The sequence below is a fragment of the Campylobacter sp. MIT 12-5580 genome, from assembly GCF_005406235.1.
In the GTDB taxonomy this organism is placed as follows: domain Bacteria; phylum Campylobacterota; class Campylobacteria; order Campylobacterales; family Campylobacteraceae; genus Campylobacter_D.
In genome coordinates this window covers 173,014-230,089 of sequence record NZ_NXLK01000003.1, presented here as the reverse complement: position 1 = coordinate 230,089, position 57,076 = coordinate 173,014, and the positions used below count along the sequence as shown (strand labels likewise).

At 34.3% G+C, this 57,076-nt stretch carries 60 protein-coding genes (2 of these 60 running past the window's edge); 28 read left to right on the top strand and 32 right to left on the bottom strand.

The window, feature by feature from the left end:
* The 5 genes in view from CQA38_RS04700 to CQA38_RS04680 are tightly spaced (at most 6 nt apart) and all read right to left on the bottom strand, a layout consistent with a single transcriptional unit that may run on beyond the window.
* Positions 1-174, bottom strand: the beginning of a protein-coding gene (locus CQA38_RS04700; RefSeq protein ID WP_137632832.1) for a 1-aminocyclopropane-1-carboxylate deaminase/D-cysteine desulfhydrase. The gene continues 705 nt to the left of window position 1, outside the view; only the first 174 of its 879 coding nucleotides appear in the window; the start codon lies at positions 172-174; its stop codon lies beyond the left edge, outside the window.
* A complete protein-coding gene (locus CQA38_RS04695; protein WP_137632831.1) occupies positions 164-1,006 on the bottom strand; it encodes a hypothetical protein in 843 nt (280 codons plus the stop codon). The genes CQA38_RS04700 and CQA38_RS04695 overlap by 11 nt, the downstream gene beginning before the upstream one ends.
* Positions 1,003-2,313, bottom strand: a complete 1,311-nt coding sequence (locus CQA38_RS04690; RefSeq protein WP_137632830.1) for a MotA/TolQ/ExbB proton channel family protein — start codon at positions 2,311-2,313, stop codon at positions 1,003-1,005. Before CQA38_RS04690 ends, CQA38_RS04695 begins: the two co-directional genes overlap by 4 nt.
* Positions 2,314-2,319: 6 nt before the next feature.
* Positions 2,320-3,384 carry a class II fructose-bisphosphate aldolase gene (fbaA, locus tag CQA38_RS04685; RefSeq protein ID WP_137632829.1) on the bottom strand — a complete coding sequence of 355 codons (1,065 nt, stop codon included), beginning with the start codon at positions 3,382-3,384 and terminating at the stop codon, positions 2,320-2,322.
* Positions 3,384-4,208, bottom strand: a complete 825-nt coding sequence (locus CQA38_RS04680) for a peptidylprolyl isomerase (RefSeq protein WP_137632828.1) — start codon at positions 4,206-4,208, stop codon at positions 3,384-3,386. The genes fbaA and CQA38_RS04680 overlap by 1 nt, the downstream gene beginning before the upstream one ends.
* A 76-nt stretch (positions 4,209-4,284) precedes the next feature.
* Here CQA38_RS04680 and nth point away from each other — a divergent pair, with 76 nt between their 5' ends.
* Genes nth through CQA38_RS04665 form a run of 3 tightly spaced genes read left to right on the top strand, consistent with a single transcriptional unit; the run spans position 4,285 to position 6,467 of the window.
* Entirely contained in the window at positions 4,285-4,911 is a 627-nt protein-coding gene (gene nth / locus CQA38_RS04675) for an endonuclease III (RefSeq protein WP_137632827.1), read from the top strand.
* Positions 4,912-4,960: 49 nt separating this feature from the next.
* Positions 4,961-5,884: a tRNA 5-methoxyuridine(34)/uridine 5-oxyacetic acid(34) synthase CmoB gene (cmoB, locus tag CQA38_RS04670; RefSeq protein ID WP_137632826.1), complete on the top strand. Its 924-nt coding sequence runs from the start codon at positions 4,961-4,963 to the stop codon at positions 5,882-5,884.
* A gap of 4 nt (positions 5,885-5,888) precedes the next feature.
* Positions 5,889-6,467, top strand: coding sequence for a hypothetical protein (locus tag CQA38_RS04665; RefSeq protein ID WP_249355197.1), 579 nt, complete (start codon positions 5,889-5,891; stop codon positions 6,465-6,467).
* Here the strand turns inward: CQA38_RS04665 and CQA38_RS09190 are convergent, their stop codons facing one another.
* Positions 6,468-6,641, bottom strand: a complete 174-nt coding sequence (locus tag CQA38_RS09190; RefSeq protein ID WP_170999469.1) for a hypothetical protein — start codon at positions 6,639-6,641, stop codon at positions 6,468-6,470.
* Positions 6,641-7,180 carry a thermonuclease family protein gene (locus CQA38_RS04660; protein WP_137632824.1) on the bottom strand — a complete coding sequence of 180 codons (540 nt, stop codon included), beginning with the start codon at positions 7,178-7,180 and terminating at the stop codon, positions 6,641-6,643. The genes CQA38_RS09190 and CQA38_RS04660 overlap by 1 nt, the downstream gene beginning before the upstream one ends.
* A gap of 114 nt (positions 7,181-7,294) precedes the next feature.
* Here CQA38_RS04660 and CQA38_RS04655 point away from each other — a divergent pair, with 114 nt between their 5' ends.
* Positions 7,295-8,353, top strand: coding sequence for a hypothetical protein (locus tag CQA38_RS04655; protein WP_170999468.1), 1,059 nt, complete (start codon positions 7,295-7,297; stop codon positions 8,351-8,353).
* Between the two features lie 209 nt (positions 8,354-8,562).
* Here CQA38_RS04655 and rpsR read toward each other — a convergent pair whose 3' ends face one another.
* From rpsR to CQA38_RS04620, 7 genes are all read right to left on the bottom strand, one after another.
* The gene (gene rpsR, locus CQA38_RS04650) at positions 8,563-8,823 is read right to left on the bottom strand and encodes a 30S ribosomal protein S18 (protein WP_034906620.1); all 261 of its coding nucleotides are present in this window, start codon (positions 8,821-8,823) and stop codon (positions 8,563-8,565) included.
* A 12-nt stretch (positions 8,824-8,835) separates the two neighbouring features.
* Positions 8,836-9,387, bottom strand: a complete 552-nt coding sequence (locus CQA38_RS04645; RefSeq protein ID WP_137632822.1) for a single-stranded DNA-binding protein — start codon at positions 9,385-9,387, stop codon at positions 8,836-8,838.
* Positions 9,388-9,396: 9 nt separating this feature from the next.
* Positions 9,397-9,771 (bottom strand): 30S ribosomal protein S6, encoded by a 375-nt coding sequence (rpsF, locus tag CQA38_RS04640; RefSeq protein WP_137632821.1) that lies wholly within the window; start codon positions 9,769-9,771, stop codon positions 9,397-9,399.
* A gap of 168 nt (positions 9,772-9,939) precedes the next feature.
* Positions 9,940-10,380 carry a copper resistance protein CopD gene (locus CQA38_RS04635; protein WP_137632820.1) on the bottom strand — a complete coding sequence of 147 codons (441 nt, stop codon included), beginning with the start codon at positions 10,378-10,380 and terminating at the stop codon, positions 9,940-9,942.
* 156 nt (positions 10,381-10,536) lie between these two features.
* Entirely contained in the window at positions 10,537-11,133 is a 597-nt protein-coding gene (locus tag CQA38_RS04630; protein ID WP_137632819.1) for an NAD(P)/FAD-dependent oxidoreductase, read from the bottom strand.
* Between the two features lie 69 nt (positions 11,134-11,202).
* Positions 11,203-12,183 carry a DNA polymerase III subunit delta gene (holA, locus tag CQA38_RS04625; protein ID WP_137632818.1) on the bottom strand — a complete coding sequence of 327 codons (981 nt, stop codon included), beginning with the start codon at positions 12,181-12,183 and terminating at the stop codon, positions 11,203-11,205.
* A complete protein-coding gene (locus tag CQA38_RS04620; RefSeq protein ID WP_137632817.1) occupies positions 12,176-14,116 on the bottom strand; it encodes a ribonuclease R family protein in 1,941 nt (646 codons plus the stop codon). The genes holA and CQA38_RS04620 overlap by 8 nt, the downstream gene beginning before the upstream one ends.
* A gap of 128 nt (positions 14,117-14,244) precedes the next feature.
* Between CQA38_RS04620 and CQA38_RS04615 the strand changes: the two genes are divergently transcribed.
* The 4 genes from CQA38_RS04615 to CQA38_RS04600 are packed head-to-tail and all read left to right on the top strand — an operon-like array spanning position 14,245 to position 17,425.
* Positions 14,245-15,408, top strand: a complete 1,164-nt coding sequence (locus tag CQA38_RS04615) for a divergent polysaccharide deacetylase family protein (RefSeq protein WP_249355184.1) — start codon at positions 14,245-14,247, stop codon at positions 15,406-15,408.
* Entirely contained in the window at positions 15,401-16,174 is a 774-nt protein-coding gene (locus tag CQA38_RS04610; RefSeq protein WP_249355194.1) for a DNA-processing protein DprA, read from the top strand. The genes CQA38_RS04615 and CQA38_RS04610 overlap by 8 nt, the downstream gene beginning before the upstream one ends.
* The gene (ruvX, locus tag CQA38_RS04605; RefSeq protein WP_137632815.1) at positions 16,171-16,548 is read left to right on the top strand and encodes a Holliday junction resolvase RuvX; all 378 of its coding nucleotides are present in this window, start codon (positions 16,171-16,173) and stop codon (positions 16,546-16,548) included. The genes CQA38_RS04610 and ruvX overlap by 4 nt, the downstream gene beginning before the upstream one ends.
* A gap of 49 nt (positions 16,549-16,597) precedes the next feature.
* Positions 16,598-17,425, top strand: a complete 828-nt coding sequence (locus tag CQA38_RS04600; protein ID WP_249355192.1) for an RsmB/NOP family class I SAM-dependent RNA methyltransferase — start codon at positions 16,598-16,600, stop codon at positions 17,423-17,425.
* Positions 17,426-17,518: 93 nt separating this feature from the next.
* Here the strand turns inward: CQA38_RS04600 and CQA38_RS04595 are convergent, their stop codons facing one another.
* From CQA38_RS04595 to CQA38_RS04565, 7 genes are all read right to left on the bottom strand, one after another.
* Positions 17,519-18,082: a 2-oxoacid:acceptor oxidoreductase family protein gene (locus CQA38_RS04595; protein ID WP_137632814.1), complete on the bottom strand. Its 564-nt coding sequence runs from the start codon at positions 18,080-18,082 to the stop codon at positions 17,519-17,521.
* Positions 18,079-18,924 (bottom strand): 2-oxoglutarate ferredoxin oxidoreductase subunit beta, encoded by an 846-nt coding sequence (locus CQA38_RS04590; protein WP_137632813.1) that lies wholly within the window; start codon positions 18,922-18,924, stop codon positions 18,079-18,081. Before CQA38_RS04590 ends, CQA38_RS04595 begins: the two co-directional genes overlap by 4 nt.
* 1 nt (position 18,925) lies before the next feature.
* Positions 18,926-20,050, bottom strand: coding sequence for a 2-oxoglutarate synthase subunit alpha (locus tag CQA38_RS04585; protein ID WP_137632812.1), 1,125 nt, complete (start codon positions 20,048-20,050; stop codon positions 18,926-18,928).
* A 5-nt stretch (positions 20,051-20,055) separates the two neighbouring features.
* Positions 20,056-20,370: a 4Fe-4S dicluster domain-containing protein gene (locus CQA38_RS04580; protein WP_137632811.1), complete on the bottom strand. Its 315-nt coding sequence runs from the start codon at positions 20,368-20,370 to the stop codon at positions 20,056-20,058.
* A 39-nt stretch (positions 20,371-20,409) separates the two neighbouring features.
* Positions 20,410-21,312 carry a malate dehydrogenase gene (locus CQA38_RS04575; RefSeq protein WP_137632810.1) on the bottom strand — a complete coding sequence of 301 codons (903 nt, stop codon included), beginning with the start codon at positions 21,310-21,312 and terminating at the stop codon, positions 20,410-20,412.
* A complete protein-coding gene (locus CQA38_RS04570; RefSeq protein ID WP_137632809.1) occupies positions 21,309-23,516 on the bottom strand; it encodes an NADP-dependent isocitrate dehydrogenase in 2,208 nt (735 codons plus the stop codon). Before CQA38_RS04570 ends, CQA38_RS04575 begins: the two co-directional genes overlap by 4 nt.
* Positions 23,517-23,624: 108 nt before the next feature.
* Positions 23,625-26,165 (bottom strand): AsmA-like C-terminal domain-containing protein, encoded by a 2,541-nt coding sequence (locus tag CQA38_RS04565; RefSeq protein WP_137632808.1) that lies wholly within the window; start codon positions 26,163-26,165, stop codon positions 23,625-23,627.
* Between CQA38_RS04565 and mltG the strand changes: the two genes are divergently transcribed.
* The 5 genes from mltG (at position 26,119) to CQA38_RS04540 (ending at position 30,286) form a co-directional block, all read left to right on the top strand.
* The gene (gene mltG, locus CQA38_RS04560; RefSeq protein WP_249355182.1) at positions 26,119-27,078 is read left to right on the top strand and encodes an endolytic transglycosylase MltG; all 960 of its coding nucleotides are present in this window, start codon (positions 26,119-26,121) and stop codon (positions 27,076-27,078) included. The genes CQA38_RS04565 and mltG overlap by 47 nt on opposite strands.
* Positions 27,079-27,241: 163 nt before the next feature.
* Positions 27,242-27,673: a flagellar basal body rod protein FlgB gene (gene flgB, locus CQA38_RS04555; protein WP_137632903.1), complete on the top strand. Its 432-nt coding sequence runs from the start codon at positions 27,242-27,244 to the stop codon at positions 27,671-27,673.
* 11 nt (positions 27,674-27,684) lie between these two features.
* Positions 27,685-28,179: a flagellar basal body rod protein FlgC gene (gene flgC, locus CQA38_RS04550; RefSeq protein ID WP_034906009.1), complete on the top strand. Its 495-nt coding sequence runs from the start codon at positions 27,685-27,687 to the stop codon at positions 28,177-28,179.
* A 13-nt stretch (positions 28,180-28,192) separates the two neighbouring features.
* Positions 28,193-28,495: a flagellar hook-basal body complex protein FliE gene (fliE, locus tag CQA38_RS04545; protein WP_034906012.1), complete on the top strand. Its 303-nt coding sequence runs from the start codon at positions 28,193-28,195 to the stop codon at positions 28,493-28,495.
* Between the two features lie 3 nt (positions 28,496-28,498).
* Positions 28,499-30,286, top strand: a complete 1,788-nt coding sequence (locus CQA38_RS04540; RefSeq protein ID WP_137632806.1) for a penicillin-binding protein 2 — start codon at positions 28,499-28,501, stop codon at positions 30,284-30,286.
* Between the two features lie 7 nt (positions 30,287-30,293).
* Here the strand turns inward: CQA38_RS04540 and CQA38_RS04535 are convergent, their stop codons facing one another.
* The 4 genes from CQA38_RS04535 to CQA38_RS04520 all read right to left on the bottom strand — a co-directional run bounded on the left by CQA38_RS04535 (position 30,294) and on the right by CQA38_RS04520 (position 36,244).
* Positions 30,294-33,203, bottom strand: a complete 2,910-nt coding sequence (locus CQA38_RS04535) for an FAD-binding and (Fe-S)-binding domain-containing protein (RefSeq protein WP_137632805.1) — start codon at positions 33,201-33,203, stop codon at positions 30,294-30,296.
* A gap of 192 nt (positions 33,204-33,395) precedes the next feature.
* The gene (gene hemH / locus CQA38_RS04530) at positions 33,396-34,307 is read right to left on the bottom strand and encodes a ferrochelatase (RefSeq protein WP_137632804.1); all 912 of its coding nucleotides are present in this window, start codon (positions 34,305-34,307) and stop codon (positions 33,396-33,398) included.
* The gene (locus CQA38_RS04525; protein WP_137632803.1) at positions 34,307-35,158 is read right to left on the bottom strand and encodes a Gfo/Idh/MocA family oxidoreductase; all 852 of its coding nucleotides are present in this window, start codon (positions 35,156-35,158) and stop codon (positions 34,307-34,309) included. The genes hemH and CQA38_RS04525 overlap by 1 nt, the downstream gene beginning before the upstream one ends.
* Positions 35,159-36,244 (bottom strand): DegT/DnrJ/EryC1/StrS family aminotransferase, encoded by a 1,086-nt coding sequence (locus tag CQA38_RS04520; RefSeq protein WP_249355191.1) that lies wholly within the window; start codon positions 36,242-36,244, stop codon positions 35,159-35,161.
* A 94-nt stretch (positions 36,245-36,338) separates the two neighbouring features.
* On the opposite strand from CQA38_RS04520, the gene alaS reads away from it, so the two are divergent.
* Genes alaS through CQA38_RS04505 form a run of 3 tightly spaced genes read left to right on the top strand, consistent with a single transcriptional unit; the run spans position 36,339 to position 41,379 of the window.
* Positions 36,339-38,873: an alanine--tRNA ligase gene (gene alaS / locus CQA38_RS04515; protein WP_137632902.1), complete on the top strand. Its 2,535-nt coding sequence runs from the start codon at positions 36,339-36,341 to the stop codon at positions 38,871-38,873.
* Positions 38,873-39,445 (top strand): septum formation inhibitor Maf, encoded by a 573-nt coding sequence (gene maf / locus CQA38_RS04510; RefSeq protein WP_137632801.1) that lies wholly within the window; start codon positions 38,873-38,875, stop codon positions 39,443-39,445. The genes alaS and maf overlap by 1 nt, the downstream gene beginning before the upstream one ends.
* Entirely contained in the window at positions 39,445-41,379 is a 1,935-nt protein-coding gene (locus tag CQA38_RS04505) for a PBP1A family penicillin-binding protein (protein ID WP_137632901.1), read from the top strand. Before maf ends, CQA38_RS04505 begins: the two co-directional genes overlap by 1 nt.
* A gap of 101 nt (positions 41,380-41,480) precedes the next feature.
* Here CQA38_RS04505 and CQA38_RS04500 read toward each other — a convergent pair whose 3' ends face one another.
* The 3 genes from CQA38_RS04500 to CQA38_RS04490 all read right to left on the bottom strand — a co-directional run bounded on the left by CQA38_RS04500 (position 41,481) and on the right by CQA38_RS04490 (position 44,896).
* A complete protein-coding gene (locus CQA38_RS04500) occupies positions 41,481-41,711 on the bottom strand; it encodes a TRL-like family protein (RefSeq protein WP_212741816.1) in 231 nt (76 codons plus the stop codon).
* A gap of 314 nt (positions 41,712-42,025) precedes the next feature.
* Positions 42,026-42,223 carry a hypothetical protein gene (locus CQA38_RS04495; protein WP_137632799.1) on the bottom strand — a complete coding sequence of 66 codons (198 nt, stop codon included), beginning with the start codon at positions 42,221-42,223 and terminating at the stop codon, positions 42,026-42,028.
* 99 nt (positions 42,224-42,322) lie between these two features.
* The gene (locus tag CQA38_RS04490) at positions 42,323-44,896 is read right to left on the bottom strand and encodes an AAA family ATPase (protein WP_137632798.1); all 2,574 of its coding nucleotides are present in this window, start codon (positions 44,894-44,896) and stop codon (positions 42,323-42,325) included.
* Between the two features lie 236 nt (positions 44,897-45,132).
* Between CQA38_RS04490 and CQA38_RS04485 the strand changes: the two genes are divergently transcribed.
* Positions 45,133-46,737 (top strand): glycosyltransferase family 8 protein, encoded by a 1,605-nt coding sequence (locus CQA38_RS04485; RefSeq protein WP_137632797.1) that lies wholly within the window; start codon positions 45,133-45,135, stop codon positions 46,735-46,737.
* Between the two features lie 46 nt (positions 46,738-46,783).
* Here CQA38_RS04485 and CQA38_RS04480 read toward each other — a convergent pair whose 3' ends face one another.
* Complete coding sequence (locus tag CQA38_RS04480) at positions 46,784-47,056, bottom strand: metal-sensing transcriptional repressor (RefSeq protein ID WP_137632796.1); 273 nt, start codon at positions 47,054-47,056, stop codon at positions 46,784-46,786.
* Between the two features lie 158 nt (positions 47,057-47,214).
* On the opposite strand from CQA38_RS04480, the gene CQA38_RS04475 reads away from it, so the two are divergent.
* Genes CQA38_RS04475 through CQA38_RS04450 form a run of 6 tightly spaced genes read left to right on the top strand, consistent with a single transcriptional unit; the run spans position 47,215 to position 51,941 of the window.
* Positions 47,215-48,507: a S41 family peptidase gene (locus tag CQA38_RS04475; protein WP_137632795.1), complete on the top strand. Its 1,293-nt coding sequence runs from the start codon at positions 47,215-47,217 to the stop codon at positions 48,505-48,507.
* 4 nt (positions 48,508-48,511) lie between these two features.
* Entirely contained in the window at positions 48,512-49,222 is a 711-nt protein-coding gene (gene purC, locus CQA38_RS04470) for a phosphoribosylaminoimidazolesuccinocarboxamide synthase (RefSeq protein WP_137632794.1), read from the top strand.
* Between the two features lie 8 nt (positions 49,223-49,230).
* Complete coding sequence (gene purS, locus CQA38_RS04465; RefSeq protein ID WP_137632793.1) at positions 49,231-49,467, top strand: phosphoribosylformylglycinamidine synthase subunit PurS; 237 nt, start codon at positions 49,231-49,233, stop codon at positions 49,465-49,467.
* A complete protein-coding gene (gene purQ / locus CQA38_RS04460) occupies positions 49,464-50,108 on the top strand; it encodes a phosphoribosylformylglycinamidine synthase subunit PurQ (RefSeq protein WP_137632792.1) in 645 nt (214 codons plus the stop codon). The genes purS and purQ overlap by 4 nt, the downstream gene beginning before the upstream one ends.
* Positions 50,108-51,262, top strand: coding sequence for a hypothetical protein (locus CQA38_RS04455; RefSeq protein WP_249355181.1), 1,155 nt, complete (start codon positions 50,108-50,110; stop codon positions 51,260-51,262). The genes purQ and CQA38_RS04455 overlap by 1 nt, the downstream gene beginning before the upstream one ends.
* Positions 51,237-51,941, top strand: coding sequence for a lysophospholipid acyltransferase family protein (locus CQA38_RS04450; protein ID WP_137632791.1), 705 nt, complete (start codon positions 51,237-51,239; stop codon positions 51,939-51,941). The genes CQA38_RS04455 and CQA38_RS04450 overlap by 26 nt, the downstream gene beginning before the upstream one ends.
* A gap of 238 nt (positions 51,942-52,179) precedes the next feature.
* On the opposite strand, the gene CQA38_RS04445 is transcribed toward CQA38_RS04450, so the two are convergent.
* Positions 52,180-52,710 (bottom strand): hypothetical protein, encoded by a 531-nt coding sequence (locus CQA38_RS04445; RefSeq protein ID WP_137632790.1) that lies wholly within the window; start codon positions 52,708-52,710, stop codon positions 52,180-52,182.
* Complete coding sequence (locus tag CQA38_RS04440; RefSeq protein ID WP_137632789.1) at positions 52,703-52,936, bottom strand: hypothetical protein; 234 nt, start codon at positions 52,934-52,936, stop codon at positions 52,703-52,705. Before CQA38_RS04440 ends, CQA38_RS04445 begins: the two co-directional genes overlap by 8 nt.
* A 389-nt stretch (positions 52,937-53,325) precedes the next feature.
* On the opposite strand from CQA38_RS04440, the gene CQA38_RS04435 reads away from it, so the two are divergent.
* The 4 genes from CQA38_RS04435 (at position 53,326) to CQA38_RS04420 (ending at position 55,643) form a co-directional block, all read left to right on the top strand.
* Positions 53,326-53,895 (top strand): hypothetical protein, encoded by a 570-nt coding sequence (locus CQA38_RS04435; RefSeq protein ID WP_137632788.1) that lies wholly within the window; start codon positions 53,326-53,328, stop codon positions 53,893-53,895.
* A 200-nt stretch (positions 53,896-54,095) separates the two neighbouring features.
* Positions 54,096-54,437, top strand: coding sequence for a hypothetical protein (locus CQA38_RS04430; protein ID WP_137632787.1), 342 nt, complete (start codon positions 54,096-54,098; stop codon positions 54,435-54,437).
* An 83-nt stretch (positions 54,438-54,520) separates the two neighbouring features.
* Positions 54,521-55,018, top strand: coding sequence for a hypothetical protein (locus CQA38_RS04425; RefSeq protein ID WP_137632786.1), 498 nt, complete (start codon positions 54,521-54,523; stop codon positions 55,016-55,018).
* Positions 55,019-55,064: 46 nt separating this feature from the next.
* Positions 55,065-55,643, top strand: coding sequence for a hypothetical protein (locus CQA38_RS04420; protein ID WP_137632785.1), 579 nt, complete (start codon positions 55,065-55,067; stop codon positions 55,641-55,643).
* Between the two features lie 25 nt (positions 55,644-55,668).
* Here CQA38_RS04420 and CQA38_RS04415 read toward each other — a convergent pair whose 3' ends face one another.
* Complete coding sequence (locus CQA38_RS04415) at positions 55,669-56,856, bottom strand: hypothetical protein (protein ID WP_137632784.1); 1,188 nt, start codon at positions 56,854-56,856, stop codon at positions 55,669-55,671.
* Between the two features lie 155 nt (positions 56,857-57,011).
* Here CQA38_RS04415 and htpG point away from each other — a divergent pair, with 155 nt between their 5' ends.
* On the top strand, positions 57,012-57,076 hold the 5' portion of the coding sequence (gene htpG / locus CQA38_RS04410) for a molecular chaperone HtpG (RefSeq protein ID WP_137632783.1). It continues 1,783 nt past the right edge of the window; only the first 65 of its 1,848 coding nucleotides appear in the window; it begins with the start codon at positions 57,012-57,014; the stop codon falls past the right edge of the window.

The following is a 57,076-nucleotide window of genomic DNA, read 5'->3' as shown; positions in this document are numbered from 1 at the left end:
TTGCGTTGAACCAAAGCTTACAAAACGAGTGTTAGGCTTATACAAAGCCTTATTTTGCAAAAAATAATACAATTTTCTTGCTTTGTTGCCGTTGATAAGTCCTAAGGTATCATCTCTTTTAACATAAAATTCAAAGCCCTCAAGTGTAATTTTTTGAATAATGCTATCTTGCATCAAAAAACTGCTCGAGTCTTTTTAATAAAGCTTGGTTTGAAATGCTAAAATCAATCTTTATATAAGAGCCTTTATCATCGATTTTTGGGCTGACAAGCAAGAGTTTTTCTAAACGTTCATCTTTATAAAAAGAAAAAATAAAACTCATTAGCTCAAATGCCCTTCTTGAGGATAAATCAAGCCTATATGCAAACGAAGAGCCTTCATTGCTATAAGTTTCAATAATGATATTTTCAATACTTAAAGCCAAATTTTCATCTTTTAAAAGCAGATCAAAATACTCAGTTAAAACCTGTTTCAGCCTTGCTTTTACATCTTCTTTAAGCACATAAGAGCCTTCATTAAAAAGCATATTTGTGTTTAAATTCATCGAAGCAGTGTTTAAATCAAGTGTGATATGAGAATCAAGCTTGGCTTGAAGCTCTAAGATTAAAGCACTTTTTTGCACGCCAAAGCCATTGAGCTCATCTTTGAGTTTGTTAAAATCAGCCCTAAAGGAGCTTAGTTGTTCTTCTTTTTCATTTAAATGTGCTAAAAGGGTTAAAAACTCCTTATCTTGAATATTTAAAGCACTTATATTAAAGTCTTTTCCCAGCTTCTCTCCAAGTTCATAAAGACGGCTTTGACTTTGAACAAATTCCTTTTTTTCAAGCTCAAATTTTTCTTTTTGATTTTTTAAATCTTTTTGTTCGCTAACAATTTCAGTTTTTACAAGAGAATTTTTAAGCAAGAGCACCACGATGATAAGCAAAAAAATAAAAAGTAAGCCAGCCAATAAATTTGCATAAGTTAGATAAAAAAGACCGCTATCTTGCTTATTTTGCTTTTTCATTTCTCTTCGCTGTTTTTGTTTAACTTAGCAATCACTTCACTTGCTTCATTATCAAGCTCGTTCATTTCAGCTTTAAGCTGGCTCATCATTTCGATCTTATCATCTATGCTTCTTTCTTCTTCATACACTTCTTTAAATTCACGCATACCCTGAAGCAAACTATTTTTAAAACCTATAAAAATCTTTTCTTGATTTTCAAGCATAAGATCTTGATAATGCTCAAAATTGCGTTTGAAGTTTTCGATCTTTTCATCTAAAGAAAGTAAAGTTCGATCAAGATGCTGCGTTTTTTCAGAGCTAACATCTAAAAGGCGGTTGTATTGCTCACTCATTCTTGCAGTAATTTCTTTTAAATTTTGATTGAGTGTATTGATATTTGTCGTCATTTCAAGATAAATTTTACTTAAATCTTTTTGATTTCTGTGTGCTCTATTTAGCTCGCTCATCGTTTGTTTGATATGCTCGCTACTGACGCGAATAGCCTTTTCTTCAACATTAAGCATTTCTTGAAACAAGCCAAATTTTCGCTCTATACTATGATCAAGTTCTTTGAAAAATTCCTCATTACTGACTTGCTCAAAAATCACAGCAATTTTTTCAAAATGCTTTAAACCCTGAGTAAGATACCTTTGCTCAAGTTCTTCTTTGCTCCAAAAAAAGCCACTTGTAGAGCTTTTTTGTCTATCTAAAAGCTTTTGAATCTTACTTTGTCCAAATTTTTCAAAAAATACCCACCACAAAGCTAGAAAAATTCCATAAATGCTTACATAAAAAGCCGTAGATATACTACTTAAAAACTCAGAAAGTGCCAACTCAAAAGAACTTAAATCGCTACCCTTAAAACTTGGCATAGATAAAGCTATACTAATGAAAGTGCCTAAAATTCCCATCACAGCAAAGGAGCTTGGAGCTATGCTTGCAAAATTTTCATTACGATTAAAACGTATATAAGTATAAGCAAAGTCATCAAAACTCGCATTTGACTTTGTTTCTTTACCTATGCTGAGAAAATTTTTCATAATATAACGTTTTAAAGCTTGTTTAAACTCATCTTTTTGCTGCCAAAATATACAAGAAGCGTATTCTGCATTATGTCTTGCAAAAAACAAGGCGATAAACAAAATAACGCCCATTAAAATGAGATCACGAAGCTCTACCTTAAAATCAATATAGCTAAAATACCCAGCCACAAAAAAAAGATAGAGTAAAATAGGAAAGAAAACAATCTTTGAATATACTAAAAAATCTTTTCTCTCCTTGAGCTCTGGTAAAATAAGTTCTGAAATTTCTTGCTTATCTTTATCCATAAATGCTTAATTCCTTGCTATGCAGTTTAAGTCCTCAAAGGCTATCTCAAGACGTTTGATCATACTTTCTTCTCCTGCTCTTAGCCATACTCTAGGATCATAATACTTTTTATTTGGTTTATCATCACCTTCTGGATTGCCAATTTGAGCTTGTAAATACGCCTTGTTTTTTGCCTCATAACCACGCACGCCGTCCCAAAAAGCCCACTGCGTATCAGTGTCGATATTCATCTTAATCACACCATAACTCACCGCATCTTTAATATCTTTCAACTCGCTACCACTTCCACCATGAAAGACAAAATTTACAGGCTTGTTACTTGCAAGCTTAAACTTTTCTTTAACAAAAGCTTGTGAGTTTTTCAAAATTTCAGGTTGTAAGCTTACATTGCCCGGTTTATATACTCCATGCACATTACCAAAACTTGCGGCGATTGAGAAATTTGGGCTGATTTTTAAAAGTCTTTCATAGGCTAAAGCCACATCTTCAGGCTGAGTGTAAAGCTTAGCATTATCAATGCCAGTATTATCCACGCCATCTTCCTCGCCACCCGTGCAACCAAGTTCTATCTCTAAACTTATGCCAAGCGGAGCAAGTTTTTTAAGATAAGCTTCACAAGTGCTTAAGTTTTCTTCTAAACTTTCTTCACTTAAATCAAGCATATGAGAGCTAAAAAGGGCTTTTCCGTGCTGCTTTTTATGATCCTCGCTAGCTTTGATAAGCCCATCAATCCAAGGCAAAAGTTTGCGTGCTGCATGATCTGTGTGTAAGATCACAGGCACGCCATAATGCTTAGCAAGCAAATGTACATGCAAAGCACCGCTAATAGCTCCTAAAACATCGGCATTTTCGCAAGCTTTCCCAGCTACAAATTTAGCTCCACCATTACTAAACTGAATGATAACAGGAGAATTTACCTTTTTTGCGCTTTCTAAAACAGCATTGATTGAATTTGTGCCAACGACATTTACAGCTGGTATTGCAAAACCTTCGCTTTTGGCGTATTCATAGACTTTGTTAAGTTCATCGCCACTCACTACGCCAGCTTTTACAAATTCTAAAACGCCCATTATTTAATCTCAACTTTTGCTTTTGTGAATAGTTCTTGAGCCTTTTGCTGCAAGATTTTATTCACTTCTTCTTTTTTGAGTTCGTTTTCTATAACATCACGCACTTGTTTATCTTTTTCAGTGTATTGCTTTCTTGCTCTTGAATCTTCTTTAAGTATGATATGGTAGCCAAATTGTGTTTTTACCGGCGTTTTTGACATTTCGCCCTTCTTTAAAGAAAAAGCTGCATCAGCAAATGGTTTTACCATACTTTGAGCATCAAACCAACCAAGATCGCCTCCTCTTGCTGCTGAACCCGGATCTTTTGATCTTGTGCCAGCAAGTTCGGCAAATTTTTGAGTTAAAGCATCACCTTTGAGGTTTTTAAGCTCGTTAATGATATTTTTTGCTTCAGCTTCATTTTCTACTAAGATATGACGTGCTTTTGCAGCAGCTGGATCAACAAAAGCTTGTTTGTTTTTATCATAAAAAGCTTTGATTTGTGCGTCGCTTATTTTTACATTTTGGGCAAGTTTTTGTTGATATACAACCATAGAAATTTGGTTTTTAGCTCTTTCAAGTTCTTTTGCATACAAAGGATCTTTTTCAACATTGGCTTTTTTAGCTTCTTCAAGTATGAGTTGTTCGGCTATATACTGAGTAAGCACCATTTGTTTTTGCTGAGCTGGTAGGGTTGTAATGCTTTGTCCTCTTAAAAGTGGAGCTAAGTCTTCATTGACTTGAGTATCTGTGATATCTTTGCCATTAACGCTTGCGACTACAGCAGCATTTGCAAGTGTGCCAGCAACAAGCAAACTTGCTGTGATGAGTGAAAGTTTTTTCATTATTTTTCCTTTTAAAAATGAGATTTGTTTGAATTATAACGAAGTTTTGTTAAGGCTAATTAACTAAAATAAAAAAATGAAAAGAAACTTAGAAATCAAAAATTTATTTTTAACACATTTTGATAAGGCTAGAACAGAGCTTGTGTTTTCTAACCCTTATGAACTCATAGTTTGCGTTATGCTCTCAGCACAATGCACCGATAAAAGAGTAAATTTAATCACTCCAGCTTTATTTCAAGCTTATCCAGATGTAAAAAGCCTTGCAAAAGCGAATCTAGCAAGTGTAAAACATTTCATTCAAAGCTGTTCTTTTTTTAATAACAAGGCTGAAAATCTCATCAAAATGGCTAAGGCTGTATGTGAGAAATTTAAAGGCGAAATTCCACTTAATGAAGCGGATTTAAAGTCTTTAGCTGGTGTGGGACAAAAAACAGCTCATGTGGTGCTTATAGAATGGTGCGGGGCAAATTTTATGGCAGTTGATACGCATGTATTTCGCGTTTCTCACCGCTTAGGCTTAAGCAAGGCAAAAACGCCTGAAGCCACAGAAGAGGATTTGACGCGAATTTTTAAGGATAATCTCAACACCCTTCATCAAGCTATGGTGCTTTTTGGGCGATATACTTGCAAGGCTAAAAATCCACTTTGCAAAGAATGCTTTTTAGCTCATTTATGCAAAAGCAAAGATAAAACGCCAGCTTAAAAATACCTTTGTATTTAGGATAAAATCGAGTATATAAAAGAGGAAAACAATGAATAATATTCAAAAACAACTCCTTGAAAATAAGGAGTTTGAAGATATAAATGAGCTTGATCGTTTGCTTACGCCTGATTTTAAAGCAAATTTAAGTTTTAATGAGGCTGTGAATTTAAACTTTGATGAAACGCATTTAAAACACTTGAATTTGAGCTTAAAAGTTTTAAACGAAAGGATAAAAGAGCTTGCTTTAAGATTAAAACCTTGGCGAAAAGGTCCCTTTTGCATTAATGAGCTTTTCATCGATAGCGAGTGGCAAAGCTTTGTTAAATTTGATATTTTAAAGCCTTTTATGAATGAGCTTGAAGGCAAAATCGTTGCTGATGTGGGGTGCAATAATGGTTATTATATGTTTAAAATGCTTGAGTTTAAGCCTGCAAAAATCATAGGTTTTGATCCTTGTTTGCGTCCTTTTTTGCAATTTCATCTTTTAAACACACTTGCAAGAACTAATATCGCTTTTGAGCTTTTGGGTGTTGAGGATTTAAGTGCGTTTTGTATGCAAGCTAAGCTTAAATTTGACTTTATTTTTTGCCTTGGTGTTTTATACCATAGAAGCGATCCGCTTAAAACTTTAAAACAATTAAAAATGGCTTTAAATAAAGGTGGGGTTGTGTTTTTAGATACTATGTATATAGAAGATGAAAGAGAAATTGCTTTGATTCCTCGAAAAACTTACTCAAAAATTGCAAATATTTTTTTCATTCCGTCGATATTAGGCTTACGCAATTGGTGCGAAAAAGCTGGTTTTTCTCATTTTGAAGTATTGGCTACTAGGGATACGGACGAATTTGAACAAAGAACAACAGCTTGGAGTGAAGGATATTCGCTTAAGGATTTCTTAAGCGAAGGAGATAAGAAGAAGACTTTAGAAGGCTATGATGCACCTAAACGCGTATATGTTAAATTAAAGGTTTAAGATGATTAAACAAAATTCGAATTTTGATGATTTTACTCAGCTTGAGCAGTATGTAAGTCAAGAAGAGCTTGCCCATATCAAAACCGAGCTTATGACTTGCCCTGAGATAAACAATGCTTTGTGTGGCACGATATGTGAGCTTTCTAAAAATCATGCCAAGTCCATTTTTATCAGCTCTCCTGAAATGGCGATTGATGATCAAGGCTTGATCTTTGAAGGTTTTGTTTTTGCTGCTGCAAATTATGTCGCTCAAGCTGCTATAAATAAAGAATACTCCATCATTATATCAGCAAGATCTTCATTTTACGCCCCTTTAAAGCTAGGTGATGTGCTGATACTTGAAGCCCAAGCCTTGTTTGATGAAACTTCCAAAAAACGAGAAATACGAGTTATAGGGCATGTAAATGATATAAAAGTATATGAGGCAAGCATGCAAGCTGTGGTAACTGAACAGCATATATTCAAGCTCAAACGCCCACCAAGCAATGTAACTCAAGCCCCAGCAGCCGAAGAAGAAAATCCAGCACCAGCAGTAAGCCCTGACGCAGCAGCTCTTGCTATGCTTAACTCAGCTAGCAAATGATTATCTTGGTGCAAGGGGCAAGTTGATCCAATTTTTGGGACATTCTTCATGATAAGTCCCGCTTGCATCATAATAAGGCTTACAATCATCATAAAAGCGATTTGATATGCCCCTTTCGCTGATATAGCAAGCATTCAATGCAAGCACACACAAACACAATGCCAACTTTTTCATTATTTTTCCTTGAAAGAATGAGTTTTTCGCCATTTATAAGGCTCTATAGGTTTTTTATCCGCCCAAAGCCCAAGTTTTTTGCTTTTGGCTAGGTTTTGTTCAGCAACATAAGCTTGCGTATAGTAACTATACGCCCACGCAAAGCCATTTTCTACCATTATTTTGTTGATATCTTTACCTTCAAGCTCAATCACGGCTAAGATTCTATCATATTTATCTGTGTCTTTTTTGATCACTTTTACTTCTTTGCCAGCGACAAGCGAGGCTAAAAATTCCTTTGATTTTTTGCCAAAGGCTTGATTTGACTCAGGCGCATCTATGCCAAAAAAACGCACTCTATAATTTTGCTTATTTTTATCTAAAACCTCGATAGTATCACCATCTATCACTCTTACAACTTGGGCTTTAAAGCTGGTATTATAACTCGCAAAAGAATTTAAAAGAAAAATCAAGCCAAAGGCTATAAGTAAGAGCATAAGACGTTTTGGATCGTTAATCGCCCTTCTTAAATTCAACGCATTTTTATAATTTATCTTCATTATAAGCCTTGTGTTTTTTTGTAATTATAGTAAATTTTTATGCAAATTATGGTAAATTCTATTTTTATTTAAGATAATATCTTGTGATATGCCTTTATTTTGAGTGTTTGAAGTATGTTTATGCGTTTTATTTATATCATTTTTTTTGTAGTTTTGAGCTTGTATTTTTTAACTCCGATTTTTTATAGCTCAAGTCAAAACTCAACTTCAAAAGAACAGAATCTAAGCACCATAAAACAAAGCTCAAGTTTTGTTTTAACTAAACCAAATAGCACCCAAACCCAGCCCCAAATTCAAGACAATAATACAAGTAAAATAATACAAGAAAAAAGTTTGCTTGAAATTTTTGCTTTTATACAAGATGATGAAAGTATTTATTTTTCATGTGAAAAAAAAGATGAAAATACAAGCTGTGATGAAGCTAGACTTGACTTTTTTATCAATGAAGCTCAAAGCCAAAGTTTAAGAAGCGTGCAAAAAAATGAGGATTCTTTTGTTTTTGAAAACTCCTTTTATCTTTATGAGTTTATACCTAAACACCACATTCTTAAAATCAAAAATAAAACAAATTTAGCTTTTTCTCAAGAGTTTGCTTTGCATAAAATGCCTTTTTTAAAAACAAGTTTAATGCAAAGTAAATTTAAGCCCGATGAGTTTGTATTTGAAAGCTCAAATTTAAATCTTGAAGAAAAACTTTTTGATGATAAAATGAAGCTTTTTAGCGATAAAAAGCATTGGCAATTATGGCGAGATAATAGCTTAAAAAGCTATTATCTACACACACTCATCAATTCGACTTGGTATCTTTATCAAAATGATTTTAACAAAGGCTTTTTAAGCGATGAATTAAGCATAACTTTACAAAAAAAGGATAAAGACTTTTTCATCGCTTTTGTTACGCCAAAGCATTATAAAAAAATGCGAATTTTAGATCTTAAACATACTGAGAATTTATATATTTTTAAGCTTGATGGGCTTGATTTTATGCTTGTGGCTGAGATGATAAATACTCATTTTGCACAATGGTGGAAAATAAAACTTGATGCTATGGGTGTAAGAGCAAAGATTTTTGGCACGCAAGATCCAAACACTCTTTTTAGTAATGATACGCAAGGCTTGGAGCTAAGGCTAAGTGATATGGGGTGTAAGGATTGTAATGAACTACAAGAGTGAAGAACAAATAAGACTGATGAAGCTCTCTACAATAGATCAAAATCACTAACATAAAATCAAAACGCAAGCTTTTATCATTCAATAATAAATAATTTTTACGCGTAAGATAAAATTAAAAAAAGTTTTTTTGTAAAGCTCTTTGAAATAAAAAAAGATAAAAATTAAAAAAAATATAAGCAAAAAAAGCCCTTACAAGGGCTTTTTTATAATCACAAACCCTCAAAAGGATTTGTAACTACATTTTTTCTATCAACGATATATGGGATCAATGCAACATGTCTGGCGCGTTTGATTGCTTTTTCTACCATTTCTTGGTATTTTTTGCTTGTACCTGTTAAACGACGTGGCATAATCTTAAATCTCTCAGATAAAGCATGCTTAAGCATCGCTGTATCTTTATAGTCGATAAATTCAACCTTTGCCTCAGTGTATTTGCAATACTTGCGTGAATATTTTCTCTTTTCAGCCATTGTTTTTCCTTTTTAAAATGGTAATTCGCTTTTATCATCGACATCATAATCATCAATGTCGATTTCTTTTAGCTTTTCTTCTTGATAATTTTGGTTTTGATTGGCTCGCTTATTAGCGTTAAAATTGCTATTTGAAGGGCTTTTATTCATATCGCTTGCGTATGGATCATAACTTTGCTGTGTTTTATTTGGTGCATAGTTTTGATTTGCATTGCCTGCAAAATTTCCTTGTGGGTTTGGACTTGAGCCTAACATTTCCATATTTTCTACATATATGCTGTGTTTTGAGCGATTTTGTCCGTTTTGATCGCTCCACTGCTCAAATCGAAGCCTTCCTTCAATAAGCACTTTACTTCCCTTTGAAAGATATTGATTGGCTACTTCTGCCGTGCGTCCAAAAAAACTTATATCGATGAAACAAGTTTCTTCTTTTTTTTCGCCATTTGCTCCATTATACCTTCTTGTTACAGCGATTGCTGAAGAGCCTATAGCACTGCCTGAGGGCATATAACGCATTTCTATATCTCTGGTTAAATTGCCTACCAAAACAACTTTATTAAACATTGAATTTCCTTAAACTTCTGGAGCGTCTAAAGGTTTAATTTCCTTTTTAGCTTGCTTGACACCATGACTAAGCTTTTCCCAAGCAGCGATTTCTTGCTTATTTTCATACTTAACAATTAAGAATCGTATCACTTCTTCAGTGATTTTAAGCACCCTTTCAAGCTCAGCAATAAAGCTTGGCTCGGCTTTAAAATAAATCACAAAATAAGTCCCTCTTTCGTATTTTTTAATCACATACGCAAGCTTTCGTGTTCCCATTGGGATAACAGACTCAATTTGTGCGTTATTTCTAGTGAGGAGTTCTTTAACGAATTCCAACTTTGCATTCACCTCTTCTTCGGTGAGCGTAGGTTTTAAGATAAATAAAACCTCATAATGTCTCATTTTTTCTCCTTATGGATAATATAGCCTATTTTCATAGGCAAGGATTTTGCTTTTTAGAGCAAGGCTTTATTATATTAAAATTTTACTTAAGTTTTAATGAAAGCAAAAAGCTTTAATTTTTAAAGATAAATTGCAGGTTTAAAATAAAAAGCTACAAAGCTTGACTTTTTATACAAAAAAGGCAAACTTTGCTAAAATCACGATAACAAAACCCAAACAAAAGACTATCTTATGCGTATAAGCTGCGAGTGGATTTACTCTTTTAAGCACAAGTTTAAAACACAAGGCATTAAGCACAAAACACACTATGACAAGGGCTAGAATGATTTTTATACTCAAAAGAGTTTGCAAAGGTGTATCAAAAAAACCTTTTGAAAAACCTATATATGAGCTCATCATTGCCCCACCACTTAAAACAAGCAAAAGCACACAAACAGGCATTATTTTCACGCCTACTTTCATAACAGGAGTTAAAATCTCACTTGTTTTTTGCTCGCCAAAAGCTTTTTTCAAGCGACTCAAAAGCACCACATCAGTAAAAATAAAACCCAAGAAAATAATCGCACAAAGCAAATGAAGGGTTAAAAAATACGGATATAAAATTTGCATAGAACATAACCTCTTAAAATAATTTTGATTTATTTTACATAAAAATTGTGTTTGTGTTTTTGATTTATGTTAAATTTTTTTAAAAAAATAAGTTTAAAAACAAATAAAGATTGTCAAGATTAGATAAGCTCAAGCCAAAAGGCTTGAGTATAGATTTTATGCACGACTTGTTGGTGTATCATGCACTATGCTTACCGCACCTTTTATATCACTAAGCACAGCACAAGCTGCTTCTGCACCGCTTCCCATCGCGCAAGTTACCATTGTTGTAACTCCAGAAGCTAAGCCACCTACATAAATGCCCGGTTTTACTTCTTGGCGTCCGCTATAAGCAAGGCGAATTTTGCCCGGTTTATTCATCAACTCATGAGGCTTAACTATATCGCCTAAGCCAGAAATTTCAAATTTTGAAGCACCTGTAGCAAGGATAATATACTCAGCTTTTATCTCCTCAGCAGCCCCCTTAAGGCTAAAATCCCCCTTAGAGCCACTAATTTCGCTAATCGTGCCACTTACATATTTCACTTTTAGCAAGTCATCAATTTGTTTTTTTGTGTGCTCAATAATCTCTTTACCTTGAATCCCTTTTGGAAACAAAGGCACATTATAAATCGCAACAGCCTTCAAATCCGCCTTGTCATCATCGATGATAGTGATATCAAAATCAAGTTCAGCATTTTTTGCTGAAGCTAAAACTAAAGCCGCGCTCAATCCTGCTATACTTCCACCAACTATGGCTACTGATTTTTTCATCTTTTCTCCTTTTATTTTAAATATGAAAAAATTGTAACAGCCAAACTTAAATAAATGATAAATAAAGCCTTATTTAAGCTCTTTTTTATTTTTAAGGATTTGACTAAGTTCAAGTAAGGTGGCAATAAGAAATTCTTTTTTGATGAGTTTTGAATTTGTTTTAAGTTCATATTCACTTTGCAAACATAAAAAAAAGATTTTTTGATACTGAGCTAGACTTAATGCAAAGGCTTGCATTTGAAGCTTGCTAGCTACATTTGGCGGTGGGGCATAACCTAAAAGCTCTTTTAAATCAACCTTGCCATAAATTTTAGCATACAAGTTAATCTTAAAAAGGCGGTAAAAATTGCTTGACAAAGAGTTAAGCAAGGCAATTTCGTTAAAATTTTCTAAGAATTTTTCAAGCTCAACTCTTAAATCTTTACCTTGCAAAAGCTGCTCAAAAAAACTTTCAAAACCAAGCACACTAAGACTAAAACAATACTTTTCAACCACATTTTCATCTATACTTAAGCCAGCGAATTTATTAAGCTCACTTGAAGCAAGATATAAGTTTTCATCAAAATTTTGATATAAAAAAAGCAAGGCATTATGCGTTGCGTTAATGCCAAGTTCTTTTGCTTTTAAACTTAAAAGCTCTATACCTTCTTTGGCTGAGCTTGGTTTAAAAAATCGTGCAAAATTATTCTCAAAGCTTTTTTCAAGCTCGTTTTGTCTGCTTGACTCATCATAGAGTTCAAGCAAAAAGAAGTTATCCTCGCTTTGTTTGCAAAGACTAATTAAAGCCTCAAGCTCTTTTTTGCTAGGCTTTTTAAAGCATTTTAATTCAAGCAGTTTTTTTTCGCTAAATAAAGAAGCACTCGCCAAATAATCACTCGCCCTTGCAAAATCATACTCCTCAAAATAAAGCTTTAAGCATTCATCAACACCAAATTTTTCTTTAATAAAGCTTGCAAAAAGCTCGGTTTGAAAATCATCTGCCCCATATAAAGCAAAAAAATGCGGAAAATAATTGCCTTTTAATAAATTCTGCAAATCCTTTCTATACATTTTTTCGCTCCAAGCTCTCTAAATTTTGTGTAATTTTAGCAAAAATTTTCGCCATTATAATATCAACATCACAAATTTCAAGCTCAACTTTTTGAAGTAAATTTGCACTTTCATCAAGCAAAATCAGTTCTGCGCCTTTAAGCTCATCATCAAGTTTGGCTATATTAATATTGATATTTTCACTTACAAAAGCTCTAAAACGCTCATGTAAATGCTTCTTTGCCCAGCGAGCAAATTTCCTATCCATAAAGTCAAACGCCACCTTATCAGCTTCTCGTTCAAGCACGCTTAAACTTTCACAAGTGCTATTTATGTTTAAAAGCAAATATTTAAAGGTTTTTTCATCTTTTCTTAATTTTGCTTTTAAAAGCCTATGTAAAATAAGATCAGAATACCTTCTAATAGGACTTGTAAAATGAGTATAGCGCTCAAAACCCAAGCCAAAATGTCCTAAATTTTCACTCGCGTATTCAGCTCTTTTTTGTGCTTTGATGATAAGCTTATCAACTTCTTCTCTAATGCCTAAATCCTGGGCTAAAGTTTGCACATCTTTGATAAATTCAAACAAATTTGCTTTTAATTTTGCGTCAATGCCAAGGCTAGCTAGCTCTGTGATAAGCTTAGTGATTTTTTTGCGATCAGCTGGAAGATGATTTCTAAAAACGCCCGTTTCTATGAGCTTTGCAGCTACTTTGTTTGCCAAAAGCATACAATCTTCGATCAAGGCATGTGAAGGCGTATCGCTCTCATAACGCGTGGCTACAAGCTCTTGCTTTTCATTTAAGATCATTTTAAGCTCTAAAGTATGAAACTCAAAGGCATTTTTAAGACGTCTTTTTCTAAGTATTTGTGTTAGCTTAAAAAGCGCATAAAGCCAGTTAAATGTACCTAAATTTGGCTTTTTTTCTAAAAATTCATCAACCTCATCATAATGAAATCTTGCTTTTGAATTAATAATCCCCTCAAAAAGCTCTTCTTTAAGCACTTCGCCAGTTTTATCAAAGCTAAATTTAAAACCAAAAACAAGACGATCTTCATTTGGCTTTAAAGAACAGATATTTTCACTTAATTTTCGAGGCAACATAGGAATGGCTTTGTGTGGAAAATAGATCGAAAAACCCCTTGCCCTTGCTTCTTTATCTAAGGCACTATAAGCAGCCACATACTCGCTCACATCAGCAATCGCTACAAAAAGTTCTCTTGCTTTTTCATCATAAAAGATCGCATCATCAAAGTCTTTTGCGTCGATTGGATCGATAGTACAAAAGTTTAAATGCCTCAAATCAAGCCTGTTTTCATACATACTTGCTTCAACAAAATCCCCATACGCCTCAGCTTCCTCAAGACAAGCTTGCGTAAAAGCCTCGTTTTTATTATATAAAGCAAGTGAAATTTTCTCATCAACACACTCATCATCGATATGCCCTAGAACCTCAACTATAGTGTTGTTTTCATTTTCTACCTTAAATATAGTGCCAAGTGGCAGGGCTTTAAGGCTTTTTTGACTTGCATTCAAACTTTGCATTAAGCCTGTTTTGATATTCATACCAAGTATAAGATTGCCTTGTTTTTTACTCACAAGCAAGGAGCTTTTATTTGCCCTTTTAAGCACCATTACAACTTTAGCTTTTGGACGTTTTTTACGCAAGGGCAAAAGCTTGCAAACGACTATATCTTGATAATTTGCTGTGTTTAAGTCTTTGTGCTCTATAAGCAAATCCCTTTCAAAGCCTTCATTAAAGACTTCTAAAAAGCCTGTTTGTTTGCTTGAGATGTCTATTTTTCCAAAAACAAAGCCGTTGTTAAGGTAAAATTTATGCTTGTATTCTTTGACTATGTCTTTTAAGACAAGCTCTCTTAAAATTTGCTTAAATTCATTGAGAAGCTGCTTTTCTTCAAGTCCAAAGCTGAGTGCTTTTAAAAATTCTTTCACTTTTCTATCTTTGTAAATATATATTTTTAAGTTTTAAACACAATTTTACACAAAAAATATTTAAAAAGAATGTTTATTTGTTATAATTTCCTAATTTTTTAAAAATAAAAGGCTGAAAATAATTCATTATGTTTAAAAATAAAACCCTTATTCTTTTTGTATTTATTGGCATTATCCTACTTTGCGGGCTATTTTTTGTTTTTATGGATTTTGATCCTAAAGAAGAACTTAAACTCGCACAAGAAAATACGCTTCATCAAATTCAAACACAAGAAGAAAATGAAAGCAAAAAGCTTATAAAAGGTTTATTTGCTGATTATATAGCTGATGATGAAAATAACACAAGCAAGGACACCCTCACTCTTTGGCAAAGTCAAGAAAAAAACACCACAGAAACAAATGCTACAAATGAATTTTTTGCAAATTTCAAACTCAGCCAAAATCAAATTTTACATAATCAAAAAGCATATTTTGACTTTTTTGCACTTCCTTTAGAACCCTTAAAAGAAGAAAATTTAAGCACCTTGTCAAACAAAAATGAAACAAATATCACACTTGAACTCAATACAAGTTTAAGCCAAAACGACACATCGCAACTGCCTCAAAAACCACAAAACATAAATTTCAAAAATAATACAAAAAAAGCTAAACTCGCCATCATTATCGATGATATAGCAAGTAAAGATCAAGTAAAAGCGCTTAAAAAAACAGGGCTTAAACTCATACCTTCTTTTTTTCCAAGCGATAAAAACCACCCTCGCACAAAGGAATTTGCAAGAGAATTTGACTTTTTTATGGTGCATTTGCCCTTAGCTGCTCTTCATTTTAAAGGAGAAGAAAGAAGAACTTTACAGCCAAATGATACTCAAGAACACATTGATGCAAGGATAGCTGAAATTGATAAAGATTTTGTTGGCTTAAAATTTATCAACAATCATACAGGAAGCTTATTTACCAGCGATGAAAAAGCTATGGAAAAATTGTTTAAAGCTTTTAAAAAATATAATTTTATCTTTGTGGATTCTGTAACTATAGGCTCGAGCAAGGCTGTGAAGCTTGCCCCTCAATTTCAAAAGTTATATATCAAAAGAGATATTTTTCTTGACAATGAAGATGATGTGAAAAAGATCAAAAAAGAGCTTGCAAAGGCTGTTGCTTTAGCTCACAAAAAGGGTTTTGCTATAGCTATAGCCCACCCACGCAAAAACACCTTTAAAGCTTTAGAACAAAGCAAAGATTTACTTCAAAGCGTTGATCTTGTGTATTTGAATGAAGTGTATGAGTATGATTAAAGCACTTGATGAACTGCCAAATGAACTTTTAAGCCTTAAAAATCCACCTTCAAAGCTGTATTATAGAGGAAATTTAGCCTTACTTAAAAAGCCAAAAGTTGCGATTATTGGCTCAAGAAAGATGAGTGTTTATACCAAAGAATGCGTTTTAGAGCTAGCTTCTTTGCTTTCAAAACTTGGTGTTTGTGTGGTAAGTGGTGGGGCAATTGGCGTTGATATTAATGCTCATTTAGGAGCTATGCCTTGCACTATAGGCGTTTTTGCTAATTCACTTGATCTGATTTATCCTCAAAGTAATGCTCCTATCATCAAACAAATTTATGAAAAAGGCTTAGCTCTAAGCGAAAAAGAAAAAAACTACAGCCCAAAACGTTACGACTTTTTACTAAGAAATCGCCTTATCATAGCGCTTTGCGAACATATTATCATCGCTGAAGCGGATTTGAAAAGTGGCTCTTTTGCGAGTGCAAATTTAGCTTTGGATTTAGGTAAAAAGCTTTTTGTGTTGCCTCAAAGAAAAGATGAAAGCAAGGGCACAAATTTTTTACTTGCCCAAAACAAAGCTCGTCTTATTTATGATTTTAATGACTACGCCTCGCACTTTGGCACACTCATACAAAAAGAACAAGATGATGCATTTTTAAGCTTTTGCAAGCAAGGTGTAAGCTTGGAAGAAGCTTTAGCTCGGTTTGGATCAAAAGTCTATGAATACGAGCTTGAAGGCAAGATAGATATACAAGGTGTATTTATAAAGGTGCTTGAATGAATACTTTAGTGCTTGATTGGGGTTTAAAACGCATGGGTGTTGCACTTTGTATAAATTCTCAAGTTGCTATCCCTCTTCAAGCTATATTAAGAAAAAATCGCAATCAAGCCGCAAATGAACTTAAAAAACTTTTAAAAGAGTATCAAATTTCACTTTTACTTGTTGGCAAAGGCTCAAATTCTGATGAAAGTATGCAAAAAAGGATAAGACATTTTATCTCTTTACTTGATTTTAAGGGTGAAGTTTGCTTTATAGATGAAAGTTTTACGAGCAAAGACGCTTTAAAACTTACCTCTTTAGGCACACAAAAAGATGGCAAGAGTGATTCTTTAGCGGCTTTGCTGATGGCAAAGGATTATTTTGGCTTACTTTGACTTAAAAGCCTATCTTATAGGACTTTACGGACAAGACTTAAGCCAAAAGATTTTGCACTCTTTTACACAAAATAAAGACATAGGCGTGTTTGTCAATAGTTTAAAATGCGATATTTTAAATTTTGAAAAAGAACTTACAAAAGCAAATATTGCTTTTAAACAAATCGATGAAAATTTTTATAAAATCGCCTTTTTAGATAAAAGCACGCTCACTCATCTTCAAATTTTCTCACAAGGCTTTTTTTATGTGCAAAATTACAGCTCATATTTGTGTGCGAAAAACCTTGATCCAAAAAGCGATCAAAACGTGCTTGATCTATGTGCAGCGCCGGGTGGAAAGAGTATAAATTTAGCCAATTTTATGCAAAATAAAGGCGAATTAGCCTGTGTTGAGGCAAGCAAAGAACGTTTTTTTACACTTAAAAACAACCTTGTGCGTTATGGGGTAAGGGCAAAAGCCTTTCATAAAGATGGTAAAATCATAGGGCGACTTTGTCCTTTGAAATTTGATAAAATCTTACTTGATGCCCCATGCTCAAGTTTTGCAAAATTTGGCCTCAACTTAGAAAAAAGTCCAAAAGAACTTAAAAACATAGCCTTGCTTCAAAAAAAGCTCTTACACTCTGCCTTAAAAGCTCTAAAAAGAGGTGGAGAATTAGTATATAGCACCTGCACCTTTTTAAAAGAAGAAAATGAAGAAGTGCTTGAAAATGCTTTAAATAGTGAGTTTGAATTTGAGTTTTTGCCTTTAAAGCTTGACAATATTACAAGCATTGAGGCTTTTTCAACACATAAAAAACTTACAAATAACGCAAGAAGAATCATCGCTGATGATTTTAATGATGGCTTTTTTATCGCTAAAATCAAAAAGTTGTGAAAGCTCTCACTTTGCAAGTAATGCATGTATATCTAAGCTTGAACCTTAAAAATAAGGCTCAAGAAAAAATCAAAACAAAGTCTTTTAAAATGATCAGTCAATTTTTTTAGGCTTTGCTTCTTTAGCGTATTTAAGTCCTAAATCATAAGCTTTTGCGTTTGCTTCTCTTGTTTTTGGTGGCACGCTTTCAAGCATGATTTCTTTTAAAAGTTCTAAGTCTATACACTTGCTCATAAAAGCTGCTATTGCTAATGCAACAACTGATTGAGTAGCCACATTGCCAGCTTCATCTTTAGCTATAGTGATGATAGGGATTTCAAATACCTGCCATTTTTTATAATCCTCGTCCTTTGCATGCACCAAATTTGGCTCGATAACGATGATACCTCCGGGTTTTACTCCATCTTTAAAGCCATGATAGCCCTTATCAGCAGTTGCGAGCATAAACTCGATCTCGCCTTCTGTTGCATAAGGAAAAAGTATATCCTTATCATCAATAACTATATCAACCTTTGTGGGACCGCCCCTTACTTGAGAAGTATAGGTTGAAATTTTAAAAGCAAAACGTCCGCTTTTAATCGCCGCGTCAGCTAAAATTTCACCAGCCGTGATTACGCCTTGTCCGCCTTCGCCTCCAAATCTAAGCTGATGTCTCATTTTAACGCTCCTAAATCAACCATTCTTTTTTCTTTCATCGCCCTACGCACTTCTTCATACGCATGACAATACTCTGCCCTACTTTCATCTTGATAAAGTATGCCTGTAGGGAATTTATCCACCCTTTGTTCATAATCCATCTTTTCAAATTTATCCTTATCCACAACCCTGCCCTTGATCCAATCAAGCATTTGCACAGCCTCACCCATCTTGTTTTTGCGCCCTAAGTTAATATGGCAGTTTGAAAAAACATCAACAAAGCTATAGCCATTATGAGCTAAGGCTTTATAGATAAGATTTTCAAGTTTAGCTGCTTCGATAACATTGCCCCTTGCAACAAAGCTTGCACCAGCTGCGATAGTCAGCTTACATGCGTCAAAATTTGGATCGATATTGCCCTTTTGAGCTGTAACAGTGTAAAAGCCAAGTGGAGTTGTAGGTGAGGTTTGCGAATTTGTAAGCCCATAAATGAAGTTATTAATCAAAATATGCGTTAAGTCTATATTACGTCTGCAACCATGTATGGTATGATTGCCGCCAATTGCCAAGGTATCGCCGTCCCCACTTACGACTATGACTTTTTTGTTTGGATTTGCTAGCTTTATACCTGTAGCATAAGCAATAGCCCTGCCATGCGTTGTATGAACGGTATTGCAATTCACATAAGAACTCATACGCCCCGAACAGCCAATGCCTGAAACAAGACATACATCATCCATCTTCCAGCCTATCTTTTGCACTGCTCTAATGATGCATTTTAAAACTACTCCATCTCCACAGCCCCAGCACCACTGCGTAGGCATTTTATCTACGCGTAAATATTCATCATAATCAAAAGCCATTTTATAAATTCTCCTTAATCTTTACCATAATCTCACTTGGTGTTAAAGGGCGTCCATTTGCTCTTAAACAAGGGATAAGATCATCTCTTTTGCTCGCTCTTTGCACTTCCTCAAGATACTGCCCCATATTGAGCTCGCATACCATTACCTTTTTGAATTTATTTACCACCTCAGCGATCTTTTTTTCATGCACTGGATAGAGTGTGATAGGACGAAAAAGCCCTACTTCTATACCTTGATCTTTAAGCCTTGCGATAGCTTCTTTGACCGATCTGCTTGTGCTTCCATAAGCAATGATTAAAAGCTCGGCTTTTTCTAGGTTGTATTCTTCAAATTTGCAAATTTCATCTTTGCGGCTATGAATTTTGCCAAATAAACGCTCGATATTGTATTTGACTATATCGCCATCTTCTGTTGGAAAGCCTATATCTCCGTGATGAAGCCCGGTAATGTGATAGCGGTAGCCCTCAAAGAAAGGATTAAGCGTAGCTGGCTCATTCATAGGTGCAGCATAAGGCTTATATTCTTTTTTATCGCCACTAAATTTAGCTCTATTAATGATCTCAAGTTCGTTTAATTCTGGTAATTTTGCCTTGCCATTCATATGTCCTACGGTTTCATCAAGAAGTAAAAATACCGGAGTCATAAGCTTTTCAGCTAAATTAAAAGCACGAATAGTTTCAGTGTAGGATTCTTCTAAGCTTGCTGGAGCTAAAGCAATGCTTGCAAAATCCCCATGCGTAGGAGCTTTTGCCTGCCAAAGATCGCCTTGTGCCACGCGCGTAGGAAGTCCAGTTGAAGGACCGCCTCGCATAACATTTGCGATAACCAAAGGAATTTCAGCGATAAAAGCATAACCGATTTGCTCGCTTTTAAGTGAAATCCCAGGACCGCTACTTGCTGTCATAGCCTTAGTTCCACTCATTGAAGCACCTATACTTACGCTAATGCCTGAAATTTCATCTTCCATTTGAATGAAAGTGCCATCATTTAAAGGTAAAAGCTTTGAAAGCTCGTGTGCGATTTCTGAACTTGGAGTGATGGGATAGCCTCCAAAAAACCTACAGCCGCATTCTATGGCTGCTTTTGCCACTAGGACATTGCCCGTTGATATTAATTCTCTCATTGTAATCAGCCTTGTAATTTTTTATATTTATTTTGCTTTACAGCTTCAGCTCTTTCTTTGGCTTCTGGGGTAAGTTTAGCAAATTTAAACTCATCTCTTTTTGCCACCATAATAGCAAAATCCGGACAATGCACCTCGCATTCCATACAACCTATACAGGATTGAGGATACACAACCTCGATCATCTGTCCTAGCACAGCATTAATATCATCACGCATAGCCAAAACACCAGCAGGGCAGTAGCTTACGCAGATATTACATGCTTTGCACCTTTGTTCATTCACCCAAACGGGCGTATCTTTAGGAGCAATAACACTCATTTTTTTTCCTTATCATTTTTTTTAAAACACAACTAAAAATTAATCTTTTATATAATTATACTTTTGAAGTGATTTTTTAAGCTTGTTTCTTTCTTCTTCATCAAGTTCAAGACTTAAAAGCTCGATCACTCCATTTAAATTTATCCTTGCTAAAACCCCAAAGGCTTTATTTTCTATACCAAATTCGCCGTGCAAAATCACGCTCATAGGCAAAAACTCGCCTGTTCGAATAGCTTCTACCATCCTTATGCAAGCTGCTGCTGGGGCAAGATAAGCTGAAGTTTTAAGATGTTTTATAACTTTTGCACCACCTGTTTTTACTTCATTTTCTATATCATCAAATTCTTCCTCATCTAAAAGCTCGCTGATCTTTTGTCCTTTATATAGCGAGTAGGATTTTAAAAGCACCATATCATCATTATGAAAACCTAAAAGTTTTGTATCTATGTCTTTAGTGTTACACTGAAATTTCTTGGCTAGCTCGTATTTAAAGCGCGCATTATCAAGTGTGCCTGCCATAGCAATGATCTTTTTAGAATCAAAAATATTATGCTCAAAAAGGGTATTAAGCAAAAAATCCACCGGATTAGTCAAGATAATAAAAAGTGGATCATTTACAAAGACTTTTACCTTTTTTGCACAATCAAGCATAATATCAGCATTGATTTGCAAAAGCTCATCTCTGCTTTGTCCGTCTTTTCGTGCAAGTCCAGCACAAAAAATAACTATATCACTTCCCACGCATTCATCATATTCGCTTGTGCAAGTAAGCTTGATATTTAAATTTAAAGCTGCTATGCTTTGTCCAAGTTCTAAATCCCTAGCAAGCAACAAGATTTCATCTCTATCAATCAAGATAAGTTCGCTTGCCACATTTCTTAATATCATCGCATAGGCAACGCTTGATCCAACATTGCCAGCTCCAATAATCGTTACTTTCATCTTGTGCCTATATTTTCTAAAATTTCATTAAAAGTTTTGCTTGCTCTCATCACAGCATTTGCTTTTGTGTCATCAAATTTATAATAGCCCCCAAGATCAACTTTATGTCCTTGAGCGTCGATAAATTCAGCTCTAATTTGCTCTTCGTTTGAACTTAGCGCTAAAGCCACTTCTTTGAAAGTATTTTGTATGCTTTTTTCATTGCCCTGTCTTGCTAGCTCGTTTGCCCAATACAAAGCCAAGTAAAAATGGCTCGTTCTATTGTCATCTTCTTTTACCTTTCTTGAAGGTGCTTTGTTGCTCTCAAGCCACAAACCTATAGCTTCATCAAGACATTGTGCAAAAACTTGAGCTTGATAATTTTGTCTTTTTTGAGCAAAAAACTCAAGCGCAGCTTGCAAGGCTAAAAACTCGCCCAAACTATCCCAACGCAAGTGATTTTCTTCTATAAGCTGTTCAACTTGTTTTGGAGCTGAGCCACCTGCTCCTGTTTCAAACATCGCTCCACCAGCAAGCATAGGCACAACTGAAAGCATTTTTGCACTCGTGCCAAGCTCAAGTATAGGAAAAAGATCGGTTAGATAATCCCTTAAAACATTGCCCGTAACACTGATGACATTTTTACCCTCACGGATAAGCTCTAAGCTTCTTAAACACGCTTGTTTTGGGCTTAGAATTTTTAAATTTGCGTTTTGTTCTTTAAGTCTAGCTTTAACAAGCTCTATCATGATCTTATCGCTTGCTCTGTTTTCATCAAGCCAAAAAATAGCTTCCTCGCCACTTAATTTTGCCCTTTCAATGCCTAAATCAATCCAATTCACAATAGCATCGTATTTAGCCTCGCAAGCTCTAAATATGTCACCTTTTTGCACTTTTTGCTCGATTAAAAGCTCATTATCCCCAGTAAGTATGCGAAAAACTCCATCTTCTTTAGCGATGAAAGTTTTATCGTGCGAGCCGTATTCTTGAGCTTTTTTTGCCATTAAGCCCACATTTGACACACTACCTAATTTACTTGGATCAAGCGTGCCATTTTTATGCAAGTCCTCAAGCACAGCTTCATACACTACAGCATAAGTTTTATCAGGGATCAAAGCATTTGTATCTTGCACCTGCCCTTTGGCATTATAAAGCTTTGCGCCATTTTTAATCATCGCTGGCATAGAAGCATCAACAATCACATCACTTGGAACATGTAAATTCGTAACACCTTTATCTGAATTTACCATAGATAAAGCCGCACTTTTGCTTAAAATTTCTTCATAAGCTTGTAAAATTTCAGCCTTTTTACTTGAGTTTTCAATCTTGCTTAAAAGCTCACTTATACCATTGTTTTCATTGATACTTAAAGTCTTAAATTCATCTTCAAAGCGAGCAAAAAGCTCCTTAAAATACACCCTCACACAATGTCCAAAAATCACCGGATCGCTTACTTTCATCATCGTTGCTTTAAGGTGTAAAGAAAGTAACAAATCTTCATCTTTGCTGAGCTTGATTTGCTCTTCATAAAAGCTATCAAGTGCTTTTGCACTCATAAAAGAAGCGTCTAAAATTTCATTTTCTTCAAGCTTTATCTCATCTTTTAAAATGATTTTTTCGCCTTTGTTGTTTGTAAATTCTATACGAGCTATACTTGGTTTTGTGATTAAAACTGCTTTTTCATTAGAGAAAAAATCGCCCTCTTTCATATAAGCCACTCTTGTTTTTGAGCTTTTTTCAAAAGGCACGACTTTATAGGGATTGCATTTGGCGTATTCTTTTACAGCCTTTGTTGAGCGGCGATCTGAATTGCCTTGTCTTAGCACAGGATTTACAGCTGAACCTAAAACTTTAGCATATCTTGCTTTAATCTCTTTTTCCTTTTCATCTTTTGGTTCATCAGGAAACTCTGGCAAAGCAAAGCCTTTTTCTTGAAGCTCTTTAATGGCAGCTTTAAGCTGAGGGATAGAAGCTGAGATATTTGGTGTTTTAATGATAATAGCTTGTGGGCTTTTTACAAGTTTAGAAAGCTTGTCAAGCGCGTCCTCACAGCGTTGTTCTTCTTTTAAATACTCAGGAAAACTTGCAAGTATGCGGGCAGCCAAAGAAATATCAGCTGTTTTTATAGTGATATTTGCCGAAGCTAAAAAGGCTTTGACAATCGGTAAAAAAGAGTAAGTCGCAAGGGCTGGGGATTCATCTGTGAGTGTGTAAGTCATCAGTATTCCTTTGTTTTTTCATTATTCAAGCTTAATTATACACAAAAAGCAAAATTTTTGAGTTCTTTTTCATAATAAGCTTTTTAAAAAGTGTATTTTAAGCATTTTATAAGCTTACTCAAACCAAGTTGATGGTATATCAATGATGTTTTTAAGTAAGTTAAAAGGAAGTTTTAAAGTCTCTTTGATGATTTGAGTTTTAAACTTTGGATTATCAAGATCGCCTTCAACTAAAATTTGTGTAGAAATGACACGATCTTTGCCAAGTATGATTTGATTGATGATAGGCACTTTTGAGATGATATCTGTGGCGGATTTTAGTGTTTGAAGCTCAAGTTCAAGATCAAGTTTTTTATCATCAAGGTTTATATCCCCAACACCTAAAATATCGACACTATCTCCATCAAGCGTGAGAGCTTGTATGGTGATTTTATTTTTTTGTTTTTCAAAAAGCACAGCACCTTTTTGTATGCTTAAGCCTTTTTCGTTAAAGGTTGGACTTTTAAAAAGCAATAAACTCGGTATAGTATCGATAAAACTAATGAGCTGATTATGAAATTTAAGCTCTTTGAAATAAGTATCATTCATAATAATCTCACCATTAAAACGCTCAAAACCACTTCCTTTGATATGAAGTTCAAAATTTCCTTTTTCAACTATGTTTGAGCCAAAAAATTCATTAAGCGTTTTGTCATTTACCTTACTGATCTTGCCAACAAGCTGTTTTTCATCTTTATTAAGCTCATATATAGCTTCATTTCTTTTGGCTTTTAAGCTCATTTTTTGCTTATCCATATCAAAATAAAGCTCATCAAAACTTAGTTTTTTACCAGAATTATTTGCACTTTGCAAAATAATGCCAGAATTTAAAGCCTCAAGCTCAAGTTTAGAGCTAAAATTAACATCGTTTATTTTTTGAGTATCTTTGAGAATATAGTGTAAATTTTTTATCTTCGCCTTTATCACATCTTCGTTCAAGCTAATATCCAAGTTCTCACTCGCACTTTTAATATGTGTGGTTTTAGCATCCTTGCTGATAAAAAAATCATCGTTTTCATAACTTAAACCATCGCTTTTTTGCAAATCATTTTTAAAATTTGTACCTTTGAGTTTGATTTGGAAATTAACAAAATCCGCAGTTTTTAAATCAAAATTCTTTACATTTTCTATGCCAAGTTTTTGCATTAGCGCTGAATTTTCTTTAAAGCGACTTAAGGTTGAAGCACTCAGTTCTAAACCTTGAGTGAGATTCATATCAACATTAAAATTTTGAGCTTTTAAAAGGATATCTTGTGAATAATCAAGCTCGAGATTTTCTTGTGCATTTTTAATATCAAGCAAGTCTTTAAAATAAAGCCTTGAAATTTCAGTGTTAAAGTGAGCTTTTTTGGCATCTAAATCAAAACTTGCATTCACATCAGCTTGCAAAAAGTCATTTTTCACCACAAATTCATTTAATTTTAAGATAGTGTTTTCAAGGCTGATATTGCCTTTTTGCACCAAAAAATTTGCCATATCAAGCTGAGTGTTTTCAAGATCAAAATTCGCTTTGAAGCTGATTTTTTCACTCTTTGCGAAAGGAATATTGATAATAAAGTCTGTATTAAGCTTACCTGAAAGCTGTTTGAGTGGGAGTTTGATACTATAAAGATTGAGTATGTTTAAAAGCTTTTGATCAAGCATAAGTTCATTTGACTTAATTTGTATATAAATACCTGATTTTGTGGCACTTGCAGGCTCATATACATAAATTTTGCTTTGACTTAAATCCTGCTTTGCAAAGCTTGCTTGATCGAAGTTTAAATCAAGTCTTTTTTTATTTAAATTTAACTTCAGTTTTGGTATCAGTATGCTTTCAACATTTTTGCCAAGCTTGACTTTTAAATTTTTTACCTCACCCGCACCCTCAAGCTCTTTAATGCTAAATTTTTTACCCAAATCCATAGAAGCTTTAAGATAGCTAATAGAATATAAATCAGCAATGAGTTTTTGAGAAAACCACTCATTTAGTTCTTTATTTAAGCTTAAATGCTTGCCTGCTGTGCGAAACAAAAAAGCCATATTGCTTGCGTTGATATCCTTAAGATCAAGATTTAATTTATCTTTAGCATAAGTAACATTAAAATCAAAATTTAAATTTTGCGATCTTAAAACTCCTATAAAATCATAACTATCTTGAGCTGCGTTGATTAAAATCTGTCCGTCCGCACTGGCATTATAATCCTTAAAAAATAGCTCTTTAATATCAGCCTTAATCTCTTTTCCTGTCCTATTTAATGCCAAATTTAAAGAAAATTCATCATTGTTTAAAAAAAACTCATCGCCTTTAAATAAAAAACGAGCATTTTGCCCGCCAAAACTTAAATTTTGTATATCAAGTTCTTGAAAAAATATATAAAGGTATTCAATTTTTTGCACCACATCAACAATTTGCGTTGAAACAGCTAGGCTTGAATTTGAATCCTCTAAATCAAAAATGCTTAAATTTTTTGCTTTTATGATGAGTTTTTTATCTAATTTTATATATAATTCGTTTGCACTAAAAACATGTGTTTGAAGTGTAGATATGCTAAAACCTATCTTAAGGATAACAAAAAGGATTGCAAAAATGATTAAAACTACTGCTAAATACCACCAAATTTTTTTTATCTTCATTCAACTCTTTCTCATTTTGCTTATCGCCTTGTTTTATTATATGATTCTACCTTTTAAAAGTGAATCTGTAGTTTATATCCCTCAAGGTTCTGTGAGTAAAATTATAGCTGATTTAAATAAAAATAATTATAAAATGAGTAGGATTGATAATTTTATTTTACGATTTTTAGGACACCCTCAAGCAGGCTGGATTAATATCGGCACCAAGCCCCTAAATAGAGCTGAGTTTTTATACAAGCTCACCGTAGCCAAAGCTGCACTTGAAAGCATTACTTTAATACCGGGTGAAACAACTTATATCTTTTTAACTCAGCTTGCCAAACAGCTTAATCTTGATCAAGAAAAACTTTTTGCAAGCTATGCAACAAAGGCAGTATATAAAGAAGGTTTGTTTTATCCAGAAACTTATAAAATTCCAAAAGGCATTAGCGAGGATTTGCTTATCGATTTGCTTTTAAAACATTCACAAAATGCTTTTAGACAAGCTTCGATGAAAATTTTTGGTGATTATAATGAAAAAAAATGGCATAATTATGTCATCATCGCCTCAGTTATACAAAAAGAAGCTGCTTCAAATGAAGAAATGCCTATCGTTGCTTCAGTTATCTACAACCGCCTTAAAATCGGCATGAAGCTTCAAATGGACGGCACGTTAAATTATGGAGCATATTCGCATGTTAAAATCACACCTGAGCGTATAAGAAGCGATCAAAGCTCTTACAACACCTATAAATTTGAAGGCTTACCAGAAGATGCGGTGTGTAATGTATCGTTGCAAGCCATTAGAGCAGCGATTTTTCCAGCAAAAAGCGAGTATTTGTATTTTATGCGAGATAAAAGCACTGGAAAGCATATATTTACCACTAATGCAAGCGATCATAATAAAGTCGTAGCAGCTCAAAGAGGAAAATAATACACACAAAAGGCGAATTCGTGCTTGTTTTATTTACTTCTTAGCTGTAAAATATAAAGATATATTTTATAAAAATTTATAGTCTTTTAAAAAAGCTAAAAGCAAAAACTTGGAACACTTTTTGCTTCATTTAGGACATAAATTAAAAATCGAGGATAAAAAGATGATTACTCCATTTAAATCAAAAGAACTTGTTAGCAGTGCTTTAGCGGGTAGAAATCTTAGAAATCAAATGATTAATTCAAATTTAGCCAATGTTGATACACCTTTTTACAAGTCAAGAGATATAGAATTTGAAACAGCTCTTGTTAATAGAGCTAAAGAACTTTTCAAAACAGACGATAGTAAAGAACTCAAGCTTGCTCAAACAAGTAGCGGACATCAAGAGCCTTGGAAATTTCCTGATCCAAATAAATCAACGATTTATCTAAGAGATGGACATTTAGCAAGAAATGACGCAAACACTGTTGATCTTGATGTGGAAACTACTGAGATGAGTAAAAACACAGCGATGATTACTGCGCTTGATGGAGTATTAAGGAGACAAAGCAATATCTTTGGCTCTATCATCGATGCAAGCTCAAAGCTTAGTTAAGGAGGGGTAAGATGGCATATTTAAGTGATTTTGATATAAGCGGTTATGGACTAAGCGCTCAACGTTTTCGTTTAAATGTTATCAGCTCAAACATAGCTAATGCAAATACCACCAGAACAGCTGAAGGCGGACCTTATAGAAGAAGAGAAGTGATCTTTAAAGCTACTGATTTTAGCGAGCTTTTAAACAAACAAATCAAAGAAGATAACAATCTTTTAGAGTATGAAAACCCACTTAAAGATCCAAGTTCTCAAAAAGACGCACATCCAGCGGTAATGAGCGTGGTTGTGGATAAAGTCGTTCGCGATGATAAAGAATTTCGTCTTAAATATGAACCCGGACACCCAGATGCAAACGCTGAGGGCTATGTAGCTTACCCTAACATCAACCCAGTGGTTGAAATGGCGGATTTAATCGAAGCAACAAGAGCTTATCAAGCCAATGTTGCAGCATTTAACAGCACAAAAGCTATCGCTCAAAGTGCTATAGATTTATTAAAAGGTTAAAAAAGGATAAAAGATGAACGAGATAAATAAACTTAATTCTTTAAATAGTATTTCAAATACCCAAAATTCAAACAAAGCAAATGAAGCTGGTATAGGCGATGAATTCGCCAAGCTTTTAAAAAGCTCGATCAGCGATCTTGATACAGCGCAAAAAGAAGGCGAAGCAGCGATGACTGATATAGCCACAGGCGAGGTTAAAGACTTGCATCAAGCTGCTATTGCCATTGGTAAGGCTGAAACAAGTATGAAATTTATGCTTGAAGTAAGAAATAAGGCGATTAATGCCTATAAAGAAATCACGAGAATTCAAATTTAATTAATGCAAGAAGCAAATAAAACAAGAGTTTCTAAGGTTGCTTTTGCCTTTATTATGGCTTCTTTTTTTATGCTTTTATTTTTAAGCTCAACCTTTTTTCTCACTTCTAAACGCAATATCCCAAACACTGAAAAAGATCAATACGACACAGCCCTCAGGGGCAATATCATTACAAGTGATCATTTTATCATCGCTTCTTCAAAGCAAATTTATCGAGCTGAAGTTGATTTGAGGAGTTTAGATAAAGGCAAGTTGGAGCTTTTTTTAAAACTTTTTGAAATTTATAGTGGCTCAAGTAAAGCACAAATGCAAGATATCAAAAAACGTCTCGAGCTTGCTTTTAAAAAAAACGCTTACAATTTCATACTTTCTCAAAATTTAGACTCAAAGCACGCAAGCTATCTTAAAGAACTCTCTAAAAAACTCTATGTGCAAGGCTTTTTCAAAGCTTTTGCAAACAACAATAATAAAGTCGAAACAAGAGGCTTAAGCATAAGTTTGCATAAAGAAGATAGAAATTATATGTCAAAAGATACCTTAACACCGGTTATTGGCTATACCAGAGCTTTTTTTGATGAAGAAAGCAAAATGCTTAAAAATATCGGCGTAAAAGGGCTTGAAAAATACTATGATGAATGTTTGCTTCCTTTTCAAAATGAAAAAGTGCAAGGACTTAAAGATATAGGTGGAAATATCATCTTAGATTTGAATTCCGTACAAAAACGCAAAATTAATGGCTGTGATTTATATACTAATCTTCACCTTAAACTTCAAAAAACTATAGAAAAAGCCATCGATCAAAGAAATGCTGATCTTAATGCAAGCGAAATTATCGTCGGTGTTATGCAAAGCAATACCGGTAAAATTCTAGCCCTAGCAAGCTCAAGAAGATATGATCCAAGCAACCGGGGCAAAGATTTAAGCGTGCTTAACGCAAGTGCTGTAGAATATGCCTATGAAACAGGCTCTGTAATCAAGCCTTTTATATTTACAACAGCTCTAAGGCTAAACAAACTTCAACTTAACGAGCAAATCAACACACATAATGGTTATTACAAGCTTGGACGCTTTACTATACAAGATGATCACAAGGCAAAAAGTATGAGTGCTGAAGAAGTTTTAGTGTATTCTTCAAATATAGGCATGATACAAATCGCTAAAAGACTTAGCAATTTTGAGATCGTCTCAGGTCTTAAAATTTTTCGTTTTGGTGAAAAAAGCGGCATTGATCTGCCTTACGAACAAAAAGGAGAGCTGCCAAATCCTAGTCGCCTAAGAGATATAGAAAAATCCGTTTTAAGTTATGGATATGGGCTAAAAACAACCTTTATGCAACTTCTAGCAGCCTACAATGTCTTTAACAATGATGGCGTTTATATCACGCCAAGCCTTGCAAACGCCTTTTATCAAAATGGCAAAAAAGTGGATTTAAGTGCTGAATTTGGCAAAGAAAAAATACTCTCAAGCACAGCCGCAAAACAAATTCAAAATATCCTCATCGCTACAACAGAAAAAGGCACAGGGCGAAAGGCTTTAACTGAAGGCATTATCATAGGCGGAAAAACAGGCACAGCAAGGATAGCTCAAAAAGGTGGCTACTCCACTACTCGCTATAATGCAAGCTTTTTTGGCTTTGCAAATGACGCAAAAAACGCTTACACCATAGGCGTTTTAGTAAGAACACCTACAAAGCCTTATTCTTACTATGCTGCACAAAGTGCATTGCCTATGTTTAAAGATGTAGTTGATATACTCATACAAGAGGATTTTTTAGAACCTATAAAACCTTAAATTCTTCTTAATCCGTGCAAGTATCCACAAGATAAATGATATGCTGCCACGCAAAATGACTTTTAGTGCTTAAGCCTATCTCACAAGTGCTTGAGCTACTAAAACCTTTTGTAATACCCTTAAAAGCATTATTTCCTTCACCATCTTTACCAAAATTCCTTAAAGCACTTTGATTAAGCTCTGGGGTTAAAAAGCCTTTATTACCGGCAAAACCACAGCATTTTACATTTTTATCCTCATAAATTTCAGCCCCACAAAGTCTTGCAAGCTCAAAAATAGCACTTTCCCAAGCTAAATTTTGTTTTTTGACAAGTAAATTTCGAGTCGAGCAAGGTGCATAAAGAGCTATTTTTTCCTCGCTTTGACTAGAAAAGCTTAAATTTGAACTTAAATACTCTAAAACAAAGGCTGGCATATCAATGATATTGAGTTTAACTCTTGCCTCATTTCCATACTCTTTTGCGTATTTTAAAAGCTCTAAAGAACACGCACTATGATCGCACACTATAGGCAATTTGCCATTTAAACTTGCTTCACACAAAGTTTTAAAAGTCTTAAAAGCCAAGTCTTTGGCTTCTTTTTCGTGATTTTTAAAGGCTTTTGAACAACAAAGATTGCTTAAATTTGAAGGATATATCACGCTAAAATCAGCCTTTTTACACAAGCTTTCAAAAACTTGAGCTATATTTCTTTTATCACTTGCCTTTTTACTTGGACTAAACATTCTGTTTAAACACGAACTAAAATACACCACTTGCTTTTCATCTGTTTGTGTAAGCTTAGAATGAAGTTTATAAGTATTTTTGCTTGGAAAAAACTCGCTCACTAAAGGCGTATGACAAAGTCGGTTTAGTTTTTCACTCATACCTTGCACAAACTCAGCACCAAACACACTTTGAGCTAAATTTGCCCCACTTACGCCAAAACCAGCAAGCTTAGTTGTAAAAGCCATATTTTGAGCTAAATTTGAAGCGATTTTTGAGCTTAAAAAACCCTTAGCTTGACTGGCTTTTGAAGCAATTTTTGCCGTGTCTATTTCAAGCGGACAAAGCGTAGCACACATAGAACATGTCGCGCAAGTTTTTACCACAAGGTATTCAAAGCCTTTTTCAAGCTCGTTAAGCTCTTTTTGTTCGCTTGAGGTGCGGATTTTACTTTTTAAACGAGCGATTTCTCTATACACAGCTATGCGTTGGCGCGGAGTAAGACTTAAGTCTTTGCTTGGACAAATTTTTTCACAAAAACCACACTCCATACAAGCATCTAAGTAATCCTCTATCAAATTTGCACTTGCTGGTTTGAGATTTTTAAGATGGATATTTTGATCTTCAGTGATGATAACATCAGGATTTATAAGCCTTTTAGGATCAAAAATTTCTTTGATCGCTTGGTTAAATTTATACGCTTTTTCGCCCCATTCTTGTTTCACAAAAGGAGCCATCATGCGTCCTGTGCCATGCTCTGCTTTAATGCTTCCATTATAACTTACCACAAGATCAACCAAATCTTGCATAAAATTACCAAAACGCTCACTTTCTTCTTTTATACCAAGTAAAGGCGTGATGATAAAATGCACATTGCCACTTAAGGCATGCCCAAAGATAATGCCCTTAAATTTATGCTTTTCAAACAAGGCTTCAATGCCCTCAATCCCAGCTGCAAAATGCTCTATCTCAAAGCAAATATCCTCAGTGATAACCGTGCTTGCACTCGCCCTTGTAGCCGCTGTTAAAGGAAGTAAGCCCTTACGCACCTTCCACCAAGACTCTTGCTCTTTTGCATCAAAACTAAACCGCACCCCAAAAAGGCTTTGAATGCTTGCCAAACTCTGACTTATAAAGGCTATATTTTGTTTAAGTTTTTCTTTATCATCTTCTTCAAGCTGGATCAAAATAGCACAATTTTTTGGCTTTATTTGTTTAATCTCAGCAGGCAAACCCTCTAAATTCTGCACACTTAATAAAGAAGCATAATCCATAATCTCAGCAGCACTAACCAAATCATCATTTTGAGCCAAAATTTTTATAGCCTTAGCCGCACTTAAAATATCCTCATAAAAGATCAAAGCACAGGCTTTGTGTTTAAAATCCTTCACACACTCAAGCTCCACCCTTGAAATAAAGGCTAGTGTGCCCTCAGCACCGATAAAGATATGATTGAGTATATCTTTAAGTTTGTCAAAATCAAGCAAGGCATTTAAGCTATAACCGGTGGTATTTTTTATCTTAAATTTATGTCTGATAAAACTTGAAAGCTCGCTATCAGCCAAAAGTTCAGCCCTTAATGCTAAAAGCCTTTCAGCCATATCCGGATAAGTTTTCATAAACTCAAGCACACTTTGATCTTGTGAAGTATCAAGCACAAAGCCATTTTGCAAGATAACACGCACTGATTTGATGGTTTGATAAGTGTTTTGCTTTACCCCACAGCACATACCGCTTGAATTGTTTGAAAAAATTCCACCAATAAGAGCATTATTTATAGTAGCTGGATCAGGACCTATCTTTTTTGCATAAGGCTTTAAAGCTTCATTTGCACTTGCTCCTATCACACCACAATCACACCAAATCGAGCTTGGCTGTTGAGCCTCATCAAAAACAAGCTGAATCTTTTTCCAGTAAGTATTACATAACACCAAAATACTCTCGCAACAGGCTTGTCCGCTTAAAGATGTCCCAGCTGCCCTAAAACTTACGGCTAAATTTAATTCATTGCTAAGTTTTAAAATTTGCACGATTTCATCTTCATTGCTTGCGACAATAACTATCTTTGGGATATAACGATAACAAGAAGCATCTATGCCATAAGCAAAGCAACGCAAATAATCCTTAAAAATTCTATCCCCTAAAAAAAGCTTTGCTTTCTCATAAAAAAGTTCATAAGGGGGTATCTTAAAAACAAGTTCTGCCTTACTCATACTTATCCTTTAAAAATAATCTTTTTCATTGTAGCTTAAAACAAAATGTATGTATTAAGGTATGAAAAATGAAATTTAAAAATTGATACTTTTTGAAACATTTCATCTTTTTGTATATAAATTTAGAGTGTTTTTAAAAGATTTGACAATGCTTGCTTTTTAGATTTTTTTAAAATAAGCACAAAAGAAAGTTTAAAAATACTGCTTGATAAATTCAACAAACTCAACACTATCATTTGGACAAGCAACGACTTTATAGTCTTTTGAGGCGATTTTTCTATACTCTATCTCAAGCTCAAAAACCGTCTCAGAACAATCTATACAAAAAGCTAGCGGATAAATCAAAGCTTCATTATCTAAATTAGCGATAATATCACTTGTATTTGGCTCGAGCCATTTTACAGGACCAAGTTTGGATTGATAGCCTAGCTCTATTTTATCAAAATACGGCTCAAGCTCTTTTTTGAGTGCATTAAAATGCTCATTAATGTGCTTTTCATACACATCGCCTTTTTTGATGATAGATACAGGCAAAGAATGAGCTGAAAAAATCAAATGCTTTTTATGCCCTTTTTTAAAATCCTCATTTGCCTTTAAGATATGTTTTTTAATCAGCTCATTATAGCTTTTATCTTCATAAAAAACATCAATTTCGCTGACTTTGCTTTGAATTTTTAGCTCGCTTATAGCTTTTTTAAGCACTTCTAAAGATGAAGTAACCGTGGTTTGAGAATGATGTGGATAAAGAGGAAAAAGCACGAGCTCATCATCTTTACTAAGCTTATATTTGCTTAAAACTTCTTTTGCAAAAGGAGGCACATATAAATTTGCAAAATCAAAGCAAACTTCTCCTTTAAATTCTTTATTGAGCTTATCGCAAAGACTTTGAGTGAGCTCATTTAGGGGAGATTTTCCACCTAAGTGCTTATAATTTTTTTGCATAGCCTTAACTCTTGCTTTTGTGATGCAAAAAGCTACAAAAGCCCTTAAAAACTTGTTTTTAATAGTTAAAATATAAGGATCGTTAAACATATTTTTTAAAAAAAGCTCACAATCTTTTAAATTCTCAGCCCCACCCATATTTAAAAATAAAACAAGTTTCATCACTCAAGCCATTTCTGCACTGCTAAGGCATCTTGTATGCTTGCTAAGGTATTTACGCACCCTTGCTGTGCTAGCTCAAAAAGAGCTTCATGTTCTGCTGATAAAGGGCTTTTTTCTTTTATACTTACAGCCTTGCCATTTTTAAGTAAAATAAAATCATTTAAATTTGCCTCAAAAAAAGCATTTTCAGTGATAACACTAATCCTTCTTAGTTTTTGCTCACAATTCCAGCTTTGATGTGCATAAGCTAAAAAGCCTTCGCACTCACAAAGTTGTGTAGCCTCATCTTCTCTTTGACTATCTTTTTTATACAGCTTTTTAAGTGTGCAATTTTTAATGCCTTGTCCTGATAAAAAGCCTATAAGATCAAGATCATGCACAGCTAAATCCTGCAAAACGCCCACATCGCTAATCCTTTGTGGATAAGGTGAAAAACGTTGTATATCCACGCTGATGATTTTTTCATTATGCAAAAGCTCTTTTAAAGCTACTATGCAAGGATTAAACCTCTCGCTAAAGCCTACAGCTACACGCACGCTATATTCTTTAGCTAAATTTTGAATTTCTTGCATTTGAGCTAAATTTAAAGCCAAAGGCTTTTCAATCAAAACACATTTTACACTCTTAAACACTTCTTTTGCTAAGTCTAAATGCGTCTTTGTAGGACTTGAGATGATGACAATATCTAAGTTTTGAGCTAAAAACTTAGCTAAATCATTAAAAAAAGGCTCCTTAAAACCTTGCTTTAACTCAGTATCATATAAGGCACAAAGTTGCAATTTTTCATTTTTTTGCAGTTCTTTTAAATGGTTTTGCCCCATTTTACCAAGTCCGGCTATGCCTATTTTCACTTAATTTTCCTCATTAAAGGCAGCTATAACCTGCTCTTGATCGCTTTGCTTTAAAAAAGCACTCATAGGCAAGGATAAAATTTCTTCACTAACAAGCTCGGTATTTGCCAAATCGCCCTTTTTATAGCCTAAATCCTTAAAAGCCTCTTGTAAATGAAGTCCTAAAGGATAATGAATAGCACTTGGAATGCCTGCTTTTTCAAGTTTAGCAATGACTTTATTTCTATCTTTTACTCGCACGCTAAATTGCGCCCAAACACTCTTAAAGCCTTCTTTTACGCTTGGCAAAATGCAGTTTTGTAAATTTTCAAGATATACCCTAGCCTTTTGTTCTCTTAAAACAAGCTCTTCGTCTAAATGCTTTAATTTTACATTTAAAATCGCTGCTTGAAGAGTATCAAGTCTGCCGTTAAAGCCTATGTATTCGTGCATATAACGTTTGACTTGTCCGTGATTAAGAAAAATTCTAATTTTTCTTGCAAGCTCATCATCATCTGTAAAAACAGCCCCAGCGTCCCCATACGCTCCTAAAGGCTTAGAAGGAAAAAAGCTTGTGCAAGATATATGAGCTAAAGAGCAGGATTTATACTCGTTTTGCTTTGCACCAAAGCTTTGAGCCCCATCTTCAATCAAAGCGATATTTTTACTCTTGCAAAATTCTTTTAAAGCAAGTATATCAGGCATTTGTCCAAACATACTTACAGCGATTATGGCTTTAGTTTTTTCACTCACTAAATTTTCTAAAGTATTTATGTTAAGATTATAATCTTGTAAATTTATATCAGCAAAAACAGGCTTTGCACCGATGAAGCTTACCATTTCAGCTGTAGCGATAAAGGTAAAACTAGGCACGATAACTTCATCTCCTGCCTTGATATTTGAGGCTAAAAGTGCTAAAAGTAAGGCTGAAGTACCACTAGAACAACCTATGGCGTGCTTTGTGCCTACATACTTAGCTAAATTCGCCTCAAATTCCTCAAGCTTAGCCCCACCTATAAAAGAAGTGCTGCGTAAAACTTCATTAATCGCTGTTTGAATTTCATCTTGATAGCTTAAATATTGTGCTTTTAAATCGATAAATGGGATATTCATCTTTTGCCTTTACTGCTTTTAAAAACGAAATTATACCTAATTTTAAAGTATTTTTGGTATCATAACGCAAAAAATTAAGGAAAAAATGATGAATGTCAGGGCTGAGTATTTAAAATTTTTTGAATCAAAAGGGCATAAAATAGTGCCTTCAGCACCCTTAGTGCCAGATGATGCAAGCTTGCTTTTTACTAATGCTGGCATGGTGCCTTTTAAGAGCATTTTTACAGGCGAAGTGCCTCGCCCTACCCCACCAAGAAATACAAGTTGTCAAACCTGCATAAGAGCTGGAGGCAAGCACAATGACTTAGACAATGTCGGCTACACAGCGCGTCATCATACTTTTTTTGAAATGCTTGGGAATTTTAGCTTTGGGGATTATTTTAAAAAAGAAGCCATTGCTTATGCTTGGGAATTTGTAACTGAGGTGTTAAAACTTCCTAAAGATAGGCTTTATGTAACCGTGCATGAAAGCGATGATGAAGCCTATGAGCTTTGGCAAGAACATATTCAAAAAGAGCGAATTTATAAATTTGGCGATAAGGATAATTTCTGGCAAATGGGCGATACTGGACCTTGCGGACCTTGCTCTGAAATCTTTTATGATCAAGGGCAGGAGCATTTTAACTCAAGTGAAGATTATATGGGAGGTGATGGGGATCGCTTCCTTGAAATTTGGAATTTAGTTTTTATGCAGTATGAAAGAAGCAAGGACGGCAAGCTTAGTCCTTTACCAAAGCCTAGTATTGATACAGGCATGGGACTTGAAAGAGTTACGGCTATCAAAGAAGGTAAATTTAGCAATTTTGATAGCTCCTTGTTTATGCCTATCATAGAAGAAATCGCTAAACTTTGCGGAAAAGCTTATGTCTATGAAAGCGGGGCTAGCTATAGAGTTATAGCTGATCATATACGCTCAAGTGTGTTTTTACTTGCTCAAGGCACAAGCTTTGATAAAGAAGGCAGGGGTTATGTTTTAAGAAGGATAATGAGAAGGGCTTTAAGACATGGATATTTGCTTGGGCTTAAAGAACCTTTTATGCATAAACTTGTTGATGTGGTTGTAAAACTCATGGGGGATCATTATACTTATCTTCAAGAAAAACAAGAGCTTGTTAAAGAACAAATCAAGCTTGAAGAAGAGCGTTTTTTAAGCACCATAGAAAATGGTATAGAAATGTTTAATGAAGAGCTTGCAAAAACTCAAGAAATCTTTAGCGGAGAAGTTGCCTTTAAGCTTTATGATACCTATGGTTTTCCACTTGATCTAACTGCTGATATGCTAAGAGAAAAAAATCTCAAGCTTGATGAGGCTGAGTTTGAAAGACTCATGAATGAGCAAAAGCAAAGAGCAAAGGCAAGCTGGAAAGGAAGCGGGGATAAGGCTGTAAATGGGGATTTCAAAGAGCTTTTAGAAAAATTCAAAGAAAATGAATTTATAGGCTATACTGAAAGTGAGAGCAAGAGTAAGGTTTTAGCCTTGCTTGATGAGGATTTTAAACAAATTTCAGGGCTTAAAACAGGTATGGCTGGCTGGGTTATGCTTGATCGCACTCCATTTTATGCCACAAGTGGGGGGCAGGTTGGAGATAGTGGCTTTTTAGGGGCTAGTAAGGTGCTTGATACTCAAAAATTCTTTGGCTTAAATTTAAGTAAAATTGAGGCTAAAGAAGAACTTGAAGTTGGCTTGAATATCAATGCAAAGATCGATAAAGAAAGAAGAGAACAGATCGCAAGACACCATTCAGCTACGCATTTACTTCATTATGCCTTGCGTAAAATTCTAGGCTCTCACATCGCTCAAGCTGGCTCACTTGTAGAGGCAAACAAACTCCGTTTTGATTTCACACATGCTAAGGCTGTAAGCAAAGAAGAACTTGAAAAAATAGAAGAGCTTGTTAATGCGATGATTAATGAAGCAAATACGCAAAAAACAGAACTGATGAGCCTAGAAAAAGCCAAACAAAGTGGAGCTATAGCTTTATTTAACGAAAAATACCAAGATGAAGTAAGAGTTGTAAGTCTTGGTGCAAGCAAAGAGCTTTGCGGCGGCACTCATGTAAAAAGCACAGCTGAAATAGGAAGCTTTTATATCACTAAAGAAAGCGGAGTAAGTGCTGGAGTAAGACGCATTGAAGCTGTGGTAAGCAAAGCAGCTTATGCTTGGGTAAAAAAGCAAATAAATGAGCTTGAAAATGCAAAAGAAGAACTTAAAAACAATGACATACAAGCTGGTATAAAAAGGCTTAAAAACGAACTTTCAACCCTTAAAAATGAGCTTAAAAATGCAAGCAAAAATGAGCTTAGCTCACAAGATATCAAAGGTGTAAAAATTTGCGTGCAAGCAGTGCAAAATGGCGATATAAAAGCTATGATTGATGATTTTAAAAACGCTCATGAAAAAGCTGTGATTTTACTCGCTCAAATCAAAGATGAAAAGCTTATCTTTGCTGCTGGAGTAAAAAACTCCAACTTAAAAGCTGGCGAGCTTGTTAAATGTGCAGCTGTCGTAGCTGGGGGCAATGGAGGTGGCAGGGCTGATTTTGCTACTGCTGGAGGTAAAGACTTAAGCAAACTTGATGAGGCTTTACAAGCTGGGCTTGAGCTCATCAAAAAAGAGCTTTAATGCTTTATCTTGCTTCAAGCTCACCATCAAGAGCAAGGCTTTTAAAGCAAAATAATTTTGAGTTTTCACAGCTACAAGTAAGCTTTGATGAAAGCAGTGTTGATAAAAACTTAAAGCCAGAAATTTATGTGCAAAAAGTGCTTGAGCTTAAAGAAAAGCTTTTCTTTGAAAGCAAAGAATTTAAGGCTTTAAAAGCTAACTTTGATGAAAAAAATGATAGCATAGTCTTTGCAGATAGTATAGTTAGCGTTGATGATATTATACTGACTAAGGCTCATAATGATGAAGAAGCTTTAAAAATGCTGAGCTTGCAAAATGCTAAAAAACTAAGCATTATCAGTGCTCTAAGCATTAGCTCACACAAAAAAATCACTGCTTTAAGCCTAGTAAAACTCACACTTGCTCCTTTTGAAGAAAAAGAACTTAGGGCTTTTATCACTTCAAAAGCCTATCTTGGCAAGGCAGGTTGTGTGGAATGTGAGGGCTTTCATAAAAAATACATTCTTAAGCTTCAAGGCGAGCTAAGCACAGCCTTAGGGCTTGATATATCCATTTTAAAGGCGTATTTATGATGAAAATATTTAAATTTTTATTTTCTTTGGTTTTGCTTCTGGTTTTAGCAGGAGGCATTTATGCATTTGTTTTGTTTTCAAATGCTGGAGTTGAAAACTACATTTTTAAAGACTTTAAGCCAAATTTAACCACGCAAATCTTTGATCGAAATGGCAAACTTATAGCCAATATCTTTGATAAAGAACACCGCTTTTATGCAAATTATGATGAGCTTCCACCAAGATTGATTGAAGCCTTAGTAGCTATAGAAGATACGGCTTTTTTTGAGCATGATGGGGTAAATATAGACGCTATTGCTAGGGCTGTGATTAAGATGATACAAGCTGGACGAGCAGTTGAGGGAGCTTCAACGCTCACACAACAGCTTGTTAAAAATACCGAACTTACTCCAGAAAAAACCATTACGCGAAAGATTAAAGAAGCCTTGCTTGCATACAAGCTAGAAAATGAACTCAGCAAAGAACAAATCATCGAACGTTATTTAAATCATATCTTTTTTGGACATGGATATTATGGGGTTAAAACTGCTGCTAGAGGGTATTTTAGAAAAGAACTTGATAGCTTAAGCTTAAAAGAAATCGCTATACTTGTAGGCTTGCCAAAAGCCCCAAGCTCCTATGATCCAACAAGGAATTTAAATCTTTCTCTTTCAAGAGCAAATGCTGTAGTACAAAGGATGTTTAACCTTGGCTGGATCAGCGAAGCTGAATACAAACAAGCCTTAGCCGAAGTGCCGACAATTTATGATGATACGCTCACTCAAAACGCAGCTCCTTATGTGGTTGATGAAGTGATTAAAAGGCTCAGCCCTACCCTGCCCGATCTTAAAAGTGCTGGTTATAACATAGAACTTAACATAGACTTAAACGTGCAAGAACTTGCTCAAAATGCTTTAAAATTTGGCTATGATGAGATAGTAAAACGCGATAAGGACGCAAATTTAAGCGTGTTAAATGGGGCTATGGTGGTGATGGATCACCAAAATGGCGATGTTTTAGCCCTTGTTGGCGGGGTTGATTATAATAAAAGCAATTTTAACAGAGCCACTCAAAGCCTAAGGCAGCCCGGAAGCACCTTCAAACCTTTTGTATATCAAATCGCCATTGATCTAGGCTACAATCCTATGAGCGAAGTTGCCGACATCTCTCGTGTATTTGAAGGAGCTGAGGGAGAGAAAGACTGGAAACCAAGCAATCTTGGTGGAAGCTTGCAAGGACTTGTTACACTTAAAGACGCTCTAACGCGTTCAAGAAATCTTGCGACTATAAATTTAGCCCTTGATATAGGACTTGATGTGCTTTATCAAAGAATGCTTGCCTTTGGCTTTTCTGATAAAATTCCAGCTGATTTAAGCATAGTGCTTGGAAGTTTTGGAATTTCACCTTTAGATTTTGCTAAGTTTTATTCTATGTTTGGAAATTACGGCGTTATTGAAGAGCCTCTTATCATTAAAAATGTTAAAAACGCAAATAATGAGATCATTTTAAGCTTTGAAAGCAATGCTACAAAAGTCGCTGAACCTGAACAAGTCTTTTTAACGCTTGATATGATGAAAAATGTTGTCAATCGCGGCACTGGCAGCAATGCTAGAGTAGCTGGCATAGAAGTAGCTGGAAAAACTGGCACGAGCAATGAAAGTATAGACACTTGGTTTGTGGGCATTACTCCAGAGATTGAAGCACTCATTTGGTACGGCAATGACAATAACAAACCACTTAAAAGGATAGAAGGTGGTGCAAGAACAGCTGCTCCTGTGTTTAAAGCTTTTCTAAGTGAGTATATCAAACTTTATCCACAAACAAAACGCGTATTTAGCGTGCCAGATAAGGTAAAAAAAGGTATGTATAACGGACAAAGTGAATACTACACACCCAAATCACCATTCCCGCAAAAAAGCATACATTCGCTTGGCGAAGATGAGATGCTCTTTTAAAGAGGATATTTTCTTATTGTAAAAGGCAAAAAAGTAAGAAAAAATCTGCAAGGTAGAAAAATGAAAAGGCAAGGAAGTTTAATCCTGCCTTATTACATGGGTTATTTACCCTTTACGATAGTTGTGTAAGTGCCATAAATTCCAAGTATGTTATTAACTTCATAATCCACACTTTGAATTTGAGTGATACCGCCATTTTTCGCTGCTGTCGCAACTGAGCAATCATCAATAGCCACCAAAGCCAAAACACTCTTGCAAGTTGCTCTTCCTTCCTTAGAAGCACCTACGCTTGAAGTCGCTTCAACTGGAAGCTTTGCGTTTGTAAAAGCCATACCAACAGGGTGAGTTGTCGCACAAGCTGTAAAGAAAGTCGCAGCTGTAGCTGCCACAAGTAAAGTCTTTTTCATAAGAAACCTTTCATAATTGATTTTTAAGTAGCTCTTTAAAAGCAACTTAAAGTGGTAAATATTACCTAAAAATAATTAATAAAGCAAAATATTTATGCTTTGTTCAAAAATTCAAAATCTATGTTGATAAAACACCATCTAAACCCGCCGAGAAAAATTTACCTTTTTCAGCATTGCGAACAAGGCGAGTATTTCTTTAATCAAAAAATATCTTTGTTTTGTTTATTTTAAATTTATTTTCAAAACACTAAAAAATAGATCAAATTTTTTAGTGTTTTATTTTCTAACTTAATTATTTTATCGCAAAAATACAGCACCTTCATCAAATTTATCAAAGACTTACTCCCAAGAGAGCTTACAAACTCATCTGTATTGATACGGCTTCCAAAATTCTTACCTCTTAAGAGTTCATCATATTGTATTTCTATCTTTGGCATTATAGTAAATTTATTGCATCACAAGGCATTTTTGAAATTTCAAGAAGTTTTTACTTGAGTTTTTTTAAGGCACAAGCAAAAAGCCTATGCCTTAAGATTTTAAACCTTTTTAATCACTATACCCTTCTCATCAGCATCAATTAAAATTTTATCATCAAGATTAAGCTCATCACTCAGTATCATATCACTTAATTTATCCTCTATGAGATCATAAATGGCTCTTTTTAAAGGACGTGCCCCAAAATCAGCATCAAAGCCAGCTTGGGCTATGAAAAGGGCGGCATTTTCACTCAAACTTGCTTCTATGCCCTTGCTTGCTAAAGAACTTTGCAAGTCTTTAAAGAGTAGTTTTACTATCTCAAAGGATTCATCATTTCCTAAAGCATTAAAAGTGATGATGTCATCAAGGCGGTTTAGAAATTCTGGCTTGAAAAACTTCCTTAATTCAGTTTTTACCGCATTTTCAAGCTCTTCGCCCTTTAAAGTCATAATGGCATTTGAAGCTATATTTGAGGTTAAAATGATAATGGTATTTTTAAAATCCACGCTCACGCCCTTGCTATCAGTTGCCCTGCCATCATCAAGTATGCCTAAAAGCACATTGAAAACATCTTGATGAGCCTTTTCCACCTCATCAAATAAAAGCACGCTATAAGGCTTTCTACGCACGGCTTCAGTAAGCTCTCCGCCTTCTTCGTGTCCTACATATCCAGGAGGTGCACCAAGCAGCCTTGAAACGCTGTGTTTTTCCATAAATTCACTCATATCAAAACGTATCATTGCCTTTTCATCATCAAATAAAAACTTAGCCAAAGCCTTAGCTGATTGAGTTTTGCCAACTCCTGTTGGACCTAAGAACAAAAAGCTTCCAATTGGCTTGTTGCTATCATTAAGCCCGGCTTTATTGCGTTTGATGGCTCTTGCTAGAGCTTTCATTGCCTTATCTTGTCCTATGACGCTTTGTTTTAAATGCTCTTCAACTTGTAGAAACTTTTGCTTTTCAGAAGTCAGCATTTTTTGCACGCTTATGCCTGTCCATTTACTTAAAATTCCAGCGACTAAATCTTCATCGACTTGATTTTTAAGCAAAACCCCAGCCTCGCTCATAGCACGCCATTTTTCATCATAGTCTTTTACCTCTTTTTCAAGGGCTGGAATTTTGCCATATTCTAGCTCGGCTGCCTTTTGAAACTCGCCTTTAGCTTTAGCTAAACTTGCCTCATTTTTAAGAGTATCGATTTCCTTTTTCTTTTCACTGATAGCGTTAAATACAGCCTTTTCATTTTCAAAACGTGAATTAAGCTCTTTTTGCTTTTCTTTGAGATTGGCTAGCTCTTTTTCTATCTCAGCAAGCCTTTTTTCATTTTTATCCTGCCCTTCCATTTTCAAGGCTTCATTTTCCACCTCTAAAGTTTCTATCTCTTTTCTTACCTTTCTTAAAGAGCTTGGCTCGCTTTCTATTTGCATTTTAAGTTCAGCTGCAGCCTCATCTATAAGATCAATAGCCTTATCAGGCAAAAAGCGATCTGCGATATAGCGCTTTGAAAGCTTTGCAGCCGCAACTAAAGCTGAATCACTAATGCGGACATTATGATGAATTTCAAGCTTTTCTTTTATGCCTCTAAGCATGGCTAAAGCTTCATTGACACTTGGCTCACTCACGCTAACTGGTTGAAATCTTCTTTGCAAGGCTGCATCTTTTTCAAAATACTTGCGGTATTCTTTTAAAGTCGTTGCACCTATGGTGTGAAGTTCGCCTCTTGCAAGGGCTGGTTTTAGGATATTTGCAGCGTCCATACTGCCCTCACTCGCCCCAGCGCCTACTATGGTGTGAATTTCATCGATAAATAAAATGATATTTTCATTTTTAATCACCTCATTAACCACAGACTTAAGCCTATCTTCAAACTCGCCTCTATACTTTGCTCCAGCTATTAAAGCGCTCATATCAAGGGCGATGAGCTTTTTATTTTGAAGGCTAGTTGGCACATCTTTTGAGATTATCCTTTGAGCTAAGGCTTCTACTATGGCAGTTTTTCCAACTCCTGGTTCTCCTAGTAAGATAGGATTATTTTTGGTTTTGCGTATGAGAATTTGCATGAGCCTTTCTATCTCTTCTTCACGTCCAATGACTGGATCAAGCTTGCCCTCGCTTGCTTTTAAGGTAAGATCAATACCAAATTTATTTAAGGCATCAAGGGTTTCATCGCTTGTTTTACTCTCTATCTTTCGCCCTGCTCTTAAGCTTTCAAGCTCTTTTTTAAACTCACTTAAAGTAAGAAATTTACTTAGAATTTCTTTAATAGGATTTGTCTCACTTGCACTAAAAAGCCAAGTATCAACAGCTAAATAACTATCCCCCCAAGCACTCATCAAGCCCTTAGCCTGCTCTAAAGAATTAATAAATTCACTTGAAAAACGCAAATTCTCACGATTTACATTAGAAGAAGTGGCTAAACTTGCTATCTTGCTTTTAATCTCAAGCTGCACGGCTTCTTTTGAGACATTCATTTTATTAAACACTTGATTTAAAAGACTGGTGCTATCAACACTCAAAGCCCAAAAAAGATGCAAAGGCACAACTTCAGTATTTTTAGCATGGATAGCCAAAGAAGCTGCACTTTCAACATTTGCCAACATAGAATCAGTTAAAAAATCTTGTAAATTTGCCATTTTTTACTCCTTTATATCATGAATTTCAAACCAGATAAAAGACTTTACAAACCCAGCCAAAAATTCAAACTTTATATAAAGTGCATTATATAACTTTAGTCTAGTTTTGTCAAGTTTTTTTAGTAAAAATTTTAAATTTTATAAAAAAATTAAAAATTAAATTTGAGCTTTCATTTTTTTGATATAATATTTTTTAAAAAAGCCTCTAATCAAAGCTAAGATAATAAGGAAAATCAATGTTTCACATAGTCTTTAATGCTGATGAAAATTACATAAAATATTGCGCTGTTTTAATGACAAGCATAGTTAAAAACACTGATACTTCAAAGAAATTTAAAGACTTTTTTGATGAAGAAACTTTAAATTCGGCTATGGGGGGGGGGCATTGCACCGATAAGGAAAATTCAAATATAACTTATAAGCTCTTAAATTATGAAAATTTAAGCGAAGAGGAAAAAACTGAAGGCTATATTTTTCACATCTTAACAGACTTTATCTCAAATTCCACTAGAAAAAAACTTAATGAACTCCAAGACGAATTGAGTAAAATTTACCCATGCAAGATATACATATACTTCATGAATAATGAAAAATTTAAAGATTGTGCTAGAGTTCATGCTGCAAAACATACTTCTGCAACTTATTATAAAATGGCAATATCTTCAACATTATCAAATGACATAAAAACTTGTCTTTATCTTGATATAGATATGCTTGTTATTGCAGATTTAAGAGAATTTTTTCATATTGACCTAAAAGATAACGCTATAGCTAGTGTTTTGGATTATAAAGGTTCAAATCATAATGTACTTACTGCAAAAAATCAAAATTTAGCAGACATGCCCCTAAACACAAATGAAAGTTATTTTAATACAGGAATGATGCTTCTTAATTTAGCATTTTGGAGAACAAATCAACTTGAGAAAAAATGCTTTTATTTATGCAAAAACTATATCCCAAGGTGGGCAGAACAATGTATCATTAACAAAGCTGCACAGGACAAAAACATAAAACTACCTCTAAAATTTAACTTTTTTGACTCAAATTTTCTTGAACTTGAAACTTTGGATGATAATAAATACAACAATAGAATTTTATATACAAAAAGCGAATATGAAAACTCTATGAAAAGTATTAAAGTTGTCCATTTTATATCCTATAAACCATGGAATACAATTTTTGATTCTCAATGGGATTTGAATTTAATGCAAGAAATCATATCTTTAGAACAATCATGGTGGAACACTGCCTTGACAACACCTATCTTCAAAGATGAGCTTCTTGGACTAAAATTTACACTTAAAGACAAAGAATTTCAAAATTATGCAAATCGCATCACACAACTTTTTATACAAAAACAAGGTGAAATTAAAGAGCTCCAAATTCAAATCTCAAATTTAAATCAAACCATTACTAAACTTGAAAACGAAAACAAAACCTTGCAAAATGAGATTATAAATCTAAAACAAACAAAAGGAGCAGCTTTAAGAGCACAAAATCAACTTGCCTATAAATTAGGAACTACTCTTATGTCATACTCAAAATCAAAATTTTTCTATCTTAATCCTAAATTTTATCTTACTTTGCTCAGTATCAAATCAAAGCATAAAAAGTCTAAAAAGGCTTATGAAAATTTAATCTTTTCAAATCCTAGTTTTAAACTGCCCTTGCTTGAAACTTATGCTGATTATGATGAGGCTTTAAAGGTGCAGAACTTTTTTTCTTATAGACTTGGACTTGAATTTATTAAAGCGAGTAAAACTTGGTATAAAGGTGGATTGGTAAAATTTTATTTTAAAGCAAAGAAATTAAAAAAGGAATTTAAAAAGGAAAAAGTGTAAAATACTAATGTATCTATTGCCTTATTTCTCGTAATAACTCGCAAACTTACTTCACAAAACTATCAATGGCTTTTTCAAGTTCTTCAACTCGCTTCATATCGCCTTCTTCTATGGCGTGGATTATGCAGTGGCTTAAGTGTTCTTTTAAGATAGCTTTGCCGGTATTATTGATCTCGCCTCTTACTGCGGCAAGTTGTATAAGCACTTCAGAGCAATCCTTGCTATTTTCTATCATCTTTTTAATGCTTTCTAAATGCCCTATACTCTTGCTTAAGCGGTTAATCATCGCCCTATCATGCCCTTTAGAATGAGTGTGCATTATGCTTGTCCTTAAAATTTAAAAGTTTTTAAAGTATTTTAGCTTAAAATCGCATTCTTTTTAAAGATATTTACGATTTTTTAAAGAAATTTGATTAAAATAAAGCTTTTGAATTTAAGAAAAAATGGGAGTTTATTTTGAAAATTAAAGCAGTTTTGATGAATATATTAGGCTTTGCAAGCACCTTGTTGATTTGTTTTTTTCTTGTAAGTCAAGCTGGTGCAAAACCAAACGAGCCTTATAGTAAGGATCAAGTGCAAAAACGCCTTGATGCTTTAGAAAAATACACAAAAACCCTTGCCATAGTCGAGCAATACTATGTTGATGATGAAAATATCAGCGATTTGATCGATAAGTCCCTTTCTGGCTTGCTTTCTAACCTTGATGCGCACTCTTCTTTTCTCAACGAAAAGGACTTTCAAGACTTAAAAATCCAAACAAGTGGTGAATTTGGCGGACTTGGCATAAGCGTGGGTATGAAAGATGGGGCTTTAAGCGTTATCGCTCCGATTGAAGGCACACCAGCTGATAGGGCTGGTATAAAGGCTGGCGATGTAATTTTAAGGATAGATGGCGAAGCGACTTTGGGAATGAACCTTAATGACGCCGTTGATAAGATGCGAGGTAAGCCAAAAAGCACGATTAACATTACTATTTACCGAAAAGGTGGCGAAAAGCCTTTTGATATAAAGCTTACAAGAGAGATTATTAAGATAGAAAGCGTGTATTCAAAGCTTATTGAAAACGAGGACATACTCTATCTTAGAGTAACAAGCTTTGATAAAAAAGTCAGCGAAGAAGCTAAAAAGCAAATCCAAAAAAACCCAAAAATCAAAGGTATAATTCTTGATCTTAGAAACAACCCGGGTGGGCTTTTAGATCAAGCTGTTGGACTTACAAATTTATTTGTCGATAAAGGCGTGATTGTCTCACAAAAAGGCAAAAATGAAGCTGACAATAGAGAATACCCAGCCGATCCAAGACAAAAGGTTACTGATGTGCCTTTAGTTGTGCTTGTCAATGAAGGTAGTGCAAGTGCAAGCGAGATCGTCAGTGGAGCCTTGCAAGACTTAAAGCGAGCCATCATCATCGGCACAAACACTTTTGGCAAAGGTAGCGTGCAAAGCATTATCCCGCTAAGCAACACCCAAGCTTTGAGGCTAACGGTGGCAAGGTATTATCTTTCAAGTGGGCGCACTATACAAGCAGTGGGCGTTAAACCAGATATTGAGGTTCTAGCTGGTAAAGTCAATGTCGTTGATAATAATTTTAGCATTAAAGAAAGTGATTTAAAACTTCATCTTGAAAGCGAACTTGAAAAAATTCAGCCAAATGAGAAAAAAACAAATTCAAAAACTGATAAAAATATCATCACTCAAACTCAAATTTATGATGATGCACAGCTTAAATCAGCCGTTGATGCGATTAAAATCTTAAGTATTAAAGGATAAAGTCATGCAAAAAAGAACCCTACTTTATGAAGGAAAAGGCAAAAAGCTTTACACAACAGATGATGAAAATGCTTTAATTAGTGAATTTAAAGATGATCTTACTGCTTTTAATGCTGAAAAAAAGGGTTCTGAGCAAGGAAAAGGGGCATTAAATTGTCAAATTTCAACACAAATTTTTAAGCTTTTAGAAAGCAAAGGCATAAAAACTCATCTTATTAAGACTTTAAATGAAAGCGAACAACTCGTGCAAAAATGCCAAATCGTGCCTATAGAAGTCATAGTGCGTAATGTCGCTACTGGCTCACTTACAAAAAGACTTGGCATAAAAGATGGCACAAAACTGCCTTTTGCTTTGGTTGAGTTTTGCTTAAAAGATGATGCACTAGGTGATCCTTTTATCAATGATGAGCATTGCAAGCTTTTAAATTTAGTGCGTGATGAAAAAGATATAGAAAAGATCAAAGACATAGCAAGAAAAATCAATGCCATTTTGCTTGAGTTTTTTGATAGCAAAAACTTGCGTTTAATTGACTTTAAAATCGAGCTTGGTTATAATCCTGATGGCGAGCTTGTTTTAGCTGATGAGATAAGCCCTGATAGTTGCCGTTTTTGGGATAAAACAACAAATGAAAAGCTTGACAAGGATCGCTTCCGTCAAGACTTGGGTAATGTAAAAATGGCGTATGAAGAAGTTTTAAAACGAATTTTAAGCTAGGAAATATCATGCAAATCATCATTAATATATCTTTAAAAAATGGAGTTTTGGATCCACAAGGAAAGGCTGTTGAAAAGGCTTTGCACGCTTTGGGCTTTAATGGGGTTAGCGAGGTAAAAATCGCCAAGCAAATCAAACTTGAACTTGATCAAACAAACAAAGAAAAAGCCCTAGAAGAAGTCAAAAAAATGTGCGAGGAACTTTTAGTCAATTGCGTTATTGAAGATTATGAGATCGTGTTATGAAAGTCGCTATACTTCAGTTTCCAGGGACCAATTGCGAGCATGATACAGCCTATGCTTTTGAGAAAATTGGCGCAAAAACGCAGATCATTTGGCATGAAAAAACTGACTTTGAAGCTGATTTGATCGTGCTTGCTGGGGGATTTTCTTATGGGGATTATCTAAGATCTGGAGCTATTGCGAAGTTTTCACCAGCTATTAAAACCTTGCAAGAGCATATTAAAAAAGGTGGCTTTGTTTTAGGAATTTGCAATGGTTTTCAAATTTTACTTGAACTTGGCGTTTTAAAAGGAGCGATGAAACATAATGAAAGCTTAAGCTTTGTTTCAAAAATGCAAAAACTCAAAATCATCTCAAATGATAATGCTTTTTTAAAAAACTTCCAAAAAGATGAGATCATCAGCCTGCCTATCGCACATGGAGAGGGAAATTTTTACGCTGATGATGATACTTTGCAATACCTTTATGACAAAGATATGGTACTTTTAAAGTATATTGATAATCCAAACGGCTCAAGAGATGATATAGCTGGAATTTGTGATGAGAAAAAACGCATATTTGCCCTTATGCCTCATCCTGAAAGAGCTTGTGAAGGCTTACTTGGAAGTGAAGTTGGGCTGAAAATGTTTAAAGGCTTTATGTGATGAAAAAACTCCTTTTACTCTGCCTTGCTGTTTTTATAAGTTTTGCTGCTAGTCTTGATGATAAACAAAAACAAATTTATCAAAATATAGCCCCAAGCGATGAAATGGGTAATTACGAAGAAAATATCAAAGACACTTATATAGCGACAAGTTCTTTAGTCTTAAGTGCAAAAGAGTATAAAAAACAATATTTTGTAGGCGAGGTATTTAGCCTAGAACTCAGCGCTAAAACGACTGAAAATACTGAATTTGACTTTGAACTTTCTTTTAATAAAAACAAAGAACTTGTTTTTTTAAATCCAGAAGCAAAATGGCAAAAAAATGGCGATGAATACAACATAAAGCTTTATTTTGAAGCTCAAAACTCAAATGCAAAACTTGAAAGCATAGAAGTCGCGCTAAGTAGAAATAAAGAGGTTTTTCAGCGCTCAAGCTTACTTTTAGAACCTTTAAATTTCAAACGCGTGAATGCTGATAAAAATTATTCGCAAATCGTAGCAAACGATCTTTCAGTAAAACGCACGCGAACAAGCTATTTTGATGATAAAAATCTAATGATGATTGTCGAGCTTCGGGGCGAAAATGCAAACTTAAACGATTTTCATCTTAAAGATGAAACGCTGATCGAGCAAAGGATAGACAATGTCAGGGGCGATTTTAACAGCTCGATTGCTTTTTACTCAGCCATTTTTGCGCCAAATAAAAAAAGTCTTGATTTTTCATACTTTAACCTCAACACCCAAAAACTTGAGACGCTAAGCATAGCTGTTGAGTTAAGTGCTGATGAAAGCGTAAGCACGCAAAGTGACTTAAATCCCAAAAATAACGATCTTGTTTTTTATAAACAACTTGGGCTTTGGATCGTAGCTGGCTTATGTTTTGTGTTTTTTATCTTTAAACGCTCATATATCGCTTTAGGCATTGCTATTTTAGTGCTTGCATTGAGTTTTTTTATCGGCACAGATACACAAACAGGCGTGGTAAAATCTGGTGCCAATGCTAAAATTTTACCAACTGCAAATTCAACTTATTTTCGAACAAGCAAACAAGATGAAAAAGTCGAAGTGCTTGCAAAAAGACAAAACTATATCAAAGTGCTTTTTGAAGATGGAGCTATAGGCTGGATAGATGAAAAAGATTTGCAAGAAAATTAAAGCCTTTTTGTATTTGTTTTTTTTCATCATAAGCGTTTTGGTGGTATTTATCTGCTTTTATACCACTTCTTCGCAAGATAAAATTTGGCGCATACGTAAAAATTGGGCAAAGTTGCAAGGTAAGGTTTTTGGCTTTGATTATGAGCTAGAGGGTGAATTTGATCCAAACGCTCAAATGATACTTATGAATCATCAATCAATGCTTGATATTATCGCTCTTGAGGCTTTATATCCAAGGAATTTGTGCTGGATCGCTAAAAAAGAACTTGGCGAGCTTCCTATCTTTAAAATTGCGATGAAAAAACCAAAACTTCTTTGTATAGATAGAAAAAATCCAAGAGATTTGGTGCGTATCTTAAAAGAAGCAAAAGAAAGACTGAGCGAAAATCGTGTTTTAGCTATTTTTCCAGAAGGCACTCGCTCAAAGACGCCAAAAATGCTTAAATTTCAAAGTGGAGCAAAGGTGCTAGCTGAAAAGCTAAACCTAAAAGTTCAACCCATACTCATCGTTGATTCAGCCCTAATCCTTGATAGCAAAGCTTTTGCCCTAGGCAGTGGCACACTCAAACTCATCGCCCTACCCTGCGTAGATACAAGCGAGGCAAGCTGGCTTGAAAACACTAGAAAAAAAATGCAAGAGCTTTTGGATACACAAAGATCGAGCATAAAAGAAAATTAGTCAAAAATTGATTTTAAAGTCAAATAAGATAAAAATGTAAAGCTTCATTATAAAAACCAAATTAAAAATATTAATTACATTTCTCTTGTGTTTATTTTTCACACACTTATTATCTTTCAATTCTAGCAAGTTATAATTGAAATTTTTCTTAATCCTGCCTGAAAATGAACCATATTTTTGAAAAATTTAAAATATTTTTATTTTTTAGTCTTTATTCTAAAAAATATTATGAGTGTGTTCATATTTTTTTGCAAACAGAGGCTGTCCGAAACATCATATAAAGCCCATTCATACCCAAGCCTATCTTTGTATATTGTTTAGAATTTGTTTCGGCCATGGGTTTAAAATGTATCCCCCTAAGCTCTGATAGAACCATTTTTAAAGCCTTTCTATGAAAGGGCTGTTCTATGTTAATACCTTCAATCTCTAACAACCTTAACATACATTCAATAGAAGTAGCTATAGCTTCTATTGCAAATTGTTTATTTTCTGGGTATAATTCATCTGCAATAATATATCCATACCATGCTAAAATCTTATACGGACAAACATCTTCCACAATGAGCTCATAAGCAATGGCATAGTCTATATATTGATCTAAAACTTTTTGTATTACCCTGTCTTCAAATTCCTTGCCAAAATCAATTTGTATGCCTTTTTCTTCATTAATTTTTGAATAGCTCGTTATGAAAGTATCTTGAAAATACTTTATAAGAGTATGCATTTTACTAAAGTCAATATGAACAAAAGGTTGAGAAAATTTACTCATTGCTATATTCTTTAACACAATTGGCAACTTTTCTACTCGTTTTTTCGACTTCTTGTTTCATTACATCATCATTTTTTTGTAAGGCTTCTAAAAACTCTGTAATTTTTTGACTACCACCATTGTGTGGTCTAGCATCATCTTCTTTTGAAAACACTATCTTTTGGTGTTCAGTCTTAAGTTTCAATCTTTCTTGAAATTTCTTTTCTAATTCTTTTGTTGTCATCATTTAAGCCCCTTTTCTTAGCTATATTTTAAAGAAGTTATACTTTTATTTTAATTTCTGTGCCTTTTGTGTATTTCGTATTTAATTTTTCAATTCTAGCAAGTTATAATTGAAATTTTTCTTAATCCTGCCTGAAAATGAACCATATTCTGAAAAAATGTAAATTATTTTTATTTTTTAGCTTTGGTTGTAAAAAAACAATATCGTTTTTTATCATCCTTTCCTATTTCATAGCAATTACATAATATTTAATTTTAGCTTAACAGCATAAAATCATTTCGTCAAATTTATTGTTAAAGCTCTAAAAAATAAGTATTTGATAGCACTTTGAATAAAGCTATATTTTTTGTTAATATAAAGAAAAATAGCATATTAACACAAAGGATAAAGCAATGCAAAATACTGAATTTAATGGAACTCAAGAAGATGAGATAGATGATATTCAAGACGCTATGAATAACTTTGATGAAGATAATGAACTATATAACAATCAAAGCACTGCAGAAAATAACAATATAAAAGATGAAAACAATGTCAAAGATGGCATAAGTAAAGAAATTCAAGAAATTATAGATAAAGCTTTTGATGAAAAGAAATTTGATTTGAGTAGTGAAGAAAATTTCAGCTTTAATCATTGTCAAAACGAACTTAAAAGCACTTTAGATTTTACAGAACAAACACTTTATTCTCAAGGTTTTGAAAAGCTTAGATCAGCATTTACTCGTCTTGATGATGATATAGTGATTAATCAAGACTTAGAAAAAGTGGCAAAAGATAGCGTAGAAAAAGAAAAGCAAATAGAGGACTTAAAAGCACAAAAGGCAAAAGAAGACAAAGAACAAAGAAAAGACGAAAATAATAATGTCGAACAAGATAAAGGTGGTTTGAGCTTAGAAAAAAGAATAGAGATTTTAGAGAAAGAGCTTAAGGATTTAAAGATTAAGGAATCAACCTTAAAATGAAGAAAAAAGGGAAAATGATAAGGCTTTTGATAGAGATATAAGGGAATTTGGGGAACAACTCTTATCTTTAGATTTTCACAAAGCTTATAAAGCTCTAATGGAAATGTTTTCTAAAATTCTTAAAAACAAAAGAATCAAATCTCAGCTTGCAATGAATAAAGAAGATAGGCAAAAAAAATCTTAATGCTGAAGAAAGGCAAATGGTTGCAACAATCAAAAGGGTTTTTGGCGGTCAAAACAAAGATGATATGGCAAGCATAGTTAAATTTATGCATAAAACAGGTTATTCTATTAAGAGTGATTTTAATACAATGACTAAAGAAAAAGAGCTTTATAATGCTTTGGAAAAAGCAACAAATGCCTTTGGTATAAATCCTACTGAAAACAATAAAAAACAAATATCAGGCATTATTAACTATGCCAATGAAAATCTCAAGGACTTTGCAAAGCTATTCCCAAAGACTTTAGAAAAAGCAAATGCTATGATTAGCTCAAAAACTCAAGAAAAAACACAAAATCAAGGTCTTTCAAGGACAGCTTAATGAGTAATTTATCAAGTATCAATTTAAAAAAACAAATGAAACATTAAAACAAGAAAACAATATCTTAAAACAAGGATTAAATAATGACACAAGAGCAATTTGACGAAATATATAAAGATTTAGAAAACTTAGACACACTTAAACAAGATCACGACGAGTTTCTTTATTATTTTTATCAACATGTAAGTCGTTATTATAAAACAAATGATGAGCAAGAAAAAACAAATATTCTTTGTGATATGACAATACTTTATATAACAAATTTTGATGACTCTAAAGAAGCATTTACCAAGCTTTTAAAAAATGATGAACTAGAACTAGATAGACTAGATAATTACTCACCGGATTTTTATTTTGATCATATGCTTTTAAATGCAAATCAAGGTTATGCTTTTGGCAATGAAAGTCTCAGTAAGGATTTCTTAAAAAATTCACTTTTATGTATGCAATCTTTAGGCTTTAATCCTTATGAAAAATTAAAAGAAAATATACAAGAAAGAAGTGTAAAAGCTAGAGCAATAAACTACATACAAAATTCAAAAAATATAGAGCATAGAAAAAGAATAAGCGAAAAATGTTAATAATATAGTCAGCTTTTTAAGAAAGCATAATGATTTTTCGCTAAAATTGAATAATGCAAATATCGAGAAAGGATTAGACGATGACAAGGGACGAGTTTTTTCAACAAAACGAGATGTCAGTAGAGATGACTCAAATGGTAATGAAAGGAGAGTTGGAGGCAATGGAGTTTTACATGAATCTATTGTCAATGATTCATCATTTAAAGGACGAGGAAATGGCAGAAATTCCATTATGGGAGCTAAGATTGATGCAGAGTCTAGCCAAGATCAACAATATGCCCCTAGCCCTACAAGCGATAGAAGTGGAGATACAAAAGAATATAGAAGCCAAACAAGAGCTGAAACAAGCCAAACTCTTAGCCACACAGATCAACAACTTGCACGACTCAGTAATGTCCAGACTAGCCTTACAAAAGCAGAGTTAGATCATTTTAAAAGACTTACTAAATTTATCAATTCAGTTATAAAGCAAGGTAAAAATCAACAAGAACAAGATAAAAACCTTGCTTATTTTAAAGAAGGTCATACTAGAGACTTAAAAAAATTGATGCAACAATACAAAGAAAAAGAACTTGTTTATCCAAAACAAGCTTTAGCTGAAAAACTTTCAATTATAAATTTTTAACCCAAAATCCTAAAACCCCACAAACCTAAACAATCATATCAACCTTTTTAAGCCCCATGATAGCATTGACATCATCAAGACTTGTTGAGTTTGTTTGTATCATCGTAGTGTTAAGTTCTTTGACTATGGTGCTTAGTTTTTCATAATCAAGCTTTGAAGCCTCGCTTGCTGAAAGTCCTAAAAATTTAGCAGATTTAAGCTTAAAACTTTGCACGAAATTTTCATAAAAAGACTTGAATTTACCCTCGTTAAACTCAAGATAAGTTGTGCCGTCCTCAGCCTTTCTCTCATCAAAAAGTTCTTGTGCTAAATTCATCTTCAAAAGGCTTTTCTCAGCTTCTTCTAATTCATCATATTTCACGCCTTTATCAAGCTTATCAAGCACATCTTTTATCTTTAAATCCAAAGTCTCAGTTCCACCTGAAAAAAGCTTGATGATCTGCCTTAAGCTCACGAAAAACTCATCTTCACTCTCGATCGTTTCATCGCCAAATTCAGCTTCAATCGCCCCACTTTCCTCATAAGTGATCTTGCCATCAAAATTTTTATCATTTTTTAAACTTCTATCAAGCTCAAGTCCTATAGTTTTAGAGCCGTATTCGCCGGTGTGAGTTGTGTTTTTAAAAGATTGCACATCCTCAAGAGCTAGGCTCATATAAGATTTGACTTCAAAGCTATTTAAAAACTCTTCTCCAAAGGCGTTTTTAAAACCATTTAAAGTAAAACCACCCCTTGTATTTTCAAGCTCTGCTGTGCTAAAATAGCCATCTTTGTCCTTATCAGCAGCCAAATAACCCCTTGTATAAGCGATATCCGCATACCAACCAGCGATGAAATTTTCAGCCTTTCCGCTTAAGATATAAGAACCATCATTTCTTCTTGTGAGTTCTTTTTGATCAAATTCTTGCCCCAGTCTTGAAAGACTTTCAGTGCTTAAAGCACTTCTTGTCAGCTTTTGAGTAATGGGATCGCGAAAATATATCGTTGTCATACCTCGCTCAGCGTCAAGAACTTTTTTATCAACTTTTTGCGTAAAAACCTTTTCATAGGCTTTTTTCTCTTCTATGCTTGCTTCATTTGTGGCATTTTTTGGTGTGCTTGAGTTTGCTTTGAAGCTGTCATTGAGTATATTTGGCTTTAAATTTAAGCTAAAATCAAAACTCTTATACACCAAAGAATTTCTTAAACTTGCATTAAGCCTTGAAAAATCCATATCCTTTGCCTTGTCTTAAATTTCCTAGCAAATAAATCGGCAAAAAACATTTTTCTTTTAGCTTTTTATGAAAAAGAGCAAAAAACTGCGTTAGCAAAATATTTAAATTTTTATTATACAATCAGCCTTTAAATTCAGCAAAACAAGGAGAAAAAATGCAGTTTCAAACTGAAGTCAATCAGCTTTTACAGCTTATGATTCACTCTTTATATTCAAACAA

Coding starts and splice junctions, on each gene's coding strand:
- purC (WP_137632794.1), top strand. CDS start 48,512: ATGCAAAAAAGAACCCTACTTTATGAAGGAAAAGGCAAAAAGCTTTAC.
- flgB (WP_137632903.1), top strand. CDS start 27,242: ATGATTACTCCATTTAAATCAAAAGAACTTGTTAGCAGTGCTTTAGCG.
- cmoB (WP_137632826.1), top strand. CDS start 4,961: ATGAATAATATTCAAAAACAACTCCTTGAAAATAAGGAGTTTGAAGAT.
- ruvX (WP_137632815.1), top strand. CDS start 16,171: ATGAATACTTTAGTGCTTGATTGGGGTTTAAAACGCATGGGTGTTGCA.
- CQA38_RS04580 (WP_137632811.1), bottom strand. CDS start 20,370: ATGAGTGTTATTGCTCCTAAAGATACGCCCGTTTGGGTGAATGAACAA.
- CQA38_RS04590 (WP_137632813.1), bottom strand. CDS start 18,924: ATGGCTTTTGATTATGATGAATATTTACGCGTAGATAAAATGCCTACG.
- CQA38_RS04655 (WP_170999468.1), top strand. CDS start 7,295: ATGTTTATGCGTTTTATTTATATCATTTTTTTTGTAGTTTTGAGCTTG.
- CQA38_RS04500 (WP_212741816.1), bottom strand. CDS start 41,711: ATGGCTTTTACAAACGCAAAGCTTCCAGTTGAAGCGACTTCAAGCGTA.
- CQA38_RS04495 (WP_137632799.1), bottom strand. CDS start 42,223: ATGCCAAAGATAGAAATACAATATGATGAACTCTTAAGAGGTAAGAAT.
- CQA38_RS04630 (WP_137632819.1), bottom strand. CDS start 11,133: ATGAAAAAATCAGTAGCCATAGTTGGTGGAAGTATAGCAGGATTGAGC.
- CQA38_RS04610 (WP_249355194.1), top strand. CDS start 15,401: ATGATTAAAGCACTTGATGAACTGCCAAATGAACTTTTAAGCCTTAAA.
- CQA38_RS04540 (WP_137632806.1), top strand. CDS start 28,499: ATGCAAGAAGCAAATAAAACAAGAGTTTCTAAGGTTGCTTTTGCCTTT.
- CQA38_RS04680 (WP_137632828.1), bottom strand. CDS start 4,208: ATGAAAAAACTTTCACTCATCACAGCAAGTTTGCTTGTTGCTGGCACA.
- fbaA (WP_137632829.1), bottom strand. CDS start 3,384: ATGGGCGTTTTAGAATTTGTAAAAGCTGGCGTAGTGAGTGGCGATGAA.
- CQA38_RS04480 (WP_137632796.1), bottom strand. CDS start 47,056: ATGCACACTCATTCTAAAGGGCATGATAGGGCGATGATTAACCGCTTA.
- CQA38_RS04485 (WP_137632797.1), top strand. CDS start 45,133: ATGTTTCACATAGTCTTTAATGCTGATGAAAATTACATAAAATATTGC.
- CQA38_RS04455 (WP_249355181.1), top strand. CDS start 50,108: ATGAAAAAACTCCTTTTACTCTGCCTTGCTGTTTTTATAAGTTTTGCT.
- CQA38_RS04585 (WP_137632812.1), bottom strand. CDS start 20,050: ATGAGAGAATTAATATCAACGGGCAATGTCCTAGTGGCAAAAGCAGCC.
- CQA38_RS04595 (WP_137632814.1), bottom strand. CDS start 18,082: ATGAGACATCAGCTTAGATTTGGAGGCGAAGGCGGACAAGGCGTAATC.
- CQA38_RS04415 (WP_137632784.1), bottom strand. CDS start 56,856: ATGGATTTTTCAAGGCTTAATGCAAGTTTAAGAAATTCTTTGGTGTAT.
- CQA38_RS04535 (WP_137632805.1), bottom strand. CDS start 33,203: ATGAGTAAGGCAGAACTTGTTTTTAAGATACCCCCTTATGAACTTTTT.
- fliE (WP_034906012.1), top strand. CDS start 28,193: ATGAACGAGATAAATAAACTTAATTCTTTAAATAGTATTTCAAATACC.
- CQA38_RS04425 (WP_137632786.1), top strand. CDS start 54,521: ATGACACAAGAGCAATTTGACGAAATATATAAAGATTTAGAAAACTTA.
- CQA38_RS04475 (WP_137632795.1), top strand. CDS start 47,215: ATGAATATATTAGGCTTTGCAAGCACCTTGTTGATTTGTTTTTTTCTT.
- alaS (WP_137632902.1), top strand. CDS start 36,339: ATGAATGTCAGGGCTGAGTATTTAAAATTTTTTGAATCAAAAGGGCAT.
- CQA38_RS09190 (WP_170999469.1), bottom strand. CDS start 6,641: ATGAAAAAGTTGGCATTGTGTTTGTGTGTGCTTGCATTGAATGCTTGC.
- mltG (WP_249355182.1), top strand. CDS start 26,119: ATGATTAAAACTACTGCTAAATACCACCAAATTTTTTTTATCTTCATT.
- CQA38_RS04565 (WP_137632808.1), bottom strand. CDS start 26,165: ATGAAGATAAAAAAAATTTGGTGGTATTTAGCAGTAGTTTTAATCATT.
- CQA38_RS04645 (WP_137632822.1), bottom strand. CDS start 9,387: ATGTTTAATAAAGTTGTTTTGGTAGGCAATTTAACCAGAGATATAGAA.
- hemH (WP_137632804.1), bottom strand. CDS start 34,307: ATGAAACTTGTTTTATTTTTAAATATGGGTGGGGCTGAGAATTTAAAA.
- purS (WP_137632793.1), top strand. CDS start 49,231: ATGCAAATCATCATTAATATATCTTTAAAAAATGGAGTTTTGGATCCA.
- flgC (WP_034906009.1), top strand. CDS start 27,685: ATGGCATATTTAAGTGATTTTGATATAAGCGGTTATGGACTAAGCGCT.
- holA (WP_137632818.1), bottom strand. CDS start 12,183: ATGTATAGAAAGGATTTGCAGAATTTATTAAAAGGCAATTATTTTCCG.
- nth (WP_137632827.1), top strand. CDS start 4,285: ATGAAAAGAAACTTAGAAATCAAAAATTTATTTTTAACACATTTTGAT.
- CQA38_RS04435 (WP_137632788.1), top strand. CDS start 53,326: ATGCAAAATACTGAATTTAATGGAACTCAAGAAGATGAGATAGATGAT.
- CQA38_RS04695 (WP_137632831.1), bottom strand. CDS start 1,006: ATGAAAAAGCAAAATAAGCAAGATAGCGGTCTTTTTTATCTAACTTAT.
- CQA38_RS04615 (WP_249355184.1), top strand. CDS start 14,245: ATGTTTAAAAATAAAACCCTTATTCTTTTTGTATTTATTGGCATTATC.
- CQA38_RS04690 (WP_137632830.1), bottom strand. CDS start 2,313: ATGGATAAAGATAAGCAAGAAATTTCAGAACTTATTTTACCAGAGCTC.
- CQA38_RS04440 (WP_137632789.1), bottom strand. CDS start 52,936: ATGATGACAACAAAAGAATTAGAAAAGAAATTTCAAGAAAGATTGAAA.
- CQA38_RS04575 (WP_137632810.1), bottom strand. CDS start 21,312: ATGAAAGTAACGATTATTGGAGCTGGCAATGTTGGATCAAGCGTTGCC.
- CQA38_RS04430 (WP_137632787.1), top strand. CDS start 54,096: ATGGTTGCAACAATCAAAAGGGTTTTTGGCGGTCAAAACAAAGATGAT.
- purQ (WP_137632792.1), top strand. CDS start 49,464: ATGAAAGTCGCTATACTTCAGTTTCCAGGGACCAATTGCGAGCATGAT.
- CQA38_RS04635 (WP_137632820.1), bottom strand. CDS start 10,380: ATGCAAATTTTATATCCGTATTTTTTAACCCTTCATTTGCTTTGTGCG.
- CQA38_RS04505 (WP_137632901.1), top strand. CDS start 39,445: ATGAAAATATTTAAATTTTTATTTTCTTTGGTTTTGCTTCTGGTTTTA.
- CQA38_RS04450 (WP_137632791.1), top strand. CDS start 51,237: ATGAAAAAGATTTGCAAGAAAATTAAAGCCTTTTTGTATTTGTTTTTT.
- rpsF (WP_137632821.1), bottom strand. CDS start 9,771: ATGAGACATTATGAGGTTTTATTTATCTTAAAACCTACGCTCACCGAA.
- CQA38_RS04660 (WP_137632824.1), bottom strand. CDS start 7,180: ATGAAGATAAATTATAAAAATGCGTTGAATTTAAGAAGGGCGATTAAC.
- maf (WP_137632801.1), top strand. CDS start 38,873: ATGCTTTATCTTGCTTCAAGCTCACCATCAAGAGCAAGGCTTTTAAAG.
- rpsR (WP_034906620.1), bottom strand. CDS start 8,823: ATGGCTGAAAAGAGAAAATATTCACGCAAGTATTGCAAATACACTGAG.
- CQA38_RS04445 (WP_137632790.1), bottom strand. CDS start 52,710: ATGAGTAAATTTTCTCAACCTTTTGTTCATATTGACTTTAGTAAAATG.
- CQA38_RS04490 (WP_137632798.1), bottom strand. CDS start 44,896: ATGGCAAATTTACAAGATTTTTTAACTGATTCTATGTTGGCAAATGTT.